We start from the raw sequence: 57,671 nt of genomic DNA, 5'->3' as shown, positions 1-57,671 counted from the left end.
ACTGCTCATCTTTACATTCTTGATGACCCATAAACCATGCAAATAAGTCAGGGTCTTCTTCTGTTAGCAAACGCTGAAAAATAGCCTGTTGCTCTGCGCTCAATGAGTCGTATGCTTCTTCAACAAACGGCATAAACAAAACATCAAGCTCTAACATGCCACGACGGCAAGCCCAACGAATACGTGCTTTACTATGAATTTCAACCATTTTAAACCTCATACTTAATTGACTCGAGTTTAACAAACACAAGCCTATTTAGCAGCTATTAATCTCTCATTAAAGAATAAACCCGCACCAATAAGCGCTTGTCTGTACCATACGTAACAACTGCGTTATTATGTCACTTCATTTATATTGCAAAGAAGGTTTTTATGTCGAGCGTTTATGCATGTCCGTTATCTCATCAACTTATTAGCCTCTGCGGTGCTGATAAATTATCTTATTTACACGGGCAAATCACTCAAGATCTAAATAAATTAACCAGCAGTAATTATTTGTGGGCTGGCCATTGCAGCGCTAAAGGTAAACTTTGGGGCGTATTTAAATTATTTTCTTATCAAGACAGCTACTACCTTACAGGCAGCGAAAACGAAGTAGAAAAATCGTTAGCTGAGCTAAAAAAGTATGCCGTATTTGCAAAAGTTGACATTAGTGCATGTTCAAAGCGATTAATTGGTCTCATTGGTGATGATTTATCGGGTGTACTCGCACAACTTGATATTAACTTTGAAGGTGATGCGAGCGCGTGTGACTTTGAAAGCGGTAAAGCACTAAAATTAGCTGATAACCGTGTTTTATTGATGGTCGATAGCCAGTTTAGTATGCCTGATGACGTATCTACACTTGATAACGAAACTCCTTGGCAACAAGCATCTATGCTTGCAGGTGAACCTCAGTTAAGTGCAGATGCAATTGGCGAGTATGTTCCTCAAATGGTAAACCTACATGCTATTGGCGGTATAAGCTTTAAAAAAGGGTGTTATACCGGTCAAGAAACTGTGGCTCGCATGAAGTACCTAGGTAAAAATAAGCGTGCAATGTATATAGTTTCAGGTCAAAGCGAAGGGATACTTTCAGAGCCCGATTTAGAAACCCAATTAGGCGAAAATTGGCGCCGTGCAGGTAAACTTATTGCACAAAGCTTTAATGAACAAACAAATAAATTAACAGGCCTCGTTGTGTTGCCAAACGATACTGATGTAACTCAGGTACTTCGTGCAAAACACACACCTCAGGTGGAGCTAAGCATTCTGCCTCTACCCTACTCTCTTGAAGATGAATAAATAGGAATGACTATGATCGTTGCGGCAAACAAAGTGGTAAAAATGCATTATTCGGTAATGGATAATGATGGCAATAGCATTGATAATTCGTTCGGTGGTGAGCCACTACACTTTATCATTGGCACAGGCTACTTAATTTCAGGCCTAGAAAATGCTTTGCAAGGCAAACAACCAGGCGACACACTTAGCGTAAAAGTTGAACCTGATGAAGGTTATGGCGAACGCCACGATAACCTAATGCAAGCTGTACCTAAGTCGATGTTTGAAGGTATGGAAATTGAAGTCGGCATGCAATTTCGTGCATCAACAGATGATGGTGACCAATCAGTAATGATCATCGATATCCAAGATGAAGAAGTTATTGTAGATGGTAATAACCCACTTGCAGGCATAACACTTAACTTTGATGTAGAGATACTAGAAGTACGTGATGCAACCGAAGAAGAACTCACTCATGGTCATGTACATGGTGAAGGTGGGTGTGGTCACGACCACTAATACACTGTTAAAACAAGTAAAAAAGCGCCTAGGGCGCTTTTTTTATATCATATTGTTGCGCTTAACCGTTTCAATTTTTGCCTTACTAGGCAGCGTGATTGATACATTCTTTTCTTTTAGAGCGGCGAGTAAACCTTTTTGATCGTTTGTGCCAACTCGATACAAAGTGCCATCTTTAAGCGTTAGCTGTATTGCACTAAAGCCAGATACTGTATACACCCAACCATCGTGAGTGATTCGCATACCAATACCGTGTCTGTAAGAGTTTTGGACTGCCTTAGCTTCTACTACTTCGCCAAGCTCAATGCTTTGCCCTGCAACGCCTGGACCAAACGCCCAGCTAATATTCTTATCATCTACTTTTACTGTTAGACCATGGAACAAAAAGCCCACCAGCACTAAAATCCCAGCAAATATCATTAAAGGTCCATCAGCGCCTAACAAGTTCCATGCAAGCGCTACAAAACCGCCTATCCACGCTAATACAAAAAAGATAAACACCGCATACTGTTTATGCTGATACATAATATTCTCTAAATTAAATAAATACTTAAAAGCTGTACACCAATGTAGCACTCAGCTCTGAGTCAAACTTGAGTTTATCATCTTCGGGTTTTGAATTATAACGATACATGTAGGTAAATTTGAGTGATACCGCACCAATCACTTGGCTTATTAGTGCAGTTTCCGATTTTAAGCGAGAATTAAGACCTGAGAGCGACTGCTCTATACTCACATCTTGATTAAAACGAGTACGCTTAGAAACCAAACGTTCCCACTGCATTGCAACACGTACTAAATAACCAGTTTTATTAATTTCATCTTCGCTCACATCCGAATCTTCATCGGCTACTGAACGGTATAAACCAGGTCCTATATCAATATCTACTTTGTTTTTAGAGCCTTGATATACACGTGCACCATAGCCTGTCGCCACCGTACTTTTAAAATCAAGTCCACTAAACTCATCTTCTTCGTAATCACCGTAAATAAAAAATGAGGAGTTTTTAACACCTACTTTATAGTTACCTTGCGCTGATACAAAAACACGATTAGCTGTAACATCAGTGCCACCGCTTTCATCGTTCTCATCACGCTTATAAAGAGAGTCTATTTTAAATTGGTTACGCCACTTTTCAAAGTCTTGGTATAAATTACCTTTGAGCTTAAAACTGGTCGAATTGGTGTTACCTTTACTTAGAATAAAGCCAAATTCAGTATCACCGTAGAACATGTCACCTTTGTGTAACTCATGAATTTCTTCATCAGAGAGCTTGCCATATTCATGAAAATCTTCAAATGGATCAACGGCCCAACTTGGGCTGCTAATTATTAAAAAAATTAAAAATAAATACTTACGCACAATACTCTCTCTGCACACAATTATAAAAATAAGCAGTATTGCTTATTCAGTTTCTTTCCATAAAATATGACAAAACGGAGCATCTTTATCACGACTAATCAAAATTTTAGCAAACAAAACATCATCATTTTCAAATTCTAAACCAACCAACACCTGAATAAAGTGCTCTGGCTCTATTTCAAGGGCTACAAAGTCTTGCCACTGGTCATCTGGCTCGTCTTCTTCAATAAAGCCTAGGTCTTCTCTAAACTCATTAAAGTCTTCAACATCTTTTTCACTCAAGTTATTTGGCGCTAACTCTAAAAAAATATCATAAGCTTGGTGAGTAGCTTCTTCTACCGTATATAAACGTGGACCCGACATATGTGCTTACCTTAAGCTTTTAAGTTGCGCTATATTATCAAATCTCATCATCATTTTGATAAAAAAAACGTAAAACACTGACTTTTTTGTAACCGAGTCATGCTTTATTCAGCATACAACTAAATCGATAAATAACAATTCACCTAAACTATTGAATATAAAGATTACTTTTATTATTTTAGTTAAAATAACAACGTAAAATATTTTTATTATCTTAGGTCCGAATTGTTTAGCTTTTTCTCATCTAAAACCAATCCTTTAAGACTACGGCTTTAGCAATAAATTCCATTTATTTAAAAAATACCGTCACTTTACTTAATTCCTATAACAACATAAGCTCAAGCAACAGGTCAGAGGAGTGTGTAATGATAAAACTAGAAAAACAAAATGGCATTGCAACCGTCACGCTTAGCAGAGCAAAAAAACAAAATGCATTAAGCTTTGAAATGTTTGTAGAGCTAAACAAAGCCATTAAAAATATAAAAAGAGATCGTAGTATTCGTGCTGTGGTAATAAAAGGCGATGGCGAGCATTTTTGTGCAGGGCTTGATATATCAGCCGTAATGGCGGCACCATTGAATATTATAAAATTATTGCTTAAATGGTTACCAGGCAATCAAAATTTAGCGCAAAAAGTAGTATTAGGCTGGCAGTCACTGAGTGTGCCCGTTATTGCACAAATTGATGGCAACTGTTTAGGGGGGGGTTTGCAAATAGCTTTGGGGGCAGATTACAGAGTTGTTCATATTGATGCCAAACTTGCCATTATGGAAGCGCGTTGGGGATTGTGCCCCGATATGGGCGCAAATGTAATGATGAGCGGTTTAGTTAAGCGCGACCAAGCACTTTGGCTTGCAAGCCACGCAAACCCAATCACTGCACAACAAGCAAATGAGCTAGGTTTGGTTACTAAACTTACCGATGATACTCACCAAGCAACGCAAAACATGCTCGATACATTACTTGAGCGTTCACCAGATACGCTCGCTGCAATTAAACGCATTACACAACTTAGCTATAAACCAAACCAACGAAAAATACTCGCTAAAGAAACCTTCAGCCAAATTCGCTTATTGTTAAACCCAAACACTAAAAAAGCAATTGCTAAAGCAAAAGGAAAAGGAAAAGGAAAAGCGAATATAACCTACGCAAATACAAAGCACTGGTAGACTATTGCACAATGCATAAAAGAGTTTGATTTGTTAAAGTTAAGCTCTTATCTTTTCTGTGAGCCACTTTGATGAAATATCTGCTCAGTAGCGCTATTATTTTACTATGTTTAGCCTGCGCTAAACTCATTATGCACTTTATTGGTGGAAGCTTTCCTGCACCGTTACTCGCTATGGTTATTTTATTAGTTTTACTCTTGTCGGGTATTGTAAAAGAGCAACATGTAAAACCATGCGCCTCCCCTATTTTAAATATTATGCCTATCTTTTTCATTCCTGCGGGTGTGGGATTTATTGAACATCTCGGCCTTATAAAATCGCACTGGGCATTTTTAGCATCAGTTGTGGTGCTAGTCCCTGTAACTACCTTGTTGCTTGTTAGTAGTGTAATTGCGCACTTTAAGGGAAGAGAAAATAATGACTAATTTTACTATTTCAGAGCTACAGCCTACTTTATGGTGGCTAAGTATTCCTTTTATTATTGTATTGTTTTTAGCACTAAGGGCCGTAAACCAAAGTATAAAAAACAGCGTATTTAAATCACTCACTAACCCCGTATTTTTAAGTATTAGTATTATCGCTTTATTACTAGTTAATCTAAATTTGTCTTATACGCAATTTGCCTCGCACAGCAAATTACTAAGCTGGTTATTAGAGCCCGCGATTGTGGCTTTAGCGCTTCCTTTATATCAGCAGTTTACACACGTACGAAAAAACTTATTACTTATAGTCGCAACATGTAGCCTAGGTATTGTTAACGCAACCGTAGTGGCATTTTTGCTAAGCATATTATTTAATGCGCCTGCGCAGCTAAGTGCATCTGTTGCCGCACTCAGTGTCACAACCCCAATATCTTTAATTGTCACTGATTCATTAGGGGGGATTAGCTCACTTGCAGCGGCTTTAGTTATTTTTATTGGTTTACTAGGCGCTTTATTTGGCTTTATGCTTTTTAAACTCATTAATATCTTTAATCACGAATCTCAAGGTGTTGCCATGGGCACAGCTTGTCATGCAATTGGGACTGCCGCTGCTATTGCCGAGCATCCAAAAGTTGGCGCTTACTCATCGGTTGCAATGGCGCTAAGCGCTTTACTAACAGCGATTATAGTACCGCTGTTATATCCATTTTTAGTCAACATTTTGCTATAGTTGGAAAAATACAACATAGCCCTAACATAGAGCGCTTTATGATCAGTTCTGAAATCGAACAGTTTGAAAAATATTACACCATGCTTACTGAGTATATGGTTACCTACAGTATGCAAATTGTCGGTGCTATTTTTATCGTCCTCATTGGTTTGTGGATAGCGCAAAAGCTTGCCAAATTTGTAGCGGCCTTAATGACCCGCCATAATGTTGACATTACGCTCACTAACTTTGTCAGTAGCGTGGTAAAAGTACTGCTAATTGTAATGGTTATAATTATTGCACTTGGCAAAATAGGTATCAGCGTTACGCCATTTGTAGCAGCCATTGGTGCTGCATCTTTAGGTGCTGGTTTAGCTCTACAAGGAATGCTCTCTAACTATGGTGCAGGCCTTGCCATTATAGCCACTCGACCTTTTGTTGTTGGTGATACTATTGAAGTTAAAAATGTCAGCGGCCAAGTTAAAACAATTGAGCTTGGCTACACTATTTTAATTAATGAAGAAAAAGTAGAAATTACCATTCCGAATAAACATATTGTGGGCGAAATACTTCACAACTCGTTTAGTTACTCATTGGTCAAAGGTGAAATAGATATAGCTTATAGTGCATGTTCTGATAGCGCCATTAGTCTTATTGAAGAGGTGCTTAAAGCGCACGAACTGGTCGCGCAAAATCCATTATCGCAGGTCGGTATTGAACGCTTTGCCGATAGTGGTGTTACAATCAGCTATAGATATTGGGTACCTACTACTAAAATTATCGAAACCAAACTGGCTATTAACGGCGGTGTTTACAAAGCAATTAATAACGCTGATATTGAAATTCCATTTCCACAGCGCGTTGTTACCATAAATAAAAGCGATATATAGTCATAAAATCCAGTGGGTAATTCAATATTGGATTACCCACATCAATAAACTTCTTTTACTGCGTAAAAACTCCTTATCTGTTTGTTATTTTATCTGTAATATAAAGAATTGGTTAAAAAAGTCGGCTAATCACTCGCTTTAATTACATAATAACAATAATGAGCCATTATGAATCGCAGCCCTTTTTATTTAGGTGATTGGCAAGTCAATCCCCAGTCAAATACTCTTCAGCGTGCAGAAAAAAATAAACAGTTAGAACCAAAAGCCATGGATGTGTTAGTTCATCTTTGCTTCCAAAAAGGCGAAATTGTTACTACTGACGAGCTATTAGATCAATGCTGGAAAAATGTTGAGGTAGGCGATAACCCGCTGCATAAAACAATTACCCAGTTACGAAAAGCTCTCGGTGATAAAGCAAGTGAACCCACCTACATAGAAACTATTCGCAAACGTGGTTACCGCGTTATTGCAAAACTTGAGTTTCCTCTGGCTGAAGATATAAAAAAAAGTGAAAACACATGGCAAGGTGGCTCTCCTTTTTTAGGATTAAGCGCCTACAACCCAAGCGATACACACCTATTTTTTGGCCGTAATCAATCTATAGAAACGTTACTCAATAGAATATCGAGCCAAGTTAAATTTGGTCGTGCTTTTTGCTTAATACTTGGCCCTAGCGGTACGGGTAAATCTTCGCTTGTTAATGCTGGGATTTTACCAAAACTGCTAGATGAGCGAGGCTATAACGGCATTGGGGTTATTTCTTATAGCCAACTCGACTTTGCAGATGTTCATAAAAATAGACTTTTTTTAGATTTAGCTTCTGCATTGCTTGATTGGGATATAAATGGCCTTCCTGTATTTGAAGGATTAAGCGCGCAAACACTGGCAGAGCAACTAGAATTGGCAATCGATGGCGTAATCAACGCCATACAAATTGCACTTAGCAAAGCCTCTACACAACTTAAAACACCACAGTTATTTTTATTTATTGACCGCTTAGAAGTACTGCTTTCTTCTCCTTTATTTAGTAGCGAAACACGCAGCCATTTTTTATCAGTTATTGAGCGCTTAGCAACCTCTAAAACTGTGATTGTATTTAGTGCGTGTCGTAACGACTTTTACCCTTTAGTGGTTGAACAACCAAGTCTAATGGCAGGCAAAGCTCATGGCGCGCACTACGATTTAACACCGCCAAATCGCCAAGAGCTTCAACAAATTATTCGCCTGCCAGCGTTAACCGCTAATTTAACGTTCTCCAATGACCCACAAACCCAAACACCACTGGATGAAATATTGTGCGCCGATACAGCCAATAACCCTGACGCACTGCCCATGCTGCAATACACATTGCAAGAGCTGTACTTACAGCGCAGTGATAATAACGAGCTACTGCACAGTGTTTACACAAAACTCGGGGGTATTGAGGGAGCCATAGGCAAAAAAGCAGAAGATATATTTATTGACCTCAGCAACGAGCAACAACAGCAACTAAAAAGCGTATTATCACAGCTGATCACTTTAAATCCAGATGGTAAAACCATTACGAGCCGCGCTGCCCGCTGGCAAACATTAACGAACACAAGCCAAAAAGAGCTTGTGCAAGCCATGGTCGATAGCCGTTTATTTGTATCGCATTTACAAAATCAAGAAGCCTGTTTTAGCCTTGCTCACGAGGCATTATTACGTCAATGGCCGCGAGCAAAACAATGGATTAATGATCATAAAGATGCCTTAGCAATAAAAAGCCGCTTACAACACCAAGCGCAAAATTGGATAGATGAAGGTAAAAGTAGTGCTTACCTCCTAGCGCCAGGTAAACCGCTACAAGAAGCGCAGCTATTACTAAACGACAAACTGTTTAAATTAGATGATAACGAGCACACTCTTATCAAAAGCTCTATTAAAAAAACAAAAACAAAAATAAGAGTAAAACGGGTGACCGTTGCTTTATTGTGCTTACTTACATTTACCGCGTTATTAATGAGCTTTACTAGTTTTAAGGCCCAGCAACATGCGCAAAAAAAACAGCTTGAGGCCGAAAGCTTACTGGGGTTTATGGTGGGTGACTTTGCCGACAAACTGCGTAGCGTAAAGCGTATGGACTTACTTGATGGTATTAGTAATAAAGCACTTGAATATTTTACAAATCAAACAGACGAATCAGGTTCACTCTTTAGCTTTAGCGATGATAAAGCACAATTTAACAACCGTTTCCAGTACGCACAAACCCTCGAAGCAATGGGTGAAGTAGCTTATTCCCGAGGTAAAACCGATGAAGCCTTTACCGCCTTTGAAAACGCCCGCACCCGCCTTGAGGCATTATTAAAAATACAGCCTAACAATATAGAATTACTAACGCTTGCGGGTGCCAATGCCTTTTGGTTAGGCCAGCTTCATTATGATAAAAGTGATTACGCTGCCACTGAGCCATTATTTAAAAAGTACCATATGTATAGCGAAACCATGTATTCATTAGCAGCGAATGATTTTAATTCCATTATGGAGTTGTCGTATTCACATAATTCGCTGGGATCTTTGTATTTAAAACAATTTAATTATAAAGCGGCAAAACAGAGCTTTACCGAATCACTTACTCTTAAAAACGAAGCGCTTGTGCTAAAGCCCAACAATAAAAACTTATTGCGTGATAAAGCAGATACCCTTAGTTGGCTTGCAAAAACTGAAGGTATGCTTGGTAACTTCAACACTGCAGTGTATATATTGGACAATGCAGTTGCTGTGGTCAAAAAGGTGGCTAATCACTACCCTGATGACGCGAGTCTTTTTTATATGTCAGCAAATATATATATGCAACAAGGCTATTTACTAAGCTATTTACCTGATAAAAAAATGGCCTATTTAAAAGCTCGCTTTGCGAATGAAAATATAAATGAGGCTTTAAAGCAAGATCCAGAAAATAATGAATTTCAACATATGTATTATCGCTCTTTAGCGCAATTAATAATGTTGTCTTATGACAAAAAAGTAGATTCAAGAATAGGAAAAATTATTAGCTTCTTAAAATCACAAGGTTTTAATAGTATCAATTCTATTAATACACAAATTAGTCTGGCTCGCTATTTTATTGACAGAAACTTCCCTCTTAAAGCGCAAGAGTTATTAACAACCCTTGAGAATGATGGCGAATATAAACGTTACATAACCAATAAAATGAAGAATAGAGATAACTTAGCTCCCATAAATATAAACCTGCTCAAAGCTAAATTAGCTTCGACCAGCGAACAGCGAGAGCAATTTTGCGTAAATGCGCTTAAAGCTATTACTCAAACAGTAAAAATAAACCAAAGTATTCACGTAAAGTACCCGCAGGTACAAGCATATACCTGCTTAAACCGAGCAAACGAAATACCAACAATAACAGCAAGCCTGATAAAACTAGGCATTACTGACTTTAAACTATAAATACAAAGGAAATAACATGAATACCACCTTAGAAAAAGTCGATTTTCAAGTACATATTGAGTTTAACGATAAAAAAGAGGCCGTTTTTAGCTATACAGAAAATGGTAAAGCCGTTGACGGCGGCGGTACAGTAAGAGCCGAAACTGCAGGTACTTACACTTTAACTCCTGTAACAGTTGGGCTAGGCTTTTTTTTCATGGGGGCTACAATTACTAATAAAATCGGAACATGTGCCCAAGATTTCAGTTATGAACTTAGTGATAACCGCCAAGCAATCACCGTCACCGATACAGCAAAAAACTCAGGCACTGCATGTTTAATATTTAACGTTGAGTGTAATGATAAACCTTATTCAAGCCCTGACCCACAAGTTATAAATAAAGACAAAAATTAATTATTGATTTTAAATTGCACAAGCATAATTTCCCCAGTGCAATTTATTTATAACCTAACTACCTTTTAGCTAAGCACTGACACACTTCAATAAAAACAAATAAAATCAACAAATTAAAAAAGAAGGTTACCGAAAGGTTTAAAAACCATAAATTAAATAAACTCCTAGACATAAAGTTTCATTAACAATAAAAATGAGCAACACCATGTCTAACAATAATGAAAATAGCAGAGCAAACAACACCGACAACGCTGTATCTGCATTAATGAGCAGCATTTCTAATACCGTTAACAATGAAAAAATAAGCGCAATTATTAATGTCACTAATGTGATGGCCGATGCTATTTTTATTGTTAATGCAGATGGAGTGTTTGAATCAGTAAATCCCGTTGCAGCTCGTTTTTTTAATGTTACGTCTGACTCATTAATAGGTAAAAAATGGCAAGATTGTTTACAAGAACAGTATCGCGATGACTATCAATACATGTTTGAAAGTTGGAAAAACAACTATCAAACACCACTCAATCATGGCCCGAAAGAAGTTAAAATAATAAAAAACAATGGTAACTGTTTAGATATAGAGCTCTCAATTTCTTGTATACCCGCATCAACTACAAACAATATCCCTCTATTTATTTGTATTATGCATGATATTTCTAGGCATGTTAAAAAGTATAAAGTACTCGAAAACATAGCCAAAATAGATCACCTTACAGGCGTCGCTAATCGCTGCACTTTAGAAAAGGCGATTATTAAAAATTGGCAAGAATGCATAGTAGACAAACAGCCTTTGAGTTTTATCTTGATCGATATTGATTTTTTTAAACTGTTTAATGATAATTTTGGTCATGTAAAGGGTGATAAATGTTTGCAAAAAGTAGCTCAAACAATTGAAGACTGCCTCCCCTCAAAAGATAGTTTAGTAGCACGCTATGGTGGTGAGGAGTTTGCTGTTGTATTACCCCGCTCACACGTCTCAAATGCAGAAATGATCGCAAAACGTATTCAAGAAAAAATACTCAACATTAATTTTAGAGATATTGGTTTGCCAGCGAATGTAAAGATAAGTGTAAGCCAGGGTTTAGCGTGTGAATACGATAATCAGTACAGAACATCTGAGGCATTAATATGCGCGGCTGATACGGCTTTATATAGAGCGAAGTCGGAAGGTCGTAATAAATTATGTATAAGGTGATGTACTAACTATTTGGTATAGCCTTTATCTACTAAAATAAAAAACCGCAATTGCGGTTTTTTATTACTTGAGAAAAGCTTAAATGTCGATTAGCAGCCCTTCGTCTTTTTTAATCTTTTCGATCACCATATAAGTATGATGAGTGCCCACGCCGGGAATATCGACTAAGTCGCCAAGAACTTGTCTATATTCTTCCATATTAGAAACGCGGATTTTTAATAAATAATCATAACCGCCTGCCACCATGTCGCATTCAACGACTTGTTGTATTCTTAGTATATGCTCTCTAAATACCTTAAATACTGCTGTATTTGAAGCAACAAGCGACACTTGAACATGTGCTACTAAGCTTTGATTAAGCTTTGCTTCGCTAAGCTTAGCGTAGTAGCCTTCGATATAGCCTTCTTGCTCTAATCGTTTTACACGATCAAGACACGGGCTTGCACTCAAATTAACCTGTTTTGCGAGGTTAACATTTGAAATTCTGCCGTTCTTTTGTAGAACGTCTAGTATGGCTAAATCAATACGATCTAGCATGCGTAATCTATTTGGAATTGTCATAACAGAATTTTATGCGGATAAGTTAAATTTATGCCCTGTAAATTATCGTAAAACGCGAAATTTAACCAGCATATTCTGCTGAAATTTAATTAGAATGCACTCACAATATCACTGGTAATTTATTGGTAATTAATTTTACTTTAATTCTTAACACTCCTGAGGGTTGCTTATGTTATTCAACGGCGATTTAACAACGATTTGTCCTATTAGACAAAGAATCCGTGACTTCTACCGCATAGATGAAAATGCGGTTATTGATCATATTTTACCGCTTGCAGAAGTAGGCGTAAAAGCACGAAGTCGTGCCTGGGAAAGAGCCCGCCAGATTGTTTTAAACATTCGTAAAGAGCAAGATGGGCAAGGCGGTGTTGATGCGCTTTTAAATGAATTTTCACTCTCTAGTGAAGAAGGCGTTGTATTAATGTGTTTGGCCGAAGCGCTGCTTCGCGTACCAGACAAAGCAACTCAAGATGTACTGATTCGCGACAAGTTAGCGAAAGGTGATTGGAGCTCTCATTTAGGCAGCAGCGATTCTTTATTCGTAAACGCGTCTTCTTGGGGATTATTAGTTACCGGTAAAATGGTTAACTACACAGACAAAACGAAAGAACAACAGTTCGGCATGCTTAAAAAGACCATTGGTCGTTTAGGTGAGCCAGTTATTCGTAAGTCTGTAAATTTTGCTATGAAAATTATGGGTAAGCAATTCGTTATGGGTCGTACCATTGACGAAGCAATTGAACGTGCTGCCGATACAGAGCAAAAAGGTTATGTATATTCTTACGATATGCTAGGCGAAGGCGCGCGCACAATGAAAGATGCGAAGCGTTACTTTGACAGCTACATGAATGCTATACACTCGATTGGTAAAGCGGCAAATGGTCGTGGTCCAATTAAGAGCCCTGGTATTTCAGTTAAGCTTTCTGCTATTCATCCGCGCTATGAGTTCACTCATAAAGACCGTGTGATGGAAGAAATAGTCCCTAAGTTAAAAGAACTTGCTCTTGCTGCTAAGAAATACGATATCGGCTTTACCGTTGATGCTGAAGAAGCTGACCGTTTAGATATTTCATTAGATGTAATTGAAGCGGTATTTAGTGATGAAGATCTTGGTGATTGGCAAGGATTTGGCTTAGCGGTTCAAGCGTATCAAAAACGCGCTATTTTTGTAATTGAATGGCTAACAGACCTTGCAACCCGTGTTGGTCGTAAAATGATGGTACGTTTAGTTAAGGGCGCGTACTGGGATACTGAAATCAAAACCACACAACAAGATGGTTTAGAGCATTTCCCTGTATTTACTCGTAAAGCAACAACCGATGTTTCTTACAAAGCATGTGCAATTAAAATGCTTGAAGCGCGCGACGTACTTTATCCACAATTTGCAACGCACAACGCTTACACTGCCGCGACTATTTTAGAAGTAGCGAAAGGCGATAACACAGGTTTTGAATTTCAACGTTTGCACGGTATGGGTGAATCATTATTCGACCAAATCGTTAACGAAGAAAAAATTCAATGTCGTGTATATGCACCGGTTGGTCAACACGAAGACCTACTTGCTTACCTTGTTCGTCGTTTGTTAGAAAATGGTGCTAACTCATCATTTGTAAACGCGATTGTAGATACAACAAAGCCTGTTGAATCATTACTACCTGACCCTGTAGAAACATTGCAAGGCTTGCGTAATAAGTACAATACGCAAATAAAAATGCCCATTGATTTATATGGTGAAGAACGTGCTAACTCTAAAGGCATGGATTTAACCGATATTAACGTTATTACCCCTTTCAAAGAGAATCTTGAAACATGGTTTAACGAGCACTTAATTGAGCAAAGCCAAGTACCAGAAGGCTCATTGGCTGTTAAAAACCCAGCAAATCACAAAGAAATCATCGGCCACGTTAAATTGCAAACTGGCGAAGAGATGAAAGTATTACTGGCTAACGCTGAAGCGGCACTTGAATCATGGTCACAAACACCAGTAAAAGAGCGTGCTAATTTACTGCGCCGCGTTGCTGACATTTTAGAGCGTCATCATGATGAACTAGTCGCTATCTGTATTAAAGAAGCCGGTAAAGTAGCGCAAGATGGTATTGATGAAGTACGTGAAGCGGTTGATTTTTGTCGTTACTACGCAGCGCGCGCTGAAGAGTTATCTAAAGATGAGCGTTTTGAAGCCCGTGGCGTTATTTTATGTATTAGCCCGTGGAACTTCCCGCTTGCAATATTCTTAGGTCAAGTTGCTGCTGCGATTGTTACAGGTAACACTGTAATTGCTAAGCCTGCTGAGCAAACAAGTTTAATCGCCCTTCGTGCCATTGAACTAATGCTATCAGTTGGTTTACCTGAGCACGTTGTTCAACCTGTTATCGCTCGCGGCTCAGAAGTAGGTAAAACAATTGTTCCAGATGAGCGCATTCAAGCGGTTATGTTTACAGGTTCTACTGAAACAGGCACATTAATTTCTCAAACACTTGCTGCACGTAACGATATTCAAGTACCGTTAATTGCAGAAACAGGTGGCCAAAACTGTATGATTGTTGACTCAACGGCGCTTCCTGAGCAAGTAGTTGACGATGTGATCAGTTCTGGTTTTCAAAGTGCTGGCCAACGTTGTTCTGCTCTTCGTGTTTTATTCATTCAAGATGACGTAGCAGATGGCATTATCGAAATGCTTAAAGGCGCTCTAGCTGAGTTACACATTGGCGACCCATCGTTACTATCAACTGATGTTGGTCCGGTAATTGATGAAAAAGCACTTAAAAACTTAAATGAACACGTTGAGTACTTAAAAGGTAATTCTATACTTCATTACGAATGTAAAATTCCTGATAATACTCAAAATGGCGCATACTTTTTTGCTCCTCGTTTATACGAAATTAAAGACTTATCAGTACTTAAACGTGAAGTATTTGGCCCATGTGTTCATATTGTTCGCTTTAAATCGAATGAACTTGATGATGTGATGGATCAAATAAATAACACGGGCTATGGTCTGACAATGGGTGTTCACTCACGTATTGAAGAGCGCTGTGAGTACCTTGCTAAAATGTCACGTGCGGGTAATGTTTACATTAACCGAAACATGATTGGTGCCATTGTTGGTGTGCAACCGTTTGGTGGCCGTGGTTTATCAGGTACTGGCCCTAAAGCCGGTGGCCCTAACTACCTACAACGTTTAGTAAAAGAAAAAGCATCACCAGATAACGTACAAATGACTAACCTAACGCCTGACGAACTTGATTTACACCACTACAGCGGTGCGAATGAGCAAGTTAAAAAGCTAATGGCCAACTCAATGCGCGATGAGAAAATCTGGCGTGCAACACCACTAAACGACCGTGTTTCGGCTGTACGTCAGTTGCTTGCTAAAATCGCGACGGTAGAAATTATCGACGATTTAGCAGACGACTTAGCATTAACATTATCAGAAGCACGTGCACAGCTTAACCGCCTTGAAAAGCACATGCGTAAGTTTACTACCCTGCCTGGGCCAACGGGTGAGTCTAATACACTTCATCTAGAAGCACGTGGTTGTGTAGTGTGTTATGCAGATAAGAGCACATCATTTAACTTCTGGGCATTGTCTATCATCACTGCTATTGCCGCAGGTAATACGGTAATTACTGTAGCGTCTGAGCTGTTTTATGATGAAGCAGTTGCCTTTAGAGATAAATTTATCTCTACAGGTGTTGCAGAAGGTGTTTTCCAAGTAGCTAAACCTAACCAGTTACAAGCTATTTTGGCGCACCCTCATTTAGCCGGTGCGGTAGTTGCTGCTCGCTCGTCTCGCTTGGGCTACTTTAGTCAACAGCTTGCACAGCGTAAAGGTGCTATTTTACCAGTAATTAGCTCTGAGTATTACGATACATTAATCAAACGTCTTATTACTGAAAAAACAATCAGTATTGATACAACAGCATCAGGTGGTAACACATCACTAATGACGCTTGTTGAAGATGATGAATAATTAAGCTAATGCTTTTTAACTAAAAAATAAAAAAGGCACTGAAAAGTGCCTTTTTTATTAGGTAGTAACGTATATATTTGTTAGCTTAATGAAAGATTAACAATAGAAGTAATAAATTTGAAAATAATTCCTGTAGGTCAGTTACTGCCTGGTATGTTTGTGCAAAGCGTTACTAGACAAACTGGCAGTATTAAAATTAAAAATCAAGGCTGGGTTAAAACTCAGGCTGGTATTAATAACCTAATAAAAGCAGGCATTTTAGAAGTAGAAATCGACCCTGATAAAACCCTCATTGAATCAGTCCCTGAAAAAGCTCCTATTGCTGTACCTGCAACAAAAATAAAGCGTGACCCTTGGCAAAAAACACACAGTGCCGAACAAGAAATGGGAAAGGCAAAAAAACTGTATGACGAAGCTAAAACACTGCAAATAAAAGCATTTAAAGATATTAAAGCAGGCCGCGATATAGATATTGCACCGTTCAAAGAGCTGGCAAGTGGCTTTATGGACTCTGTTTTTAGAAACCAAGATGCCCTAGCCTGCCTTACCCAAATGCGCCAAAAAGATGCTTACCTACTTGAGCACTCTATTAATGTATCGATATTAATGGGGATTTTCGCTAAACATTTAGGTATAGAAAAAAACATTATCGTTGAACTGACTACCGGCGCACTTTTACACGACATTGGTAAGATAAAAATCCCTGATGAAATACTCAATAAGCCGGGTCGCTTTACCGATGATGAATTTAAAATAATGAAAATGCACTCGCTTTTCAGTAAAGAAATATTAGAAGAGTCTGGCTTAACAGGTATCGCGGTTGATATTGCAGGTATGCATCATGAAAGGCTTGATGGTAAAGGCTATCCGTTTGGTAAAAAGGGCGACGAAATAAGTCAGTACGTGCGTATGGCATCAATTGTAGATGTGTACGATGCACTTACCGCAGAACGTGTTTACAAAGCAGGCATGGAGCCAATAAAAGCCTTTAAAATACTAAAAGACGGATGCCCAGATAGCTTCGATCCCGTGCTGCTTAATAAGTTTATTCAATGTATTGGTATTCATCCGGTAGGAACGCTCGTTAGATTATCGAGTCAAAAAGTTGGTTTAGTGACCGAGAGTAATCCCAGTACACCACTAAAGCCTATCGTTAAAACATTTTACAGCGCCAAACATAGTCGCTATACAGAGATAAAAGATATCGATTTATCTAATAAAAAAACCTTAGATACCCTTGAATCAGCGGTGAAACCTAAAGAATATAATATTGATTTAGAACGCTTTTATAAAAACTCAATATTACCCTAAGCAATATTGAGAGCTCAACATTCTACCGAGCTCTCAACATAATAGCTAAACGTTTACTGCGGCCAGTCTTGCAAAGCCTTTAAGCTAAACTCATAACCATCAAAATCAAGTACACTTTGCTCAGGTGTAATCTCTCTTACAGTTAAAGCACCTATGCTCTCTCCTTCATGTAACTCTCGGCCATTTAGCTTGATCCAACGTTTGTCAGCACTCGATGAATAAATATGCGCTTGATATTTAATACTAGGCAACATTGATTGCAAACCATCAGGCAGTAATTCTACAGGCTCAACACGTGATGACGTTTTTGATGCATGGGTAACTTCATAATCTTGATTTTTTTCGACGTCTTGTATAGCTTGCGCAAACGCATTTTTAAGTGTTGTAGGCACCTCATCAAGCTCAGGATCGCTCATCTGTTGAGATTGGTTGTTACCATTAATTGGCTTACCTAGTACTTTATATTTACTCATATCTAGTTGAGCTGATGCTGTATTTTGACTTTGCCCAAATACCGAAGCGTTCTGTGTATTATTTGGATTGTAATTATTTTGTGGATTAAATACCGGCTGATTATAATTTTGAACTGGCATTACTTGTTGCACGTTCTGCTGATTATAACCCGTTGCGCTCGTGACCGGACTCGATGGCATAGGAATATATTGCCCATTAGGCGTCAATAACATTTGCTGTACACCATTAGGTGTTTGCACATGTACAAGTTGCCCTTCAATCGTTGCAGTATTATTTGGAGCTATTTTAGCGGGTTCTAACTTAGCTATTTGCTGCTTTTCAACTGCGGCATCTACCTCTTTAACTTGTTCTTTAGGTGACGATTTTTCGCTTTCAACCACCTTAATTACAGCGGGTTCCGATGTGTTTAATAAAGTAGTACCTTGAAACCACTTACCAGTAGTAAACCCACCAGCTACAGCAATAAAAGCAGCTAAGCTTGTACCAAATACTAACGCTAATCGTCTATAACGCTTTAGTGCTTGCTGTTGCTTTAACTGCTCTGATTGTAAGTCGTATTGCTCAGCACTCATATCTGATTGCTGCGACTGCTTTAGCGCATCTAATAAATAAGACATAACTTACCTAACTATAAAATAAATGAAAGCCCAATGCCTACGGCAAATAAAGCAACGAATGCAAGGCTATATGGTACAAATGACGTTGCTTTGTTGGCCTCATTAACTGGCGCTACAAAATCCATGGGTAATGACTCATGTGCTGATTTTTTTATTATATCGCTATCAACTATCAACTGCTGCTTTGCAAAAGTGCCTACCAAAGCTCGCTCACATACCAAGTTCATTAATCGTGGCACACCACCGGTTAATTGATGAACAGCTTGCATGGCATCCATCGAAAAAATTCCTTTATCACATCCTGCAACATGTAACCGATGCTTTATGTAAGCAACTGTTTGGCCTTGCGTAAGTGGTAATAAATGGTAACGAGCTGTTATTCTCTGGGCGAGTTGCCTTAATTCATTGCGCTTTAAAAGCTCTTGTAGCTCAGGTTGACCAACCAATACTATTTGTAATAATTTTTTATGATCGGTTTCTATGTTTGTCAGCAAGCGTAATTGTTCAAGCACATTAGGGGCAAGTAACTGCGCTTCATCAATTATAAGTATGGTGTGCCCACCCGATTTATTATTGATCTCTAAGTGCTTTTTTATAATATCGGTAAGACTTTTAAGCGTCGCATTATTAGCATCGTAACTAATGTTGAGCTCATCACAAATACTAGCCAATAACTCCAGCTCTGAAAGTGCTGGGTTATGGATCATCGCTACTTGCGTGTTTTCGGGTAACTGCTCTAACATACTGCGGGTAATTGTAGTTTTACCAGTACCCACTTCGCCTGTTAATAATACAAAACCACCGTCTTCACCTAATCCATAGGTAAGGTGTGCTAAGGCTTCTTTATGTCGTTCACTTAAAAATAAGTAATGAGGGTTGGGCGAAATTGAAAAAGGTTTTTCATTCAGGCCAAAATAGCTTAAATACACCGTGATGTTCCTTCGTAATTAAATCACGGCCTATAATGGCAAAAAAACGCACTAAGTGACAACGTTGTAAGCGCTTTATTATTGAAATAACGTAAATTTATGTAAAACAAAAAAATGCAGCGGTTTTAAGACTGCACTTTCATCTGTCTAATCTTAGTAAGTACTTTATTCTTCGTAGCGAACTAACCGTAAATACACATTACTAGTTTTGGCGTGCAAGCTATTCAGCCCACTATCAAATTGATAAACCCATGCAGAGCTCATCGTGCTCACACCCGATGTATTTGACCAATAGTTTTGAAGCTTAGTACCAAAAAACACCTCTTCATTAATGCTCGGCTCGGTGCAACTGTGCTCTAAAATACTCGCCAACTCTTTAATGTTAGGCATTTGCCAATCATCGTAATCTGCGGTTGTATCATTTTTAGCACCGCGTAGTGCTTCTTGCCAAGTAAGAGAAGGTGTAGAGCCTTCGCAAAGTTTTGTATCTGTATTATAAATTTGCCCATAACTACAACGTTGCCACATAAGGCCTGTTTCGGTATCAGACACTGTGCCATCTGTATTTATGGTAAATCTATCTGTCGGCGTTGTGGTATCTGCACCGTCGTAGCACGTTTGCGCCGCTGCAATATTAAAGCTCAAGCTTATAGTTGCTAGTGCATAGAGTAATTTTAATCTCATTATTTTCTCCTAACGGCTTCTAACTAAACGAACATACGCAGTATTTTCTTTTGGATAAGCAAGATCGTTACCATCACTCATATCAATAATGTACGCTTGCGATAAACTTGTACCATCGGCTGCAGTTTGTGAAGTCCAATAACGTAAGTGACTTAATGCACTTTCACTTGGCATATTGGGGAAAAACACCTCATCAATTAATATGCTTTGCCCTTGTTTACCATAATCAATTAAACCTAAAAGCTCTGTATAAGTAGGTAACCGCCAATTTGTACCACCACAAAAATCTAAGTTATTCACTTCGTTTATATAACTTTGTACTCCACAACTCGTATCATCCGGACAAGTTGAATTGGCTGTACTAGTATCGGTAAAAGTAGTGTCGCCTAAATCCCAAAAGTAATGATTTTGCCCCTCACGCAAGCTTGTATTTGGCAATACTCCTGAGGATTCACTTTTTACTTCCCATACAAGTCCAGTAACATTATCGCGTATACAGGTAAAGTCACTACTATCATCACCAACTTCATCCGCAAACTGATTAAGTTTAGTGTAATCAAACGCTAAATTACCTTTACCAACCTTATCTAAGCGGTTTGCATAGCTATCGCGTCCAAGCTCAGCATCTTGCGCTGGAAAGTCATCGCTTTCACAGTTAATGCGTTGGGTGTTGTTATAGCACTCACCAACACCACTATCGTTTATAAGCCCAAGCGCTTTTGGTGATACATCAACAAATAAAGAATCTGTATCGGTGCGTCCTTTTGAGTCGGTTACCGTTACTTCAAAGCTCAACGTGGATTCAGTATCTACATCAGAGGCAAAAAATGTCGTTGTACATTGGTCGCTATTACTTAATGTTTCGCTATTACCGGTAAGTTGTTGCCACTTACACTGATAGGTATCGGTGACAGTTTCGCTATTCGTTGCATCAAGCGTTACTTCTTCAAACTCTTCGACATTTTGATCAGCGCCTGCATTTGCATCCACTAGTTCATTTGTTTTATTAAGCGTCATTGAATATTGAGTACTCGCCTCACCGCCTTCATCATCAGTGACTGTTAGCTGCCAAGACAAATTTACGTTACTTTCTAGTAAAGGATGAGAAAAGCTAAGAGTTGACTCATTAAAGCTAGCAATATCTAAATCAGGACCTGATAGCAGTTGCCACAAATAACTATCAATTTGGCCATTATCATCAGGATCGCTCGACTCAAGGGCGCTCAAAGTCACTGTATCTTTGTATACAGAAGGAAGTGTTTCAGGAGATGTTTGGGTAACAACAGCAAGAGGAAGTTGATTATTAGAGCTCACTGAAATAGAAATGTCGTCACTAACAGCGCTACTACCGGTGCTTTGATAGCTTACTCTTAAGATTATTTCACTATCAGTTTTTACGTCAGGGGCTGTCAATGTTTGCTCAGCGCCTTCAAGCGGAAAACCTTCTAAGCTTGGGCCGCTAACTTGTTGCCATGAAAACGTACCATCAGCGGGAGAACCTTGTGCTGTGATGGTAAATTCAGTTTTTTCGATAATTTGTAAATCGGTTCCAGCATTAACAGATGTTTCTACAACTGTATTATCGCTATCACCGCCACCGCCTCCACACGCACTCAGCAAACCGCAAGAAATGAGGGGGATTAAAGCAAACGCTTTCATACGCAGCACCTTATTATGTCAAATAATTACTATAGTGTAATTACTAGCAATAAAGATGCCATTAAAGTACTACATATATGTATCTTGATGAATGCGTACAAACAACTTCGTACCGATTTTACTGTAATCTACTTTGTATTCACGCCCATCTAAAGCTTGAATAAATAGTAATTGTTTTTCTTCGCCAAATACATCAGGGCTTCCAACATAGACTATTTCTAAATAGCGATCTTTTGCATCACGGCGGTTTTTAGGTAACTCTTCTTTAAATGGCTCTAAGCCATGTTGAGTCACTTTAATTTTAGGATGAATTTCAGAGTTTACAATCACTAAATCATGCTTTTTATCTTTATGTATTATGGTGTTTCGACCACTTTTTAAAAAGGCTCTCTCTTGACTCATTTTTCTTTCCTACAGTCGCAGTTTAATTATTAATTTGCGACGCTATAAACTGACTAGGCTCGCGCTTCCACTTATTTAAGTTAGCACTAAATGCCCAGATATCTCTATCTAACACACTGGCTGGTAATAATAAATCGTAACCGGTTAACAGTTGAAGGTGCTTAGTCCTGTTAGCAAACATAGCTATAAGACCAGTATAGCTTATCCCTTTATGGGATGTGTAATGTGTATCTTCTATTAGCCATTCTGATGGGCAATTGCCATTTTTGCAATGTTTTTGAACAACTTGCATAAATAAATTACGCTGCTCTATTAATAATTTCCCTGCAATTCGAGGCGCTATGCTTGTTAAAAAGTCATCTATGTCGTTTACCTTTATACCAACCGCATTTAATTCTAAGTAATCAAAGCCATCTTCTACTTTGGGTATACCACTGTGATGAAAGTTACTATGAGGCATACACCAAGCTCCGTACTTATGGCAATAAACGAGCTCAGACTCATTTAATATAAGGCTATGATATGGTTCTTGAGTTTTTAAATATCCAATAAAAATAGCGGCAATACACAAGCTCACTAAAAATATTTCAAGTATGCTAATCTCACCCGGCCTCAGTAAATTAAACAACATAATAAAAACTAAACCAATTGCACCTGCAACAAGCACTTCAATTGCGTTTCGCGCACCTTGTGCCCGAAACTTAATGACATTGTTAGATTTATCCATATTGGTAAAACACCATATAAAAAACAAACATAATAACAGCCCAAATTATGACCTTTCTTGTTGTTATACATAAGTTACAGGTGGTTTTAAATTTCATACATTACCGCTTTTTCCTCAACAAAATAGGAACAATGAATAAATCTTATTTACTTTTACGCTTAACGCACAAATTTATGAGACACATAACCGTCTTTTCCCGGTCTTATTTCGTACAATACTTACAATTCATTTTCAGGTATGAAATCAATGTACTCAAGACAATCAGGTAAAGCACTTTTTCCATTTATTATTACGTTACTTCTAATATTTAGCGTTTATTTATATCTACCCGCTAGCCACGGCGAACAGGCCGATTTATCACAAATGTCTACTCAAGTAACAGCTCATACTGTTACTTCTCAGGAAAACGCAGTGATGATAGAAGCGATCGGTAGCGCGCGTGCAAACCAAGCAATCTATATAAAAAGTGCGCAAAACGATTATGTCACAGATATATATTTTAAAGACGGCGACTTAGTCAGTAAAGGACAAAAGTTAGTACAGTTACAGAGCCAACAAGAACAGTTTGCCGTTAAAGAGCTTGGCATTAACTTACGTGAAGAACAACGTCAGTTAGATCGCCTAACCGAACTTTCACGCTCGCAATCAACGGCAAAGTCGTTACTTGAAGAGCAGTTATCTCGTGTTGATGCAACAGAGGCCCAACTAGAAAGCGCTAAAACTAAATTAAACGAAATGACTATTAGTGCGCCCTTTTCAGGCCTGTTAGGTAAGCGTGAAATATCAATAGGTGCTTACGTAAGTAATACAACAATAATCACAACACTTGATGATATTAGTATTATTAAAGTTGACTTTAAAGTACCTGAAAAATATTTAGCACAATTAAATATGGGCATGAAAGTGCTTACGCAAAACGATGCCTACCCAGGACAAACATTTAACGGCAAGGTAACGCATATTAGCTCGCGTATTGATTCGGTTACTCGCAGTGTTGAAGTAACAGCAAGTTTTGCCAATAAATCAGGATTACTTCGCCCTGGTATGTTACTAAATACAGCACTTGAGCTAAGCAGCAACCAAGCTTTAATGGTGCCAGAAAAAGCGGTTATACCTTTGCAAGACAAACACTTTGTTTTTCAAATTCAAGATGGGATAGCTAATAAAATTGAAGTGCATGTTGCTAGCAGAAATAATGGCTGGGTTGCTATCGACGAAGGCCTAACTGATGGCGAGCAAATTGTTACTGAGGGGCTAATAAAAATTCGCTCTGGAAGTAAAGTAAGCGTAAAGGGGTAATACGTGAAAATTACAGATACTAGCGTCAAGCGCCCCGTTTTTGCCATTGTAATTAATTTACTGCTTCTTACTTTTGGACTGGTTGCGTTTACTATGCTGCCACTTCGTGAATACCCGGATATTGAAACGCCGATTGTAAATATCAGCACTGAATACACTGGTGCTTCTGCCGAAATTATAGAAACCAAAATAACGCAAATAATAGAAAATCGAATTTCAGGTATTGAAGGCATCAAAAGTATTAACTCTTCGAGCCGTAATGGGCGCTCAAACATTACCATTGAGTTTGATATTAACCGCGACATAGATGCTGCATCTAACGATGTACGCGAACGTGTAGCACGTGCACTTGATAGTTTGCCCGATCAGGTACGCCCGCCAGAAGTATCTAAATCAAATAGTGATGAAAGCCCAATCGCCTGGTTTGTATTAAACAGCGAAACAATGGACTCGTTACAGTTATCTGATTACGCGCAGCGTTTTATTGTTGACCGCTTAGCCGTAGTAGATGGTGTATCTAACGTACGTATTGGTGGTGAGCGCCAATACGCCATGAAAATTTGGCTAAACCGCCAAGCAATGGCTGCACGTGGCATTACCTCGAGCGATATTGAAAATACACTGCGTACAGAAAACGTTGAGTTACCGGCTGGCGAAATAGAATCTATAGATCGTGACTTTACCGTGCGTACTGCCCGTAGTTATAAAGATCAGCGCGATTTTAAAAACCTGGTAATTAAACGTGGTGATGAAGGTTACTTAGTACGTTTAGGTGAAGTTGCCGATGTACGTTTAGAAGCTTCCGATGACGAAAGCTTATTTCGTGGTAACGGGCGTAATATGATTGGCTTAGGTATTGTAAAACAAGCTAAAGCAAACACACTAACCGTAGTAGATAACGCACGCAGCGAACTTGAAAAGATCAAACGAAACCTACCTGAAGGTACTACAATTCAAGACAGCTACGATTCGTCTGTATTTATTAAAGAGTCTATTAATGAAGTTTACAGCACACTTGCCATCTCTATGGGTTTAGTCGTACTCGTTATATTTTTGTTTTTAGGCAATATACGAGCAACGCTTATTCCTGCGGTCACCGTACCGGTCGCACTTGTTGGTAGCTTTATGTTTTTATTGGCAATGGGCTACTCAATTAACTTACTAACTTTACTTGCCTTAGTACTGGCCATTGGTTTAGTAGTAGATGATGCTATTGTAATGCTTGAAAACATTCACCGCCGTATTGAACTGGGTGAGCCGCCGTTACTAGCTGCATTTAGAGGCGCGCGTGAAGTAGGTTTTGCTATAGTAGCAACCACGCTTGTACTTATATCTGTGTTTGTGCCATTAGTATTTATGGATGGCCGTATAGGTGCATTATTTACTGAGTTTGCTATGGCGGTAAGTGCTGCCGTATTTTTCTCAAGTGTTACAGCACTGACTCTCGCACCAGCCTTGTGCTCTAAAGTACTTAAAGTATCAGACAAACCAAATAAATTTAGCCAATGGATGGACCGCCAGTTTACTAAAATTGAAGTAAGTTACCGTAATTCACTCTCCACCAACATAACCCGTAAATGGGGTTTAATGGTGAGCTTATTATTAGCTGGCTTTGTTAGTTACTCGTTGTTTTTACAAGTTCCTTCTGAGCTAACGCCAAAAGAAGATCGTGGCACGTTTTTTATTATGATGAGCGGCCCTGAGGGCGCAAGTTACGAAAATAACGCCGCTAATATGGCTAAAATTGAAGAGCGCTTAATGCCTTACTCGCAAGCCGGTGAGCTAAGTCGCGTACTTGTTCGAGTGCCTGGCTGGGGTGGCAGCGGCGGTGTTGCGATTGTGGGTATGGCCGATTGGGATAAACGCAAACGCTCAACGTGGGAAGTAATGGATGAAATAAGCGGTAAAATGCAAGAAGTTACCGATGTTCGTGCATTTGCCATTATGCGCCGTGGTATTGGTGGTGGTGGTTCATCTCGCCCAATTGAGTTTGTACTGCAAGGTAATGATTACGCTCAACTAGCCGATTGGCGTGACCGTATAATTAAGCGTGCTGAACAAAACCCAGGTTTAGTAAGAATCGATCATGATTATAAAGAAACCTTCCCGCAGTTTTTAGTCAGCATAGATAAAAACAAAGCTGCCGATTTAGGCGTTTCGGTATCTGATGTAGGCCGTACACTAGAAACAATGCTTGGCCAGCGCCGTGTTACGACCTTTATTGACCGCGGTGAAGAATACGATGTGATTTTAAAAGGAACAAAAGAAGATTTTACCAATCCTACTGATATTTCAAATATATACCTTAAATCACGAAGCGGTGAACTAGTTCCACTTGATAGCCTTATCAGCTTAAAAGAAGAAGCAACAGCATCGCGCTTAAACCGTTACAACCGTATGCGCGCAATTACATTAAGCGCCAACTTAGCTGATGGCTATACACTTGAGCAAGCGCTTAACTTTTTAAACGAAGTAGCCGCGCAAGAAAACGATATAGATGGCGCAGTAGATTACAAAGGTGAATCGCAGCTTTATTACGAAGGCGCATCCGCGATGACCTACGTATTTATACTTGCACTCACCGTTACCTTCTTGGTACTTGCTGCACAGTTTGAAAGCTTTATGCACCCATTTGTAATTATGCTTACCGTACCGCTTGGTTTAATGGGCGCTATGTTTGGGCTTTGGGCTACAGGGCTTACCTTAAATATTTATAGCCAAATAGGTATTGTCATGCTCATAGGCTTAAGTGCTAAAAATGGTATTTTGATTGTAGAATTTACTAACCAATTACGCGACAAAGGCGTTGAGTTTAGTGAAGCAATACTACAAGCGGCTACCCAGCGCCTTCGCCCAATAATAATGACCTCACTTACAACCGTTATGAGCTCTGTTCCCTTGGTTTTTGCTTCAGGCCCCGGCGCTGAAAGCCGTATGGTAATTGGTGTAGTTGTGTTTACAGGGGTTATTGTATCTACCCTGCTGACTCTTTTTGTTGTACCTGCTGCGTATTATGCTCTATCGAAAAATACACAGTCACCTGAGTTTTTACAACAAAAGCTGAATAAACAAGCTGCTGAAAAGCCTTTCGAAGAGATCTAATCTCTTTATTGCGCCGTAACCTTGTTGTTGCGGCGCATACAATTTATGCTCGCCTTTAAACTCCATATACATTTTAGGAATACTTATGAGCTCAACAACGCAAGTAGCAACATTTGGTGGCGGCTGTTTTTGGTGTATAGATGCAGCATTTAGACGTGTAAATGGCGTATTAGATGTGAGTTCTGGCTATACCGGTGGCGAAACCGACACCCCAACCTATAATTCTGTATGCTCTGGCACAACCGGGCACGCTGAGGTTGTTAAAATTGAATTTGATACCAATGTAGTTAGCTTTGAAACACTTTTAGCAATGTTTTTCACTTTGCATGATGCAACACAATTGAATCGCCAAGGTAACGATATAGGCACACAGTATAGAAGCGTTGTTTACTATCACGATGAAGCTCAACTAAAGCAAACCAATGAAATGATAGCTCAACTGCAAAGCCATGTGAGTGAGCCAATTGTGACAGAAGTCAGCCCTGCCACTACGTATTATCCAGCAGAGCATTATCATCAAGATTACTATAACGAAAACCCACAGCAGGGCTACTGTAGTATTTTAATAGCACCTAAATTACATAAGTTTGAAACCGTATTTAAAGAGTTCTTAGCTGACTAGCTAATTTGAGTAGTTAAATTGATTAGTTAAACTTAGCTACACATTAAAAAAGCCCGACATAAGTCGGGCTTTTTAATATTAATAAATACAGTTAAAACTGGTAGCTTGCACCTGCAAAAAAGCGACGCTCTGGAGTGTTGTAGTAATACACTTGACCCGTTGTAAAATCAGTATTTGAATCAACAGCGTTATACTCTTTATCAAATAAGTTTTCTACACGAAGCGAAACTTCAATATGCTCATTTACTTGATAATTACCCGCTAAGTTCCAAAGCGTGTATGACCCTAAACGCGTCACAGCACCTTGTCGGTCACTACGATATTGCATGTCTAAGCTCGCATCAAAAGCACCAAACTGTTTTGCAAGTTCCCAGTTAAAAGTACGTTTAGCAACATTACGTAACTCTGCGCCCGTTTCTTCGTCTTCAGCGCTTAAGTAAGCAAAGTTAAGGTTGCTATCAAAACCAAAAAACTGCTGAGATAAGCTAAATTCAACCCCTTCGTAGCGTGCTTCATTTAAGTTGATAGGAAAGAAGTTAGAATCTAAAGATATCTTATCTTCAATATCATTTCTAAAAATAGCAACGTCAATACTTGCTATATCAAAATCTACATTTAACCCAATCTCTTGATTTAATGATTTCTCAGGCTCTAAATCAGGATTAGATGAAGGTGGAAAACCAGGAAAAGCCGGAAAGTATAAATCGTTAAATGTAGGTGCTTTAAAACCAGTGCTTTGGCTTATGCGGAACGTGGCGTCTTCAGATAAATGATAACCCGCAGCGGCTGTATATGTTGTTTCATCACCAAACTGTTCATCATCGTCTTGGCGAATTGTTAAATTAGCTAACACTTTTTCAGCATTGTAATAAGCCCCAACAAATACTGCTAATACATCACGCTCTTGCATATCATACTGCGTTGAACTGTGCGATACATCATCGTTGTACCAGTTAACACCACCGCTAATATTAAGCTCTTCAGATAATATATATTGACCGTTATAATCAAATTGCACACGTTTCGTTATAAAATCATTTACACCAAATGCTGAGGTATCGTGAGAATCATCTGTTGAAATAGCAATATCAATACTGTGCGATTGGTTAGTGTAGTTTTTACTCCAACCTGCAGAAAGCTGGTAGTTTTTAAAATCACCTGTTTCCATAGTACTTGTGGCTGGACTAAAGCGACTGTCGTAATCTGCATAGCCTTCACTGTATTGACCTAATAACTTAAAGTCGCCGTAGTGTGCATCAGTATAATTTACTTTAAAACCAAGGTTTTTATTTTCATAGCCATCTTCATCTGGTGCTACGCCTTGCAGTGCATCAAAGTTATCTGTTTTTTCAAAGCCTGTATTAAATGCTGTTGTTATATCGCCTGATTTTACAGAGCCTGCCACTTGATAATTTTGGTAAGAATCAGAACCAAACGTAGCACTCACAGATAAGTTATCTGATTCACGCGTTATAATGTTAATTACGCCAGCAAGTGCATCAGAGCCGTAAACAGCTGCGCGAGAACCCTTAATAATTTCAATGCGTTCAATACTATTTAAAGGGACATTATTTAATGCTTTTTGACCAAGTGTTGCTGAGCCTGTACGTACACCGTCAATCAAAATTAGCGTATCGCCAGAGCCAGTACCACGAAGTGACACACCTGTATTTTGGCCAAAACCACCGTTTGGATTAACCTGAAAACCAACTCGCGTGCTTAATAAGGTTGGTAAATCGCGTACGTTGCTTGCTTCTATTTCTGCACGCTCAATAACATTTACACTTGCTAAAACGTCATTGATTGATTGCTCAAATTTATTAGCTGTAACGGTTATTTTTTCAATTGATTGCTCTGCGCCAGACACAGAAAATGAAAGCGCAGCAGAAATAGCAACGCCTAAAGTTGTTTTGTTTAACATGATGTCCCCTACCTTTGCCCACCGCAAAGATTTAAGTAAGTAAGATTGCATCAAGGCCGGTCTCCGGACTCAGTAAGCACATCAAAATATGCAATACTTTACCGTTGCGGGGGCAGTGTTGGGCTTGTAGTCATCATGAAAACGCACCAACTTCCCGATTATCCTGCTAAAAAAATCATTACATGAAGTGGCTAGCAAGCACCTTGAAAATATGTCGCTATTGTGAGTATTTTGTTTACAAATGTCAATGGACGTCTATACAGCTAAAAACCTTTTTAAAATGCAGTTAGGGCCTAGTATAGTTTGAAGAAACTCCATATTTATCAAATAGCTTCTGAAGTTGTATTTGTGCAGTAGGTAAGCTTAGTATTTCATCCATTTTATTACTGGTGATCTTATTTGATTTAGAGTTAACTAAAAAGTGCGTTTTATAAACGGCATCTGGTACGTTACTTTTATAGAGTAAATCCATATTAAAAGTATTTTGATTTTTAAAATATTGGTAAGCAATATTATTTAAAACGCCTACTTCCGCGCGCTTTAATAGCAGCATTTTAACCACATTGAATTCATCAATGGTTAAACTTACTTGATGTGCCTCACTTAAAAATTCGGCATCTGTATTAAATCCAGCAAATTGATACGAGTACCCCAGAACCCCAACCTTTGTTAATGACGTAATGTCGTCAAAGTAAGCTTGCTCATTTGTATTTTCTTTAAGCGTATAAAGCTCATTTTTGGTAATGGTATAAAATTCGGTTTTTTTAATGTTTTCTTGCGCTGATTGTGGGATCCATTGCAGTGCCATTAAAAATAAAACATCAAAATTATTTTTTTCAACTGACAAAGCAAGCCTTTTTACAGGTAGAGACTCAAGTACGAAGTTAAACTCCTGCTGTGCGCCGTTTAAAATCTTAATAAACTCAGGAGCAAAACCCTGTTTTTTTTGCGCATTAATAATAATGGGAAAGTAGCCATCTTCAACCAGTACATCAATATCAACTGTTTTTGATAAGCTTGGTTTGGTAAATGTAAGCAAAACAAATAACAAAAATAATTGATGACGTTTCATTTTAATACCTTCTAGTGTGAAGTACTTAATTGCATGTGATTAAATATAATAGCTTAAATATCAAAAAGGAGATTAATACATACGGGAGTATCTAGGCAATAAAGAGGGATAATAGTGAGATATTTAAAAAGAGTAAGTAGCTTCAATCTGTCTGTAAGTATAAACAGATTAAAGCATGCTTAATTTAAAACTATTTATTAATTAATCGCGGAAATTTTTAAACTGAAAAGGCTGACCTAGCTCAGCACTGCGCACTACTTGCATAGCCTCTTGAAGATCGTCACGTTTTTTACCCGTTACACGTACTTCTTCGCCTTGGATAGCAGCTTGAACTTTAACTTTAGAGTCTTTAATGGCTTTAACTACTTTTTTAGCCATGTCCTTTTCGATACCTTGCTTTAAGCCAACGTTACGAAATACATTTTTACCTGCACGGGTAATATCTTGAAGCTCTAAGCTTGATACATCCATACCACGCTTAGATATTTTGTTAGCTAAAATATCAAATAATTGCATAACCTGAGAGTCTGCTTCAGCTTTAAGCTTAATTGTTTTGTCATTTAGCTCAATAGATGCATCAACGCCTCTAAAGTCAAAGCGAGTCTCTAGCTCACGATTTGCATTATCAACTGCGTTTTTAGCTTCGTTCATTTCTACTTCAGATACAATATCAAATGAAGGCATTGGTTTGCTCCTAACTATTTAATCTTAATTTTATGTGGTAATTATAACGCTAAAATTATAAATCTTTACATTTTTCTGCATCTTGTTCAGGTGCGATATTAAATTAGTTTGATATACTTGCGCCTCTTTTTTAAGCGATTTTAGGATTTGTCGTGACAAGGCGTGTTTATCAAGCAATTTTTTTAATCAGCATAGTAGCTTTTACCTTTTTATTTGCCAAAGAAATAAAAGGTGGCGTTGTAAATTTATTTCCTCATGTTGATAAAGTCGCCCATTTTGGGATTTTTTTTATACTAGCCATAATAATGGATAAAGCGTTTAAGCTTCCTTTATATGCGCAAATACTTTTATTGGCAGGTTATGGCGCCTCTATAGAAATAATGCAAGACGCACTTCCATATAGGCAAGCATCACTCGGTGATTTTTTTGCTGATTTTGCAGGTGCCGCAAGCTACTTTTTACTTAGAGTAATTTTTACACCTCGAAAAAAGAACCCATATGGCTAATATTTTAATTGTCGGCGATGGTGCTATTGGCTTGTTATTTAGTCATTTTCTAAGTGCGTCGCATAATGTCAGTGTTTTAACTCGCAAAAGCCCAACAAATACCCGCTTTTATAGTCGAGGTAAGGGTGCATCTAAAAAAATTGACGCACAATTTATTACATTAAATCAGCTAAATAAAGCAGCTGAATTTGATGTTGTTTTATTTACCGTTAAAGCCTTTCAAGTACTTGATGCATTTACGCAAATAAAGCCATTTTTACCAAATCATTGCTCTGTTGTACTTTCGCATAACGGAATGGGTAATGTTGATGAGGTAAATAGCCAGCTAAACACTCACCAAGCACTCTACTTTTTAACTACAAGCATAGCGGGCTTTAAATCAAACCAATACATTGTGCAGCACACTGGTGAGGGACAAAGTGTTATTGGTGCTTGTAATGAATTAGCTTTTCAAAATAGCGCGCCAATAGCTGATATTTTTAAAGTAATACCCAGCCTAAAGTTTACTAATAACATTCAGCAGCTTCGTTTTGAAAAACTACTCGTAAATATTGCCATTAACCCATTAAGCGCTTTAAGTAATGTAAAAAATGGTGAGTTACGCGCACCTAAGTACAACGCTATAATTTTTAATGCACTCACTGAAGCATGCAATATAGCAAACGTACAAGGGCTTAATATTCCATTGATTAAAGCACTTAATACCGCTTATAAAATAATGGAATTAACGTCTGACAATTACTCTTCAATGCAGCAAGACGTAGCGCATTGCAGAGAAACTGAAATATCAGCTATATGTGGCTATATTAGCCAACAAGGTAAACTTCACGGTATTCCTACACCTTACAACGATGAGTTGTTTGTTAAAATTCAGGCAAAAAAAAGCGTGGTATAAACCACGCTTATATTAATTCTTAACTTTAAGACGACAAACCTTATGGGCGGTAAACTTTTACAGTTTCAAAGCCTTGTTCGTGCAGCATAAGTGCCTGTAGTTGGCTCATTACGCCTCTATCACAATATAAATAGTAGTCAGTGTCTTTTGGTAAATCACCAAACTTAGTCGCCAGACGGAAGAACGGTAAATGAACCACTTCAACACCGTCGATTGCAAGCGGTGCAGCTTCTTCTTCCTCTGGTGAGCGAATATCAACTACCACAGAGCCTACAGGCAAATCAGCAACCGATTCAGCTTCTTTAAGTTCTTGTTTGGCTTCTACGTCAATATCACGCACGTCCATTATACGTGCGTTGTTTACAACGGTATCAAGTACATCAAAGTCGAACTTTTCTTCTTCACCAAGAATAACGTCTATTTTGGCTTTAACCGTTGGCTTTTTAGAAATAACACCACAGTATTCAGGCATTGTTTCTGCCATTTCAGCCGTACCAATTTGGCGAGCAATATTAATAATTTCTTGCTTATCGTGTTGAATAAGCGGGCGTAAAATAAGCGTTTCAGTAACACGGTCAATCACGCTTAAATTCGCTAATGTTTGACTAGATACTTGGCCAATACTTTCGCCAGTAACAAGTGCTTGAATGTTTAACTTTTGCGCAACCACACTCCCTGCGCGCATCATCATACGTTTAAGTACAACACCCATTTGGCTGTTTTCAACGTTTTCTAAAATTTCAGCAACAACAGGTTCAAAATCAACCGTTACAAATTTAACTTTATGTGTAGAGCTGTATTTTTTCCATAAGTAGTAGCTTGCTTGCTTAACGCCAATTTCGTGCGCTGCGCCACCTAGATTAAAGAATAAAAAGTGTGTGCGTGCGCCTTTACGAATCATTTGGTAACTTGCTACGCCAGAGTCAAAACCACCAGACATAAGCGAAAGCACATCTTCTTGAGTTGGCAGAGGAAAACCAGCCATACCAAAATGCGTTTGTGAAACAATGTAAGCTTTATCGTCTTTTACTTCTAATCGTATTGTTACTTCTGGACGGCTAAGCTTAACGCTTGCGCCTTCAATATGTTGATTTAGCCCACCACCAACATAACGCTCTAAATCAGTCGAGGTAAAGTCGTGTTGGCCTATACGCTTAGCACGCACACAAAAAGTTTTACCCACAATTGTGTGACCCACTAACGCTATTGTTTTTTGATAGATATCATCGAGAGTTTCAAATTGCGTCTCAGTTACTTCAATAAACTGAACGATACCAGGTATGCGTTTAAGGCTGTCGATAAAATCAAGGCGAACTTGTGCATCTTCAAGCTTTGTAACAACTGAAATATTATCCCAGTTATTTCTTACTTGTACTTTTTCGTCAAGACGTCGCAATACAATTTTAATGTTATTTTCTAACACTTTAGTAAAGCGTTTACGGACCGAACGGCTTTTGATGGCTATTTCAGGATGTAGTTTGACGATAAATTTAAGCATAGTTCACTCTTAGACTGCGGGAATTCGCGCTCCCAGGCATTTGGCGCGCGATTATAGCAAAAAATTCAGCGTCTAGGAAACAACCAAAGGACAACGGCTAAACAACAGTTGGGGCTTGTTGTGCTAACTCGGTGTATTTTTCGCGTAGCAGGTTCATTTTATCGATACTTTTATCGGTACTGTACGCTCTAAATAATGTAAGTACTTTTAAAATACCGTGATATATATCTTGCTCAGCAAGGGTACCGCTTGGCCTACGAGCCTTAATATAAGGCGTCCAAAAACTAACCGTTAACTTTAATGTATGTGCTAAATCAATGACATCTTGCTCATCAATAGCAATCATTTCACTGTCGCGAAGTCCTAAAATAATTTTACGAACTTGCTCTAACAACTCTAACTGAAAATCAATATAAGCTTGTTTTAAATCAGCATCTCTAGAGAGAATATCCCCGAGATTATCGTAAAAAAAATGATAGCGCCACATCAGCTCAAATAACGAATCTAGGTAAGCCGTTAAATGATTAAATGCATCATCATCTTTATTAATAGGTTTAAAGTGAGTATTTAAATGATCGCGATACAGCGCAAAAATATGACGGATAATGTCTTCTTTATTTTTAAAATGATAATAAAGATTACCCGGGCTCATCCCTAAGTTTGATGCAATATGATTTGTCGTTATTGCACGCTCACCATTTTCGTTAAACAACAAAATACTGGTGTGTATTATTTTATCCTTGGTATTCATATGCTAATACTCAAATTATCTATAGGCTACATTACACTCAAAAGAGGTAAACAGTATAAACAAATATGAATCATTAAAACACTCCCACCATGGACTGACCTGTTTAAAGAAAGTAAGTGTTTATATGCTTTTTTAGCTAGGCTGCTTTGTGGCATAAACACTGTTAAACTAGCGCTAAAATAATAAATAGTGAACATTATGAAAGTTATTGCAATTTACCCTGGCACCTTTGATCCACTAACTAATGGGCACACAGACCTTATTCAACGTGCAGCTAAAATGTTTGATACTGTATTAGTTGCGGTTGCTAATAACCCAAGTAAAAAACCCTGCTTTAACCTTGAAGAACGTGTTGAGCTTGCAAACTCTATTTTAAGCCACATAGATAATGTTAAGGTGATTGGTTTTTCTGGTTTATTGGCTGATCTTGCACGCGATCACAATGCTAATGTGCTTATTCGCGGTATTAGAGCTGTATCTGATTTTGACTATGAATTTCAATTAGCTAACATGAACCGCCGCCTGAACCCCGACTTAGAAAGTGTATTTTTAACACCCGCAGAGCGAAATTCATTTATTTCATCAACACTCGTCAAAGAAGTAGCTCGCCACAATGGTGATGTAAGCGAGTTTGTAGACCCTGTAATTGTTAAAGCGCTAAAAACTAAATTGGGCTGTGGTGCCAGTTAATAATAAATAAGGCCTGTTAGCACTGAAATCTATTACTAATAGGCCCTTTTATTAAACACTTTATTTAGCTTTCCTTCTAACCAAGCAAGTTTTAAAACATCTTTACCTATAAAGAAAACTAAAACCATGGTCAAATCTGTAAAATTTATACCTACTATGTACACCCACCAGAACCACCAAAATTCATAATGGTGCATAACATCATTATCTATATACATTGAAAAAAATAGTGAGGTGTTTATACCTAAACCAAATAATAAATAAATGTATACGCTGCTAATCTTTATAAAAAAACCAGATAAAATAATAACAAATAGAGTAATAATATCGAATAAGAAAAAATCGAAGTAAGTAATCGCGTCCATATCAATAAACATACTAGAAGAGTAAGAAAGTGCCATGATGAAAGATAGCCAAACAATGCTTTTATCTGCGCTATTTATCGAACTTGCTAAAGAGTATAAAAAAGCCATCAAAAAGCCCCATTGTACAAAAATACCTATATAAAAAGAGATATTTGTATTTAAAAGTAGCTCAACCATTTTACTCCAACACTAGATAAAAAATTATTATACCGCTTTACATATTACGGCAACATCAAATAAAGGCACAAAATCACTCTTCTTTTAAGTTGAGCTTTACTGCTTCAGCGATCTAAACTTAACTTTCTAACACATCTTAAAAGCTTGTTTAAGCCTAAAAAATCCTTATTGATGATTAATACCAATGCCATTGTAAAGTCGACAAAATACATTCCAAAAATATAAACCGTCCAAAACCACCAATAGTAAAGGGTACCTGCAATTTCAATATCGTAGTGCATACCTAAAAATAAACATGCATTAATAAAAAGGCCAACAATTAAATAGGAGAAAGCAATTGGTACTAATTTTTTATATATAAATCGCCAAAGTATCAGGGCGCTAATAGTAGCAAGATCATAATAAAAGTAATTTAGGTGAGGATTTTCAATAAGTGGATCCATAAAAAGACTAGATATATATGAGACCATCATTATAAATGAAAGATGCGTTCTACTTTTATCATTTTTATTAATACTCGCTGATAGGTTATATAAAAATGCGATTAGGAAGAACCATGTAAATAGTATTGCTACGTTATACCCTAAATCTACCAGAGCCCAAAGTATGTCAGCCACTACTATTATTCCTTTTCATAATACTATTGTGGAACCATGTTTTAATTGCAGCTAATGCTAAAAAATCTTTGTTTATAAAAAATATAGCTACCATCATAAAGTCGGCTAAATTAACAACAATTGAATAAAATGACCAAAACCACCAAGGTTCGTAATTATTAAAAACTGACACATCTATATACATACCAAGAAATAATGATGAGTTTATAGTCAACCCTAACAACAAGTAGAACGATATAAGATTTTCAATAATGAAAAACCTTAAAATAATGATGGCTAAAATAGTTGCTATATCAAACAAAAAGAGCTGAAGGTACGATATGTTTTGTATATCGATAAACAAGCTTGAGGAGTAAGAGATTGACATAACAAATGATAACCATACAGCTTCTTTTTTAGGTGTGTTAGTACTTACAACTAATGAGTACAAAAAAGCCATTAAAAAGCCCCACTGTACAAATGCACCTATGTAAAAAGAAATTGCTGGATTAACTAGAATATTATCCATTATTTTTGAGATTTTTATTGAATACTAGTGAAAGAATCATTAAAACATCGAACATATTAACGCCAATAGAATAAACACTCCAATACCACCAAGGCTCATAGTTATATAAAACGTATAGATCGTAATGCAATATTAAGGTGAGCACAGCATTTATTATTAACGCAAAGATGATGAAGTGAAAAGCTATAGAGCGGTGAAGTACTTTAAAGTACTCTAAAATTAACAAAGCTAAAATTGTAATAAAATCGTAGAGCGCCCAATTTAAATATAAACTTTCTAATAAATTTATGTAACCACTGGAAATATATGAGCAGAGCATAAGCGCAGATAAATAAACCGAGGATTTATTTTCTTTATTTATACTGGAGGCTAAACAGTATAAGAAGGCCATTAAAAAGCCCCACTGAGAGAATGCTTTCACATAATCCATTAGTACTTCAGTAACGTACATTAAAACTAGATTACTTTGTGGCTAACGTTTGACTTGAAGTAGCTGAGTATTTTTTTCTTTAATTTATGAAGACCGAGGAAGTCCCTATCTACAATTAATACCACTATCATAAGTAAATCAGATATATTAATGCCAAATGAATATATTTCCCATAGTATCCAATGAGTTGTATTTTCGTATATATAGATATCAATATATATTGATGTCAATAAGGCTATATTAAATATAAGACCTATTAGTAAGTAAAGAAAGGAGGGAGTAGTTGTTTTTATAAAATAAAGACAAACTAAAAGGCATATTACAGTTGCTGCATCATAATATACCCAGTCTAGATAAGTCGCTGCGTTTATCGAAAGGAAAGTAAAAAAATAATCACCTAAAGAGTATGATAGCATCATAATAAATGAACTGAGTAGAAGAGTACTGTTTCTTTTGATACCTAGTGAATAAACAAAGGCATTGAAAAAAAAAGCCATTAAGAAACCCCAGACAGCAAAAGCTGACAGAGAAAACATACCAAAAAACTCAGTTAAAAACATTTAATACCTATATTTACTATTTTGGTTTCTTCGGTAGATACACACCGCCGCCTCGCTGAAGCTCTTCACCGCTAGCAGCACTCATAGCCTCTTGAGAGAAGCTTACTGTATCAGATTGCAGGGTTTTAGGGCTAGCAGTTTGTTCCATTGCAGGCTTTAATTGTTGTGTTTTATTGTATGCTTGCATTTGTACTTGGCTATTAGCTGAAACTTGCATGTGATTGATCCTTGTAAAAGTTTTAATTATATTTGGTGCAACTTTTAACCACATTATTATGTAGATAAATGCATCACCTGTTTAAAGTAGTGATAGCTATTTTGCTATCTACCTTATACAAAGCAACCAATGTGCCAACTTTTTTTGACACCTTAAAACTCACTCAAAACATACTTATATAATCAAACCAAACAGCTCCGACCAGTTTACTACAAACATAAAAAAACGCACAGGGATAACCGTACGTTTTTTGTATCCAGGGAGTTTAAGCTACGTATTTACACGGGATCTCCGCACGTGTACTTAGCTTCAAAATATATTCCATTGCTACTTCGTCACAATTTTCTTTACGAAGGCAAAGTTCACAATCTTTCATTACTTTTTCAGGCAAAGAGTCTTTGCTACAAAAAGTAAAACGTTGTTGTTCAAAAAAATCTGGTACGCGTGTTAATACAATAACTCGGTTAAGTGCCAATTTTTTGGCTTTAGTAAGTAGATGATCTACAAGCTGTCTACCCTGCCCCGACACTTTACTTTTTGGGTCTATACCCAATGAGCGTATTTCAGCAAGGCCGGTATCGTAAATGTATAACGACGCACAGCCCGACACTTTTCCATTTATTTCTGTTACTGCAAACTCGTTAATTGAGTGCACCATATCACTTTTTGCACGAGGCAGATTTTCACCTACCGTTGCCCAATGCTGTATAAGCGTGGCAATTGCTTCTACATCATCTAAATTTGCATCACGTACCGTTATTTGCTGTTTTTTTTTGGCTTCTTTAACAGCATTCGTTACTTGTTCAATAGACGTCCCACCAAGGGCTTTACGTGCTTTTATACATGCATCAATTTCAAGTACTGGGTAAACATCGTCTTCAAATACAGTGTTTACTGATTTGTACTGTTCAAGCGATAGCTCTTCAAGCGTTTTACCTTCGCTAATCGCAAGCTGTACAAGTACACCTACAATGTGATGCCCTTCTCTAAATGGCACACCTTTAGCAACTAAGTAATCAGCAAGTTCGGTGGCATTTGCATGCCCTCCTTTTGCTGCAGCAAGTGTCTTATCGCCGTTTACTTTAACGCCTTTAATACATGCTTGCGCCATATGAATACATGCAAGCCATGTTGGCATAGCGTCGAATAGCCCTTCTTTGTCTTCTTGCATATCTTTATTGTATGCAAGTGGCAGCGCTTTTAACGTCATCATCATAGCGCTAAATGCACCAAACACACGTCCGGTTTTACCGCGAATAAGCTCGAGTGCATCAGGATTTTTTTTCTGAGGCATGAGCGATGAGCCTGATGTTACGTTATCAGCAAGCTCTATAAATCCGGCTTCACCCGAATTATAAAAAATCAAATCCTCTGACATACGAGATAAGTGAATCATCGAAATAGACGCACAACTTAAAAGATCTAAAACAAAATCACGATCAGATACACCATCAAGGCTGTTTTTTGTAGCCGCTGTAAAACCTAGCCCATGCGCTAATGCTTGGCGATCAATCGGATAAGCTGTACCTGCTAATGCACCACTGCCTAATGGGCAAAAATTCATGCGCGCTTTAGCATCTTGCAAGCGGCTTTCATCACGCTCTAGCATCTCTACATACGCCATACACCAGTGGCTAAATAATACTGGTTGTGCGCGCTGTAAGTGCGTGTAACCTGGTAATATTGTGCCAAGCTCTCGCTCTGCAAGCGCTACAAACTCGCCTTTAAGCTGTGCAATAGCATCTAGTAAATGGTCAGCCGTATCACGGCACCACAATCTAAAGTCGGTGGCAACTTGGTCATTACGGCTTCGGCCTGTATGTAATTTTTTAGCTAAATCACCTACTTTTTCAATTAGAGCTGCTTCAACATGTGAATGAATATCCTCTGCACCTGAAGTAGCTACCGCTTGTGGATCTGCTTTAACTTCTTCAAGCAGCTCATTTAATGCAGCCACTAATCTTGTGTGCTCGTCACTTGAAAGTACACTTACCTGCTCTAGTGCACCAGCCCATGCCACAGAGCCAATAATATCTTGCTCTGCTAACTGGTAGTCAAAGGGAAGAGAGTCGTTAAATTGCTTAAACGCCTCATCTGGACCCGTAGAAAAACGTCCGCCCCATAATGCCATGAAATCTCTCCAAACCCTGTAGTGCCCCTTTTATAAGGGGCGTAATAAATTACTTTTTAGCGAGTGCTGAAATTCTGCTTGAAAGCGAGAATAAACGAATAAAGCCTTCAGCGTGTGATTGGTCGTACACATCATCTTCGCCAAATGTAGCAAATGCTTCGCTGTATAAGCTATTTGGTGACTGCTTTTGAACTGCAGTTACTTGGCCTTTGTATAGCTTAAGTACCACTTCACCTGTTGCCACTTTAGAAAGTGCTTCAGCACCGGCTAAAATAGAATCTTTAAGAGGCGTAAACCAACGGCCGTCGTATACTAAATGCGAGAACTCGCCACCGAGTACTTCTTTCCACTTACGGCTTGCTTTATCAAGCACTAGCTCGTCAATGGCTTGAAGCGCTGCCATAATGACTGTGCCGCCTGGCGTTTCATAACAACCGCGTGACTTCATGCCAACTAAACGATTTTCTACAATATCAACACGTCCAACACCATGAGGCGATGCAATATCGTTTAATTTAACTAAACAATCGTAAGGTTTAAGCTCTACGCCATTTACAGCAACCACTTCGCCTTCAACAACTTTTAATGTTACTAGTTCTGATTTATCTGGTGCTTGCTCTGGAGAGTTAGTCCAAGTCCATACTTGTTCAGTTGGTTGACACCATGGGTCTTCAAGCTCACCACCTTCGTGCGAAATATGCCATGCGTTAGCATCACGGCTATAAATTTTTGTAGCAGATGCTGAACACGGAATGTCACGCTCTGCTAAGTAATCAAGTAATGATTCACGGCTCGATAAGTCCCACTCACGCCATGGCGCAATTACTTTTAAATCAGGGGCTAGTGCTGCAAAACATGATTCAAAACGAACTTGGTCATTACCTTTACCAGTACAACCATGAGAAAGTGCATCAGCACCTACTTTACGCGCAATTTCGACCTGTGCTTTAGCAATAATTGGGCGCGCCATAGACGTACCTAATAAATAAGTACCTTCGTAAATTGAGCCTGTTTTAAGTGTTGGGTAAATGTAATCACTTACCATTTCATCTTTTAAGTCAACTACGTAACATTCAGATGCACCAGAGGCAATTGCTTTAGCTTCTACGCCTTCAAGTTCTTCAGCGCCTTGACCTACATCTGCAACAAACGCGATTACTTCACAGCCGTAGTTTTCTTTTAACCATGGCACGATAGCCGACGTATCAAGACCACCAGAATAGGCTAAAACGACTTTTTTAATTGAACTCATAGGTGTTCCTTAACAAAATTTGGATTTAGTAATGTAACTAGCAGAGCATTTTGCGCATGCATGCGATTCTCTGCTTGTTGAATGATTTTTGATGCTGGACCATCCATTACCTCAGAGGTAATTTCAAATTCACGGTGTGCCGGTTGGCAATGTAATACCGTAGTCGCACCTGTTTGTTCTAGCAATGCCTGGTTTAATTGATAAGGCATGTATTTTTCTTTTACTTGCTCAAGCGGCGTTGTATCACCCATTGATACCCATGTATCTGCGTATACAACGTTTGCACCAACCGCAGCTTCAACTCTATCGCTCACCATGACTGATGCGCCATTCATTGCTGCAATTTGTTCTGCTTTTTTAAGTATTTGTGAATCTGGCGAACACCCTTTTGGTGTTACAGCAACAAAGTCAGTACCTAGCGTTGCGGCAAGTAACATCAATGAATGAGTTACGTTATTGCCCTCACCTAAGTAAGCTACTTTAAGCTGACTCACATCGCCATGTACTTCTTGAAGTGTTAAAAAATCAGCAAGTGCTTGGCAAGGGTGGTACAAGTCACACAAGCTATTTACCACAGGTACCGATGAATATTCACCTAACGTGGTTAATGTGCTGTGCTGATTTACACGCGCCACAATACCGTCGGCCCAAGTAGAGATATTAAGTGCAAAATCTTTAATTGATTCACGTGCACCCATAGCGCCATTTTGCTGATCTAAATAAACAGCATGACCACCAAGGCGATTAATACCTATATCAAACGATAAACGTGTACGTAAACTTTGCTTTTCAAACAATGTTACGATTGATTTACCCGATAATACTTGGCTGTATTTTTCTGGCTTTGCTTTTATATCTTGCGCTAACTTTAATAAATTAAGTGCGCCTTCTTGGTCTAATTCTAAACCTGTTAAAAAATTCTCAAACATAATAAACCTATGGTGTAATCTTTGTTCCGACATGCTCGCCTTGCAGCAGAGCAGTTAAATTTCCTGGCTTTTGCCAGCTGGAAATATACACACCGCGTCGTAAATGTTGGGCAGCGTGAAGGCTGGTCTTAACTTTGACCTCCATCCCGCCCACAATTACTCCATCTGTAATTAAAGTATCAATGTGTTTTGTGTCAAGTTGATGTAACGGTTGTTTATTTGCGTCAAGTACCGCTTCTACATCCGTCATAAAAATTAGTTCTGCATTTAAATTACTGGCAATAGCCGCTGCAGCTTCATCTGCATTTACGTTGTACCACAAGCCTTGTTCATCAAAGCCGATAGAGCTAACAATTGGTAAACGAGAAATTCTAAGTAAATCATTGATGATAGAATCGTCGTTACTTGTGCATTTACCCACTAAGCAAAGCGCTTTTAATTTTTGGGTTGCAGTCACACCTGCCTCAAAAAGACTTAAGCCGACAGGCTTATGCCCTGCGCTTATAGCTTGAGTCATTAATTGTTTATTAGCGCAACCTGCAAGCGCACCCACTATATAAGGCATTTGCTCTGCTGGACTAATACGTAAACCTTGGTGTTTAGCACTAGCAAAACCCGCTTGCTTTAGCCATGTATCTACTAAAGAACCACCGCCATGAACAATGACAAACTCATCATTTTTTTGCTCGCTTAGCACGTCAAATAACGCTTTTGCTGCATTTTCTGTATTAAGTACTGCACCACCGAGTTTAATAACCCACGTTTTTTTACTCATTTAAAACGCTCCTTTTAAGCCCGTAGTGTGATCTAAATTCATAGAAATATTAATACACTGCAAAGCTTGTCCAGCAGCGCCTTTTAATAAGTTATCAATGGCAGACATTACAATTAACTGCGTGCCTTGTTGCTGCCAGCCAATATCAACAAATGGTTGCTTAGCAACACCTTTAATTGAAGGTATTTTATCGCCTAACAAACGAATTAATGGTTCGTTAGCAAGCACTTGATAAGCAGATGCAACGTTTTCCTTGGTAACGCCAGGCTTAAGTTGTACATAAATAGTTTCTAAAATACCGCGCGCAAAGCTACCTAGATGCGGTGTAAATAATACTTTGTGGCCAAGGTGTTGTTCAATTTCAGGACCGTGGCGATGGTTAAACAAACCATAAGGTGCAAGCGATACCTCACAAAAATGTGTTCCTACACTCGCTTTACGCCCGGCACCCGTAACACCCGAAACGGCATTAATAATAATACTTTCGCTGCTCAATAAGCCTGCTTGTTTAAGCGGTTTAAGTGCATTGAGCGCCGCTGTTGGGTAACAGCCTGCAACAGCAATTAGCTTTGCGTTAGCAATAGCATCATGGTTCCACTCAGCTAAACCGTAAGCCGCTTCATTTAAAAGCTCTGGGTGTTGATGCTCAAAACCATAGTAAGTAACGTAATCATCATTATTTGCTAGGCGATAGCCACCAGATAAATCAAATACTTTTTTACCCATAGCTAAAAATTGAGGCGCTAAATCAACACTTACTTTGTGATCGGTACATAAACACACATAGTCAGCATCACTTTGAATGTCATCAAAAGCTGATGCACTAAGAGGAAGTAAAGGACAATCTAGTAAGCCAAGGTGCTCTGGGTATAAATCACTTAGTAATTTATTTTTATCTAAGCTACCCTCAGATACATAACAGCCTGTTAAGGTAAGGTTTGGATGATTAGCAACTAAGCTTGCTAACTCTGCGCCGCTATAACCGCTTGCGCCAATAATAACTACATTCATTGATTACTCGTTATTTTAAAATTTACTGCTGAATATATATGTTGTTCGCTTAAACTAGCTAAGACGCTAAATTAAGACTTAATTTAATGAATTTGTAGATTATCGTCGCATTATTTTCATAGCTTTACTTTAATATATTTATGCTTAAAAAGTGAATTGATATTCATCATAAATACTTTTATATTGTTATGCAATTAAATTGAATAATAATTTTGGATTTTTTTATGCCTTTGCCTTCGTTTATTTCTATGTATCAACAATTGATTGCAGCCCCTTCTATTAGTGCAATTGAAGACAGCTTGTGTATGAGCAATAAAAACGTAATTGAACTCCTTGCGAGGTGGTGCGAAACACTCGGTTTTACGTGTGAAATTATTGAATTAGAAGGAGGTAAAGGCCGCTTTAATTTATTAGCAAAGCGTGGAAAAGGCGATGGCGGGTTAATGCTTGCGGGCCACACAGATACAGTGCCTTTTGATGACAGCCGCTGGAACCACAATCCGTTTAAACTTACCGAACTAGACAATAAATTGTACGGGCTAGGAAGCATTGATATGAAAGGTTTTTTTGCTTTTGTATTACAAGCGATTAGTGAACTTGATGAAAAGCATCAAACTCAACCTATTTTAATACTCGCCACTGCCGATGAAGAAACAACTATGGCAGGTGCACAGCAAATATGTAAGCACCCTAATTTAAAACCTGCACGCTGTATAATTGGCGAACCTACTGATATGACGCCAGTATTTATGCACAAGGGCCATATGAGTACAGCAATAAGAGTGGTTGGTCGCTCTGGGCATAGCTCAGATCCCGAACGTGGCCTTAACGCCATTGAAGTAATGCATAAAGTGATTACAAAATTGATGATCTTAAAAGAGCAATTAAAGCATAAGTATTCAATAAATCACTTTGAAATTCCTTATCCAACATTAAACTTAGGTAATATTCATGGTGGCGATAATGCGAATAGAATTTGTGGTTGCTGTGAAATGCATATAGATATGCGCCCATTACCAGGTTTAAGTGTACAAGAACTACAAGCATTAGTGCTTGATGCAACAAAAGAGATAAATCAGCAATACCCAAATGCGGTGAGCGTTATTGATTTACATGAACCAATCCCGGCATTTAGTGGTAGCACCGACAGTGCTTTAGTTAAAATGGCTGAAAAAATAGCGGGGCAGAAAGCGGTCGCGGTAAATTATTGCACTGAAGCGCCGTTTATCCAGCAACTCGGTTGTGAAACAATCGTAATGGGCCCTGGCTCAATTAACCAAGCGCATCAGCCTGATGAGTTTTTAGCGATGGAAAAAATAAAACCATCACAACAAACAATCACCAATATCATAAAAGCAAACTGCTTTAGCAATCAGAGTTATTAACTGCTTATAACAACACAAAATAATAAAGGCGCCAATTGGCGCCTTTATTAATACAAAACTAAGGCTTAATCACCTTTAACTTCTAAGTTAATAAACTTAACTAGCTCTTCAGGTTGCCCTACTAGCATCATAACTTGTTGGTTAATTTCCATCATAGTTTTACCTTCAGGTAGCTTTGCTGACACACTGAATGAATTTAAACCTTTCGCAAAGCTGGTTAAAGCTTCTGCAATATCTTCAGTTACAGGAGCTTGTTGTAACTGCTGCTCTAACATCATTTCCATTTGCTCTAGCGTCATGCCTTGCTTTTCAAGCTCGCTTGATAGTAAGTCTTTTAACTTACCTTGGTTATTTAAGGCAAAGCTAACATTGCGCGGCTCTAACTTACTCATTGCTTGCATAACAAGTGTTTGCTGCTGTAACTCTTGCTCATAAGTAAGTGGCTGGTTACCCGCTTCTTGCTGCGCTTTACTAATCGCCAATGAAGCATCCATTAATGCTTTTGAATTAGCCAAGCCCATATCCATATTAAAACTAACAATGTCTTTTGCATCAAGCTTAACTACTACATCACTATTGCCAGACTCTTCATCGTAATCAAGTGATGAATGTAAGTCGTAACTTGCCGACGCGAGCATTTCGTTTGTATCAGCAGGTAATTTTGAAACAAAGTCTTTATCAAACTGAAAGCTTTTTACATCAAATGATGTATGCGGTGATATTTTATCTGGCTCGTAACCTGTTATTTCAATGCTTTGAATATTAGCAACATTGTCGCCCTCTGGGCTTATTACTTCCATGTTTGTTATTTCTACGCTTTTTGAAATAACACTTGCCGATAAACCAGCGTATTTAAATGTAGCGCCAGTTTGCTCGCTTACTAAAGCAAGTTGCTTATCTACTTCTGCACGCACTTCTTGTGTAGCTACATAATTTGCATAGCTCACGCCACCAACGCCCGCAGCTACAATCGCTGCAACTATTACTAACTTTTTCATGTTATTTCCTTATTCTATTCTTTGTGTAAACCGAGTTTTATTAAGAGTAACATTACACATTAACACCCGTAAGTATTAATTAATTAAACTAAGCAACTCATGTACTGTTTTAACTGGGGTAATTTTAGCGCCCAGCCCTTCCATCGACTTATGGTAATTACGAAATGGAATATATATTTCTGTAAAACCATGTTGTGCCGCTTCTTTAACACGTGGTACGCCACTGTCAATTGGGCGTACATCGCCATTTAAGCTGAGTTCGCCCATAATACACGTGGTACGAGGCACAACAAATTCGTTTAAGCTGCTAAGTAACGCGGTTACTAATGCTAAATCAATACAAGTTTCTGTTTCATCTATTCTTAGGCCACCCACAATATTAAAAAACGTATCGTGGAATATTTTGGTTTTAGTGTGTTTTCGTAATATGCCAGTCAGCATTTTTATGCGGTTCATGTTTAAACCAACGCAAACACGCTGCGGAAATTCCGCCTCGGTTTCCGTAGTTAAACATTGAATTTCAAGTAGTAAATTTCGATTACCTTTACGGATACAGGTAATTGTAGAGCCTGGCGAGTCGGTTGTAGACCCCGATAAAAATATTTCGCTCGGGTTATCAACACTCAACATACCGCGTTCGCACATTTTAAAAATGCCAACGGTATCTATATCACCAAAGCGGTTTTTATTTGCCCTAAGGGTTCGAATTTGCCCATCATTGGTGTCTATGTGTAAAAGCGCATCGACAATATGTACAAGTGTTTGAGGACCTGCTATTTCGTTATTTTTATTTACATGAGCAATAATGAACATGGTTACATCATTTTGCTTACAGTATTGAGTCAATGCTTGGGCGGCACTTTTTACTTGCGAAGGGGAACCTGGGCTACCATTTGCCGTTTCGGTTACAACCGCTTGAATAGAGTCAATAACAGCAAACTTAATTTTATTTTTCTCGAGCTCTTCAATGATGGTTTCAACACTGGTTTCTGAAAGTAAATAAAGCTCGTCAGGGTTATAGTTTAACTTTAAACGATTTACCCTGTTTTTAAACTGCGATAATGACTCCTCGGCCGTACAGTAAAGTGACGGCATACGTTGTGACATTCTCGCGACTAGGTCAGATAGCAAGGTTGTTTTACCAGCACCTGGATCACCCGAAATTATATTAACAGAGCCGGTAGTTACACCACCGCTTAGCACACGATCGAGCTCGCCAATTTCTGTCAGCTGTTTTTCTGCCTCTGACGTAGCAATATCATTAATTTTTTTAGAGCCGCCACCAGCACCGCCAGCATAACCACCTACACTTGCTCGAACTGACGCTTTTTTACTCTGCCCTGCTGAAGGTTTAAATTCTGCTAATGTGTTCCACGCACCGCAGCGGCATTGACCCTGCCAACGTGGGTAGTTCATGCCACATTCTGTACACACAAACTCTATTTTTGCCGCTTTAGTCATTTATAACCTTATCTACGATTCTCTAATTTTAAAAACATTTACTGTTAACAACTTATTTTGCCACTTCAAGCATTTACTTAGCAACAAACTCTTGCCTGCGTAAAAATCTAGCGTCACAATCATTAAATACACATGGTGTTTCTTTTTAGCTATAATTTAGGGCATACTTTTTGCTTTGAAATAGTTTAAAGTAACTTGCCAACAAAATGGCATATAACACATAATAACAAGAGCTAAACAGTAGTAACTAAAATAATTGTACCTATATTAACAACATAGCGCGATTTAACGTTTATTGAACTTCTAATAAATGGACTTAACAGTATACCTACTTTTTCAATTAGACGGTGATGGTTTTATAAATGGCTGATGACATAATGCTCAAACACGAAGACCTCGTGAATGAGTTAAAAACATATTTAGGCAATGCTAAATTTGACCTAATTTTCAAATCAAAAACCGCTGGGTTAACCAAACCTGAGCAATTTTTGATGAAAATGGAAATGTCACGCTTATCTCAGCCAGTGGCACGCTTTGTTGATCTTCGTGGATTAGTGACGGGCCAAGTAAAACCGTATGAGCATAACGGTAAACAGCACTTTATGGATGACACAGCCATTGAAGTGTTTGAAAAAGCACTTAAACAGCATGGTGAATATACCCTAGCCGTTTACGAAGCCGTAATGAATACAGAAAATAACCACCGCGTATTACAAAAACAAGCCGCCGAAAAATCAGAACTACAAGAATCAGAAAGTAACTTAAGCACTGAAGTCATTAAGTTTGCCTCTTACGAGAGCCGCCGTGAAGAACGGATGAATTACTCAATAAAAGTAACTATTGATTACAAAGATAAAAAGAACATTGCTGCTAGCACCTCAGATATATCTTTAAGCGGTTGTAAAGTTAAGCTTGCAACGCGCTACTCTATAAAAAAAGGTGAACTAATAGCAATGCGCTTGGTAGGCCTTGAACAAGACTTTGAACTTGGCCTAAAAAACGGTATTCAATACGAGGTTGTTGCCGTTGAAAATATCTCTCGTGAATACAACCACATTCGCTTAAAACGCACTTATATCGAAAATAACGATGCCTTTAATGACTTTTTAGAAAGCTTTATTCACGGTAATAAACGTCGTTATAAAGTAAATTTAGATAACACGCTCGATGCTGTAGTATCAAAGGGGTATGAGCAATACTACATCCCTCGTGTAACGTCTTTATATGTATTTTTAAGCAAAAAAGATGAACAGTATTACCCAAGCCTTAGCCTTACTACTGAAAATAATATTTTTATCCAGCGCTATTTTACCGATGAAAGAAAAACACCGTGTTTGTACAATATACTCAATCATCAGCGCATTACACAATTACTAACCCAAATTACCGCGGTCAAAGAAGATTACCTCTATACATTTACACATATATCATCGGGTAAAATTTACTATTACTCTGCGACACGAACTGAGCTAAATAATAACCCTAAATTACGTGATCTATTTTTAGGTTTTGGTAGCCAAAAAGAAAGTTGGCAGTGCTTTAAAATACAAATAATGCCAAGTCATCCAGATGATTCTTTTATACCGCTTTCATTACCTAATAGTGCTGGCGCTAATATTGAAAAACTCAACAAGCCGCCTTCCCCTCGAGTTAAAGGCCTTATAAAAGACGTTAAATATATTGTTGTACTTACAAGTATTGGCAATAAAACAGAGCAAGCAGATTATAAACAACTTACTTTTGATAAAGCGTTAGTAAATCAGCTTAAACATTTTGGCCACGCAAAACATAAAACGCCACCTTATTTAGATATTGTGCCACTTGAATACGTAAATTTACGCTCGCATAAGCGCTACCTTTATAAAACACCGGTTAGCGTCACTATTAATGATGAAGTATTTAACGGTTATACACGTGACTTTTCTGTAATGGGGTTGCAGTTAGAGTGCGAGCAACCAGTCACATTTAAAAAAGGCGACATAGTACTTTTAACATTTTCTGAGCTTCAAAAAATAACTAAAAAGCATAAACTTAGCGAACTAAAGTACGAAATAATGGCCATTAGTAAGTCATTCACTACTATTAACCTAAAAGCGAATCGTATTGCTGATTTACCCCATGCTGGCGTAACCTTTTTTACTCAGTTGATAGAAGGTAATAAAGACAAACTTAAAGTATCTGAAGAAGCACCAAAAGTAGAAGGCCTATCTACCGCGCTTAGAAATATGGTTACAAAAAGTGTATGCCAATTTCCGCTGTATTTACACAAAGAAGCTGCACACTTTAAAACAGGTGCAATTGGTTATGGCTTATACGCCAGTCCTATGCATGTTATTTTGCAAAACTTTGGCTTATTAGGTAACAAAACTGACTTTTCGAGTATTCTTACCGAAGAGCAAATTATTAATGTAATAACGCCTAATATTAAAGATCGCAGTCGCCAAGATGCACCGCTTGCTTTTACACTCGCTATTAATTTCGACCCTCGTAAGGGCAAAATTGAAGAGGCTATTGTTAGCCAATGCGCTTTAGGTGAAGACTACTCAAGCTTTTATAAACAAATTAGTAAAGGCATTACATCACAACTTATATTTGTGATGCGTTTGTATATTTCGCGCACAGGTCGCCCCGATACTGACTACCTATCTAATGAGCTTAAATACGTAAGCCAATATGCAATGCATAAAGCAAAAGATTTAGAAGAAGCATTATGGGCTGTTGCAGGCGTGGGGGACGTAGTAGATATAACTGAAGAAGCTCTAAGCCATTTAGAGCTTAAAAAAGAGCAAGTTGAACAAATGGGCCGCCGTAAACTAATCTGGTTAAACCGCTTACGCTAAGCGGTTTAACTTAAACAACTTTAAAGAGCGGGCTCTCTATCTAACGGAATAGCCAACATATACAGCAATTGCAATAATGACCCTTCACAAATAGCCGCTTGTGCTTGCTCAACTACTTTAGGTTTGCCATGCACTGCTACACCTAGGCCAGCTTTAGCCATCATGATTAAATCGTTTGCGCCATCGCCAATAGCAACTGTTTGCGACTTCTCAAGCCCTAGTTTATGTTGTAACGACTCTAGAATAATTGCTTTTTGTTGTGCATCTACAATTGTACCCAGTACTTTACCGGTTAGTTTATCGTCTTTAAATTCGAGTACATTAGCGTGCACTTCATCTAAATTAATAAGCTCTTGAACGCGCTCTGCAAACGGTACAAAACCACCTGATGCAATTGCTAAATACCAGTCATGCTGTTTTAGAATTTGACACAGCACTTTAATACCCGGCATGAGTGGCAATGCACTTTTTAGCTCTTCAATTAAGCTTTTTTCAACACCAGCCAGTTTAGCTACGCGCTGATTTAAACTCTCGCTAAAATCAAGTTTACCCGCCATTGCAAGTGCGGTTACAGAGGCAACTTCGTCGTAAACATCCGCAAGCCGTGCTATTTCGTCTATGCACTCAATAGTTATTGCAGTTGAATCCATATCCATAACCAATAAACCAGGCTCATATAAATTAGGCGCAGTAGCAACTTGCACTAATTGACAATCTAGAGTGTTTGAAAACTCTTGTAGTACTAACGGGTTTATAGCTTGATCGGAGTTTTGCGCGTAAAAACACAGTGCTGGAGCTAACCCTAAATCTGGTTGATATTGACATATAGCACTGACTGTTTGGTTATGCGTAGCTAAAAAATCAATAATGCTAACAATGTGTTTTTCTTCAAAATCACCCGCAAATGCGATGCTAAATAACCCTAATGCTTTGTTTGGTATATAATTGAGAGGTGTAAATACACCACCACTATAGCTAAACCATTTATTTAGAGTTAAGTGTTGTAATGGTTGCTCAGCAGCTTGCTGTGCCATGTTGATTTGCGACATGGGATCTCCGTGTTTATTTTTATTTTCCTGATAATTGGCATATCATAATTGGTATTCTCAACACTAAATTCGCCATCAGGTGGGGTTTAAGGTTATAGTTAGTGTAGTTGTAACATCAAATCAAAATGCTGTCAGTAGCATAAACGGTGACTATGAAAAATAACCATATTAAAAACCCTATTACTGCTTCTCAAAGAAAACGACTTGTTCGCTTAATACTAGCGGCTGGTTGTTTTGTATTACTAAGCTGGGTAGGTGTTAATAGTAGTTTTCAGAGTCATCAGTTACTTTATGATAGTGCCGATAGCACGGCAAAAAGCCTCACTCAGTTTATGGCTTTAAATGTTAAAACACCGCTTATTGAAAAAAACAAACCACAGCTCAACGCCATTTGTAACGATATAAGTAAAGATGAATTTGTACTTTCTGCGACTATTTATGATCAACAAGGCATTTTAATTGCTAGCAGTGACAATTGGCAGTCACATCATATTTATGGACAACTCCCTGACTCTACACCGGGTATTAGTAAACTAAAAACACCTTTTATGGAACCCGTTATAAGCGATGATGACCGCCCTATAGGCTTTGTGTCTGTTACTTATTTAACTCGCGCCGCAATATCCGACAGCCATAATCATTTTCATGACTTAGGTCGACAGGTACTATTAATGCTAGTGATTGCATGTATTTTTACGTGGCAGTTAGGGCGTGGATTAAAACGTTGGCAGGTAAATCGCTATATGCAAAAAACATCTGAACAAGAATCGTAAAGCTGCTTTGCAAGCGTCCCTCTTTCACTATGTGGCTTTAAATCACATAACGCGTTAAATACATCAGGTATATGCAGTGGCGTGTTAACTTCACCTTGATAACCGCTTAACGGCATTGAAGGTGAGTCGGTTTCAAGCACTAAGTGCTCTGGCTCAATAGCAGCAATAACAGCGCGTGTTTTAACTGCGCGATCATAGGTAATAACGCCGCCTACGCCAAGCTTAAAACCCTGCTTAATATAGTACTGCGCTTGTTGAAGTGAGCCCGAAAAGGCATGAATCACTCCCCCGTTTTTTGGCTTACACCGCTTAAACGATTGCGCAATTAAATCATGGCTTTGCCTATGATGCACAATGAGCGGTAAGTTAAGCTCATTAGAAAGCCCTATTTGCTGCTCAAATAAATAAGTTTGTTTAGGAAGGTTTTCAATACTTCGATCAAGTCCGCACTCCCCAATAGCTACCAACTGATGCTTATTTGCAGTCGCGAATTCAAATAACGCTTCTATGTGCGATTCTTTATGTTGCTCTAAAAAGTAAGGATGTAGCCCTGCGGCTATTTTTATACTTGGGTAAGTTGCTTTGAGTTTTATGAGAGTATGCGATTGAGCAAGCGTAATACCCGGCACAACAAACTGACTAACTCCCTTTGCTACACACTCGTTTATGAGCGATTCACGATTCGAATCAAACTCGCTAAAGTCGAGGTGGCAATGAGAGTCAATAAATTGCACGGTTACTTACTCATCTATTTATTAAGGATTTAAGCGCGTAACTTGCCAGCTATTATCTGCTTGACGCTGGTACATAAAGCGGTCATGCAAACGATGCGCCCCACCTTGCCAAAACTCAATTTTAGTGGGTACTACACAATATCCGCCCCAAAAATCAGGTAATGGAATTTCACCTTTAGCAAACTTACTTTTCATGTTGGCGAAGGTTTCCATGAGTACTTTACGTGATGACACCGGACGACTTTGCGCTGACGCCCACGCAGCTAATTGGCTTTCTTTAGGACGAGATAAAAAGTACTTTGCCACGGCAGATGTAGGTAATGGTTTAGCCTCGCCATACACAATAACTTGGCGTTCCATGTGGTGCCACGGAAAGTGCAGCGATATTTTGTTATTACCTTTAAGCTCTTGCGCTTTACGCGAACCTGTATTGGTAAAAAATACAAAACCGTTATCATCCAGATGCTTTAAAAGCACAATGCGCTGTGAAGGCTGACCTGTTTCATCAACAGTTGCTACAACCATCGCAGTTGGGTCGGGTAACTGGCTTGCCACTGCATGCTCAAGCCATGTTTCAAACTGCTTGAATGGATCATCTTGCAAGTTATCTTCGCTTAACGCGTCTTGCAGGTATTCACGGCGGATATCTTCGAGTTTCATAACAAGTCCTTTAAATAAAGCCTTAGAAAAGAGCTTAGAGTAGCGAGCTTAAAACATTAGATGTTGAGTAATAACAAATATTAAGATTCAGGTGCATGCGATAGCAATAACACCGAGTATCAGGCGTATCGTTGGGTTTCGTTTCACTCAACCCAACCTACAACGTAAACTACACAACTCAGATATCTACAAGTGTAGAAGTGCACGACAACGCAGTCAAAGCGAACTACACGCAGCAGACGGTTCACCTAAGTAGTTTAGCCTAAGACAAGGCGTCCAATCCGGCTTATCCCTATGAGCATACGGTTTGTATGTGATTAGGGTAAGTCGGATTGGATAACGCAGTATTAGGTTAAAATACGACGGTGATTACATTTGCTCCATAACTTCAATACCTAGCAAATCCAATCCCGTTTCTAATGTTTTAGAAACCAAATTACACAACACTAAACGGCTATCGCGCACGCTTGGCTCTACGCCCTCTTTAAGTACTGGGCAGGCTTCGTAAAATGTCATGTATAAGCTTGCTAGCTCATATAAGTAACCACATAGTACGTGCGGTGTTGCTTCGCTGATCATTAAATCAAGTACTTCTTCAAGCTGTAGTAGCTTAAGTGCTAGTGCTTTTTCTTGAGGCTCAATAATTGCAACATCTGAATTTAATGTAGCTGCATCAACGCCTGACTTACGGAAAATACTGCGTATACGTGTATAAGCATATTGTAAGTAAGGAGCGGTTGCGCCTTCAAAGCTTAGCATGCTGTCCCAGTTAAAAATGTAATCACTGGTACGGTGCTTAGAAAGGTCGGCGTATTTAACTGCGCCAATACCTACTTTACGTGCAATCTCGCTGCGATCGCTATCACTTAAATCCGATTCACGTTCAGCTAGTTTTGCAGCTGCACGGTTAATTGATTCTTCTAATAAGTCAGCAAGTTTTACTGTGCCGCCAGTACGTGTTTTAAATGGTTTGTTATCGGCGCCCATCATGGTTCCAAACGGGCAAAACTCGTAACTTGTTTCGTCTCGTAGTAAACCTGCTTTACGCGCTGTTAGCTCTACTTGATTAAAGTGTAGGTTTTGACGTGCATCTACAAAAATTAAGATACGATCAGCACCTAATTTATTTGAACGATAATCACATGCCGCTAAATCTGTTGTTGCATATAAAAAACCACCGCCAGATTTTTGTACGATAAACGCAGATGGTTCACCATCTTTGTTGGCAAGCTCATCTAAAAACACAACTTGCGCGCCTTGCGACTCTACTGCAATATTTTTATCTTTAAGTAGGCTAATAATATCGTTAAGTTCTGCGTTGTATGCGCTTTCAGCCATAATATCGGCTTGAGTAAGTGTTACATTTAAACGCTTGTATACTTCTTCAGAATGCTTAACTGAGGTAGCTATAAACAGTTTCCAAAGTTTTTCACAATGCGCATCGCCGCCTTGTAATTTAACAACGTAATTACGTGCTTTATCAGCAAAGCCTTCTTCGTCGTCAAAGCGTTTTTTAGCATCGCGGTAAAAGGTTTCTAAATCAGCAAGCGCTACAGAATCTAAATCAACACCTTGGCTAATTTGATCTTCTAAATGCGCGATTAACATACCAAATTGCGTGCCCCAATCACCCATGTGATTTTGACGTACAACCGTATCGCCTCTAAATTCAAGCGCACGCACAATTGAGTCACCAATAATGGTTGAACGTAAATGGCCTACGTGCATTTCTTTAGCAAGGTTTGGTGATGAATAGTCAACAACCACTTTTTGCGGGTTAGCATGCTCATTTACAGCAAGCTTTGCATCACTGTTAGCGGCTTGTACGCTTTGAGCTAAAAACTCAGGCTTTAAATGAATATTAATAAAACCTGGGCCAGCAATTTCAGTCTTTTGAGCAATATCGCTTACATCAAGGTTATCTATAATTTTTTGCGCAAGCTCACGTGGGTTGCTTTTCATTTTTTTAGCCGCGCCCATTGCTGCATTAATTTGGTAATCACCAAATTGTGGACGTGTGCTTTGTGTTACTGCTGGGTTTGTATCTTCAGGTAAGCCTGCGCCCGCCATAGCGGCAATGGCTTTTTCGATTAAAATAGTACGAATATTCATATTTTTTACCTTTGTAAGCCCGCCAAAGCAGGCTTTCAGTTAACTGTAGTCAGTCGATTCTAGTTTTCGCGAGTGTGGTTAAATGTCACTTCTGGGTAACGCTCTACTGATAAATTAAGATTTACACGGCTCGGCGCAATGTAAGTTAAGTTATCGCCACCATCGAGTGCTAAATTACTTTCGCACTTGCGCTTAAAGTCTTCAAACTTTTTAACATCGTCGCTGCTTACCCAACGCGCTGTATTTACGTTTACACCTTCGTAAATAGCATCTACGTTATATTCGGCTTTTAAGCGCGCTACAACTACATCAAACTGAAGTACACCTACCGCGCCCACAATTAAATCGTTGTTTATAAGCGGTCTAAATACTTGCACAGCACCTTCTTCAGAAAGCTGTACTAAGCCTTTTAATAATTGCTTTTGCTTAAGTGGATCGCGAAGACGAATACGGCGGAATAATTCAGGCGCAAAGTTAGGGATACCGCTAAATTTAAGTTTTTCGCCTTGTGTGAACGTATCACCAATTTGAATGGTACCGTGGTTATGCAAACCAATAATATCGCCCGCGTAAGCGTCAGCTGCGCGCTCACGATCGCCC

The 57,671-nt window shown here is 38.5% G+C and carries 52 protein-coding genes and 1 riboswitch (2 of these 53 cut by a window edge); of the genes, 20 read left to right on the top strand and 32 right to left on the bottom strand.

The annotated features are described in order from the left end of the window. Positions 1-208 carry the 5' portion of a succinate dehydrogenase assembly factor 2 gene (locus P20429_RS14080; protein ID WP_007581709.1) on the bottom strand. It extends 44 nt beyond the left edge of the window, so 208 of the gene's 252 nt are visible here — the first part of the coding sequence; it begins with the start codon at positions 206-208; its stop codon lies off the left edge, out of view. A gap of 164 nt (positions 209-372) precedes the next feature. Between P20429_RS14080 and P20429_RS14085 the strand changes: the two genes are divergently transcribed. Together P20429_RS14085 and P20429_RS14090 are read left to right on the top strand one after the other, a co-directional pair. Next, a complete protein-coding gene (locus tag P20429_RS14085) occupies positions 373-1,284 on the top strand; it encodes a folate-binding protein YgfZ (protein ID WP_007581706.1) in 912 nt (303 codons plus the stop codon). 12 nt (positions 1,285-1,296) lie between these two features. Then, positions 1,297-1,782 (top strand): peptidylprolyl isomerase, encoded by a 486-nt coding sequence (locus P20429_RS14090; protein WP_007581704.1) that lies wholly within the window; start codon positions 1,297-1,299, stop codon positions 1,780-1,782. Positions 1,783-1,824: 42 nt separating this feature from the next. Here the strand turns inward: P20429_RS14090 and P20429_RS14095 are convergent, their stop codons facing one another. From P20429_RS14095 to P20429_RS14105, 3 genes are read right to left on the bottom strand one after another with little or no spacing between them, the layout of a single operon-like run. Further along, positions 1,825-2,307: a hypothetical protein gene (locus P20429_RS14095; RefSeq protein ID WP_007581702.1), complete on the bottom strand. Its 483-nt coding sequence runs from the start codon at positions 2,305-2,307 to the stop codon at positions 1,825-1,827. A gap of 25 nt (positions 2,308-2,332) precedes the next feature. Further along, a complete protein-coding gene (locus tag P20429_RS14100) occupies positions 2,333-3,145 on the bottom strand; it encodes a DUF481 domain-containing protein (protein WP_007581700.1) in 813 nt (270 codons plus the stop codon). 42 nt (positions 3,146-3,187) lie between these two features. Further along, positions 3,188-3,508, bottom strand: a complete 321-nt coding sequence (locus P20429_RS14105; protein ID WP_007581697.1) for an HI1450 family dsDNA-mimic protein — start codon at positions 3,506-3,508, stop codon at positions 3,188-3,190. A 365-nt stretch (positions 3,509-3,873) separates the two neighbouring features. On the opposite strand from P20429_RS14105, the gene P20429_RS14110 reads away from it, so the two are divergent. The 7 genes from P20429_RS14110 to P20429_RS14140 all read left to right on the top strand — a co-directional run bounded on the left by P20429_RS14110 (position 3,874) and on the right by P20429_RS14140 (position 11,710). After that, positions 3,874-4,677, top strand: coding sequence for a crotonase/enoyl-CoA hydratase family protein (locus tag P20429_RS14110; protein WP_007581695.1), 804 nt, complete (start codon positions 3,874-3,876; stop codon positions 4,675-4,677). A gap of 71 nt (positions 4,678-4,748) precedes the next feature. Further along, a complete protein-coding gene (locus tag P20429_RS14115) occupies positions 4,749-5,102 on the top strand; it encodes a CidA/LrgA family protein (RefSeq protein WP_007581693.1) in 354 nt (117 codons plus the stop codon). Further along, complete coding sequence (locus P20429_RS14120; RefSeq protein ID WP_007581691.1) at positions 5,095-5,829, top strand: LrgB family protein; 735 nt, start codon at positions 5,095-5,097, stop codon at positions 5,827-5,829. Before P20429_RS14115 ends, P20429_RS14120 begins: the two co-directional genes overlap by 8 nt. 38 nt (positions 5,830-5,867) lie before the next feature. Further along, entirely contained in the window at positions 5,868-6,698 is an 831-nt protein-coding gene (locus tag P20429_RS14125; RefSeq protein ID WP_007581689.1) for a mechanosensitive ion channel family protein, read from the top strand. A 168-nt stretch (positions 6,699-6,866) separates the two neighbouring features. After that, positions 6,867-10,121 carry a winged helix-turn-helix domain-containing protein gene (locus P20429_RS14130; protein WP_007581687.1) on the top strand — a complete coding sequence of 1,085 codons (3,255 nt, stop codon included), beginning with the start codon at positions 6,867-6,869 and terminating at the stop codon, positions 10,119-10,121. A gap of 16 nt (positions 10,122-10,137) precedes the next feature. Beyond that, the gene (locus tag P20429_RS14135) at positions 10,138-10,515 is read left to right on the top strand and encodes a DP-EP family protein (RefSeq protein ID WP_007581685.1); all 378 of its coding nucleotides are present in this window, start codon (positions 10,138-10,140) and stop codon (positions 10,513-10,515) included. Between the two features lie 205 nt (positions 10,516-10,720). Continuing rightward, on the top strand, positions 10,721-11,710 hold the full coding sequence (locus P20429_RS14140; protein ID WP_007581681.1) for a sensor domain-containing diguanylate cyclase: 990 nt from the start codon (positions 10,721-10,723) through the stop codon (positions 11,708-11,710). Between the two features lie 78 nt (positions 11,711-11,788). Here the strand turns inward: P20429_RS14140 and P20429_RS19270 are convergent, their stop codons facing one another. Continuing rightward, complete coding sequence (locus P20429_RS19270; protein WP_024590009.1) at positions 11,789-12,271, bottom strand: winged helix-turn-helix transcriptional regulator; 483 nt, start codon at positions 12,269-12,271, stop codon at positions 11,789-11,791. 169 nt (positions 12,272-12,440) lie between these two features. Between P20429_RS19270 and putA the strand changes: the two genes are divergently transcribed. Together putA and P20429_RS14150 are read left to right on the top strand one after the other, a co-directional pair. Continuing rightward, complete coding sequence (putA, locus tag P20429_RS14145; RefSeq protein ID WP_007581679.1) at positions 12,441-16,244, top strand: bifunctional proline dehydrogenase/L-glutamate gamma-semialdehyde dehydrogenase PutA; 3,804 nt, start codon at positions 12,441-12,443, stop codon at positions 16,242-16,244. A 117-nt stretch (positions 16,245-16,361) separates the two neighbouring features. Then, on the top strand, positions 16,362-17,555 hold the full coding sequence (locus P20429_RS14150; protein WP_007581678.1) for an HD-GYP domain-containing protein: 1,194 nt from the start codon (positions 16,362-16,364) through the stop codon (positions 17,553-17,555). Positions 17,556-17,608: 53 nt separating this feature from the next. On the opposite strand, the gene P20429_RS14155 is transcribed toward P20429_RS14150, so the two are convergent. The 6 genes from P20429_RS14155 to P20429_RS14180 form a co-directional block, all read right to left on the bottom strand. Further along, the gene (locus P20429_RS14155; protein ID WP_007581677.1) at positions 17,609-18,646 is read right to left on the bottom strand and encodes a general secretion pathway protein GspB; all 1,038 of its coding nucleotides are present in this window, start codon (positions 18,644-18,646) and stop codon (positions 17,609-17,611) included. 11 nt (positions 18,647-18,657) lie between these two features. Further along, complete coding sequence (locus P20429_RS14160) at positions 18,658-19,575, bottom strand: ExeA family protein (RefSeq protein WP_007581676.1); 918 nt, start codon at positions 19,573-19,575, stop codon at positions 18,658-18,660. 165 nt (positions 19,576-19,740) lie between these two features. Beyond that, positions 19,741-20,259, bottom strand: a complete 519-nt coding sequence (locus P20429_RS14165) for a DUF1566 domain-containing protein (protein WP_007581675.1) — start codon at positions 20,257-20,259, stop codon at positions 19,741-19,743. Positions 20,260-20,268: 9 nt separating this feature from the next. Continuing rightward, the gene (locus P20429_RS14170) at positions 20,269-21,918 is read right to left on the bottom strand and encodes a DUF1566 domain-containing protein (RefSeq protein WP_007581674.1); all 1,650 of its coding nucleotides are present in this window, start codon (positions 21,916-21,918) and stop codon (positions 20,269-20,271) included. A 69-nt stretch (positions 21,919-21,987) separates the two neighbouring features. Beyond that, positions 21,988-22,320, bottom strand: a complete 333-nt coding sequence (locus P20429_RS14175) for a hypothetical protein (protein WP_007581673.1) — start codon at positions 22,318-22,320, stop codon at positions 21,988-21,990. Between the two features lie 22 nt (positions 22,321-22,342). Next, positions 22,343-23,047, bottom strand: a complete 705-nt coding sequence (locus P20429_RS14180) for a DUF2982 domain-containing protein (RefSeq protein ID WP_007581672.1) — start codon at positions 23,045-23,047, stop codon at positions 22,343-22,345. Between the two features lie 246 nt (positions 23,048-23,293). Here P20429_RS14180 and P20429_RS14185 point away from each other — a divergent pair, with 246 nt between their 5' ends. From P20429_RS14185 to msrA, 3 genes are all read left to right on the top strand, one after another. Then, on the top strand, positions 23,294-24,346 hold the full coding sequence (locus tag P20429_RS14185) for an efflux RND transporter periplasmic adaptor subunit (RefSeq protein WP_007581671.1): 1,053 nt from the start codon (positions 23,294-23,296) through the stop codon (positions 24,344-24,346). Between the two features lie 3 nt (positions 24,347-24,349). Continuing rightward, complete coding sequence (locus tag P20429_RS14190) at positions 24,350-27,448, top strand: efflux RND transporter permease subunit (RefSeq protein ID WP_033026435.1); 3,099 nt, start codon at positions 24,350-24,352, stop codon at positions 27,446-27,448. Positions 27,449-27,533: 85 nt separating this feature from the next. Continuing rightward, positions 27,534-28,070: a peptide-methionine (S)-S-oxide reductase MsrA gene (msrA, locus tag P20429_RS14195; protein WP_007581669.1), complete on the top strand. Its 537-nt coding sequence runs from the start codon at positions 27,534-27,536 to the stop codon at positions 28,068-28,070. A 91-nt stretch (positions 28,071-28,161) separates the two neighbouring features. Here the strand turns inward: msrA and P20429_RS14200 are convergent, their stop codons facing one another. The 3 genes from P20429_RS14200 to P20429_RS14210 form a co-directional block, all read right to left on the bottom strand. Beyond that, a complete protein-coding gene (locus tag P20429_RS14200; protein ID WP_007581668.1) occupies positions 28,162-29,991 on the bottom strand; it encodes a TonB-dependent receptor domain-containing protein in 1,830 nt (609 codons plus the stop codon). A gap of 36 nt (positions 29,992-30,027) precedes the next feature. Continuing rightward, positions 30,028-30,212: riboswitch (cobalamin riboswitch) on the bottom strand. Positions 30,213-30,277: 65 nt separating this feature from the next. Continuing rightward, on the bottom strand, positions 30,278-31,063 hold the full coding sequence (locus P20429_RS14205) for a hypothetical protein (protein ID WP_007581667.1): 786 nt from the start codon (positions 31,061-31,063) through the stop codon (positions 30,278-30,280). Between the two features lie 201 nt (positions 31,064-31,264). Beyond that, positions 31,265-31,747, bottom strand: a complete 483-nt coding sequence (locus P20429_RS14210; protein ID WP_007377833.1) for a YajQ family cyclic di-GMP-binding protein — start codon at positions 31,745-31,747, stop codon at positions 31,265-31,267. 152 nt (positions 31,748-31,899) lie between these two features. On the opposite strand from P20429_RS14210, the gene P20429_RS14215 reads away from it, so the two are divergent. Continuing rightward, on the top strand, positions 31,900-32,253 hold the full coding sequence (locus P20429_RS14215) for a VanZ family protein (protein ID WP_007581666.1): 354 nt from the start codon (positions 31,900-31,902) through the stop codon (positions 32,251-32,253). Continuing rightward, positions 32,246-33,148, top strand: a complete 903-nt coding sequence (locus P20429_RS14220; protein ID WP_007581665.1) for a ketopantoate reductase family protein — start codon at positions 32,246-32,248, stop codon at positions 33,146-33,148. Before P20429_RS14215 ends, P20429_RS14220 begins: the two co-directional genes overlap by 8 nt. 40 nt (positions 33,149-33,188) lie before the next feature. Here the strand turns inward: P20429_RS14220 and thiI are convergent, their stop codons facing one another. Together thiI and P20429_RS14230 are read right to left on the bottom strand one after the other, a co-directional pair. Further along, positions 33,189-34,646, bottom strand: a complete 1,458-nt coding sequence (gene thiI, locus P20429_RS14225; RefSeq protein WP_007581664.1) for a tRNA uracil 4-sulfurtransferase ThiI — start codon at positions 34,644-34,646, stop codon at positions 33,189-33,191. Positions 34,647-34,743: 97 nt separating this feature from the next. Next, positions 34,744-35,397, bottom strand: coding sequence for a TetR/AcrR family transcriptional regulator (locus tag P20429_RS14230; RefSeq protein ID WP_007581663.1), 654 nt, complete (start codon positions 35,395-35,397; stop codon positions 34,744-34,746). A gap of 198 nt (positions 35,398-35,595) precedes the next feature. Between P20429_RS14230 and coaD the strand changes: the two genes are divergently transcribed. After that, on the top strand, positions 35,596-36,087 hold the full coding sequence (gene coaD / locus P20429_RS14235; protein WP_007581661.1) for a pantetheine-phosphate adenylyltransferase: 492 nt from the start codon (positions 35,596-35,598) through the stop codon (positions 36,085-36,087). A gap of 35 nt (positions 36,088-36,122) precedes the next feature. On the opposite strand, the gene P20429_RS14240 is transcribed toward coaD, so the two are convergent. From P20429_RS14240 to argC, 9 genes are all read right to left on the bottom strand, one after another. Further along, positions 36,123-36,629, bottom strand: a complete 507-nt coding sequence (locus tag P20429_RS14240; RefSeq protein ID WP_007581660.1) for a hypothetical protein — start codon at positions 36,627-36,629, stop codon at positions 36,123-36,125. Between the two features lie 104 nt (positions 36,630-36,733). Next, on the bottom strand, positions 36,734-37,246 hold the full coding sequence (locus P20429_RS19265) for a hypothetical protein (protein ID WP_033026433.1): 513 nt from the start codon (positions 37,244-37,246) through the stop codon (positions 36,734-36,736). Further along, positions 37,239-37,754 carry a hypothetical protein gene (locus P20429_RS14245; RefSeq protein ID WP_007581658.1) on the bottom strand — a complete coding sequence of 172 codons (516 nt, stop codon included), beginning with the start codon at positions 37,752-37,754 and terminating at the stop codon, positions 37,239-37,241. Before P20429_RS14245 ends, P20429_RS19265 begins: the two co-directional genes overlap by 8 nt. A gap of 1,006 nt (positions 37,755-38,760) precedes the next feature. Continuing rightward, complete coding sequence (locus tag P20429_RS14255) at positions 38,761-38,961, bottom strand: hypothetical protein (RefSeq protein WP_007581656.1); 201 nt, start codon at positions 38,959-38,961, stop codon at positions 38,761-38,763. Between the two features lie 265 nt (positions 38,962-39,226). After that, on the bottom strand, positions 39,227-41,092 hold the full coding sequence (gene argH / locus P20429_RS14260) for an argininosuccinate lyase (protein ID WP_007581654.1): 1,866 nt from the start codon (positions 41,090-41,092) through the stop codon (positions 39,227-39,229). Between the two features lie 49 nt (positions 41,093-41,141). Beyond that, positions 41,142-42,344 (bottom strand): argininosuccinate synthase, encoded by a 1,203-nt coding sequence (locus P20429_RS14265; RefSeq protein WP_007581653.1) that lies wholly within the window; start codon positions 42,342-42,344, stop codon positions 41,142-41,144. Further along, complete coding sequence (locus P20429_RS14270; protein WP_007581652.1) at positions 42,341-43,273, bottom strand: ornithine carbamoyltransferase; 933 nt, start codon at positions 43,271-43,273, stop codon at positions 42,341-42,343. Before P20429_RS14270 ends, P20429_RS14265 begins: the two co-directional genes overlap by 4 nt. A 7-nt stretch (positions 43,274-43,280) precedes the next feature. Further along, positions 43,281-44,048, bottom strand: a complete 768-nt coding sequence (gene argB / locus P20429_RS14275) for an acetylglutamate kinase (protein ID WP_007581651.1) — start codon at positions 44,046-44,048, stop codon at positions 43,281-43,283. Then, positions 44,049-45,059 carry an N-acetyl-gamma-glutamyl-phosphate reductase gene (gene argC, locus P20429_RS14280; protein ID WP_007581649.1) on the bottom strand — a complete coding sequence of 337 codons (1,011 nt, stop codon included), beginning with the start codon at positions 45,057-45,059 and terminating at the stop codon, positions 44,049-44,051. A 224-nt stretch (positions 45,060-45,283) separates the two neighbouring features. Here argC and argE point away from each other — a divergent pair, with 224 nt between their 5' ends. After that, positions 45,284-46,444 (top strand): acetylornithine deacetylase, encoded by a 1,161-nt coding sequence (argE, locus tag P20429_RS14285; RefSeq protein ID WP_007581647.1) that lies wholly within the window; start codon positions 45,284-45,286, stop codon positions 46,442-46,444. Positions 46,445-46,509: 65 nt separating this feature from the next. Here argE and P20429_RS14290 read toward each other — a convergent pair whose 3' ends face one another. Next, positions 46,510-47,442 carry a hypothetical protein gene (locus P20429_RS14290; protein ID WP_007581645.1) on the bottom strand — a complete coding sequence of 311 codons (933 nt, stop codon included), beginning with the start codon at positions 47,440-47,442 and terminating at the stop codon, positions 46,510-46,512. A 75-nt stretch (positions 47,443-47,517) separates the two neighbouring features. Next, entirely contained in the window at positions 47,518-48,903 is a 1,386-nt protein-coding gene (gene radA / locus P20429_RS14295; RefSeq protein WP_007581643.1) for a DNA repair protein RadA, read from the bottom strand. A 362-nt stretch (positions 48,904-49,265) separates the two neighbouring features. On the opposite strand from radA, the gene P20429_RS14300 reads away from it, so the two are divergent. Further along, on the top strand, positions 49,266-51,743 hold the full coding sequence (locus P20429_RS14300) for a PilZ domain-containing protein (RefSeq protein WP_007581640.1): 2,478 nt from the start codon (positions 49,266-49,268) through the stop codon (positions 51,741-51,743). Positions 51,744-51,763: 20 nt separating this feature from the next. Here the strand turns inward: P20429_RS14300 and serB are convergent, their stop codons facing one another. Beyond that, complete coding sequence (gene serB, locus P20429_RS14305; protein WP_007581638.1) at positions 51,764-52,792, bottom strand: phosphoserine phosphatase SerB; 1,029 nt, start codon at positions 52,790-52,792, stop codon at positions 51,764-51,766. 152 nt (positions 52,793-52,944) lie between these two features. Here serB and P20429_RS14310 point away from each other — a divergent pair, with 152 nt between their 5' ends. Beyond that, positions 52,945-53,565 (top strand): AhpA/YtjB family protein, encoded by a 621-nt coding sequence (locus P20429_RS14310; protein ID WP_007581635.1) that lies wholly within the window; start codon positions 52,945-52,947, stop codon positions 53,563-53,565. Here the strand turns inward: P20429_RS14310 and P20429_RS14315 are convergent. The 4 genes from P20429_RS14315 to prfC form a co-directional block, all read right to left on the bottom strand. Then, positions 53,532-54,299 carry a TatD family hydrolase gene (locus tag P20429_RS14315; protein ID WP_007581633.1) on the bottom strand — a complete coding sequence of 256 codons (768 nt, stop codon included), beginning with the start codon at positions 54,297-54,299 and terminating at the stop codon, positions 53,532-53,534. The genes P20429_RS14310 and P20429_RS14315 overlap by 34 nt on opposite strands. A 21-nt stretch (positions 54,300-54,320) precedes the next feature. Beyond that, on the bottom strand, positions 54,321-54,959 hold the full coding sequence (gene pdxH, locus P20429_RS14320; RefSeq protein ID WP_007581631.1) for a pyridoxamine 5'-phosphate oxidase: 639 nt from the start codon (positions 54,957-54,959) through the stop codon (positions 54,321-54,323). Positions 54,960-55,328: 369 nt separating this feature from the next. Then, positions 55,329-57,071 carry an arginine--tRNA ligase gene (argS, locus tag P20429_RS14325; RefSeq protein ID WP_007581630.1) on the bottom strand — a complete coding sequence of 581 codons (1,743 nt, stop codon included), beginning with the start codon at positions 57,069-57,071 and terminating at the stop codon, positions 55,329-55,331. 59 nt (positions 57,072-57,130) lie between these two features. After that, a protein-coding gene (gene prfC, locus P20429_RS14330; RefSeq protein WP_007581628.1) for a peptide chain release factor 3 crosses the window boundary here: on the bottom strand, positions 57,131-57,671 show its 3' end. The gene runs 1,049 nt beyond the window's last position; 541 of the gene's 1,590 nt are visible here — the last part of the coding sequence; its start codon lies beyond the right edge, outside the window — the gene reads right to left on this strand; its stop codon occupies positions 57,131-57,133.

The organism is Pseudoalteromonas sp. BSi20429, from assembly GCF_000238895.1.
GTDB lineage: Bacteria > Pseudomonadota > Gammaproteobacteria > Enterobacterales > Alteromonadaceae > Pseudoalteromonas > Pseudoalteromonas arctica.
The sequence above is the reverse complement of the archived record's forward strand: the minus strand, read 5'-3'. Positions and strand labels throughout refer to the sequence as shown.

Bases quoted from the DNA above. Each gene is read 5' to 3' on its own strand.
- P20429_RS14135 (WP_007581685.1), top strand. From the start codon at position 10,138: ATGAATACCACCTTAGAAAAAGTCGATTTTCAAGTACATATTGAGTTT.
- P20429_RS14240 (WP_007581660.1), bottom strand. From the start codon at position 36,629: ATGGTTGAGCTACTTTTAAATACAAATATCTCTTTTTATATAGGTATT.
- P20429_RS14310 (WP_007581635.1), top strand. From the start codon at position 52,945: ATGAAAAATAACCATATTAAAAACCCTATTACTGCTTCTCAAAGAAAA.
- P20429_RS14270 (WP_007581652.1), bottom strand. From the start codon at position 43,273: ATGTTTGAGAATTTTTTAACAGGTTTAGAATTAGACCAAGAAGGCGCA.
- argH (WP_007581654.1), bottom strand. From the start codon at position 41,092: ATGGCATTATGGGGCGGACGTTTTTCTACGGGTCCAGATGAGGCGTTT.
- P20429_RS14185 (WP_007581671.1), top strand. From the start codon at position 23,294: ATGTACTCAAGACAATCAGGTAAAGCACTTTTTCCATTTATTATTACG.
- argC (WP_007581649.1), bottom strand. From the start codon at position 45,059: ATGAATGTAGTTATTATTGGCGCAAGCGGTTATAGCGGCGCAGAGTTA.
- P20429_RS14165 (WP_007581675.1), bottom strand. From the start codon at position 20,259: ATGAGATTAAAATTACTCTATGCACTAGCAACTATAAGCTTGAGCTTT.
- P20429_RS14090 (WP_007581704.1), top strand. From the start codon at position 1,297: ATGATCGTTGCGGCAAACAAAGTGGTAAAAATGCATTATTCGGTAATG.
- argE (WP_007581647.1), top strand. From the start codon at position 45,284: ATGCCTTTGCCTTCGTTTATTTCTATGTATCAACAATTGATTGCAGCC.
- P20429_RS14170 (WP_007581674.1), bottom strand. From the start codon at position 21,918: ATGAAAGCGTTTGCTTTAATCCCCCTCATTTCTTGCGGTTTGCTGAGT.
- P20429_RS14120 (WP_007581691.1), top strand. From the start codon at position 5,095: ATGACTAATTTTACTATTTCAGAGCTACAGCCTACTTTATGGTGGCTA.
- P20429_RS14255 (WP_007581656.1), bottom strand. From the start codon at position 38,961: ATGCAAGTTTCAGCTAATAGCCAAGTACAAATGCAAGCATACAATAAA.
- P20429_RS14290 (WP_007581645.1), bottom strand. From the start codon at position 47,442: ATGAAAAAGTTAGTAATAGTTGCAGCGATTGTAGCTGCGGGCGTTGGT.
- P20429_RS14210 (WP_007377833.1), bottom strand. From the start codon at position 31,747: ATGCCTTCATTTGATATTGTATCTGAAGTAGAAATGAACGAAGCTAAA.
- P20429_RS19270 (WP_024590009.1), bottom strand. From the start codon at position 12,271: ATGACAATTCCAAATAGATTACGCATGCTAGATCGTATTGATTTAGCC.
- P20429_RS14140 (WP_007581681.1), top strand. From the start codon at position 10,721: ATGTCTAACAATAATGAAAATAGCAGAGCAAACAACACCGACAACGCT.
- P20429_RS14245 (WP_007581658.1), bottom strand. From the start codon at position 37,754: ATGGATAATATTCTAGTTAATCCAGCAATTTCTTTTTACATAGGTGCA.
- P20429_RS14110 (WP_007581695.1), top strand. From the start codon at position 3,874: ATGATAAAACTAGAAAAACAAAATGGCATTGCAACCGTCACGCTTAGC.
- P20429_RS14125 (WP_007581689.1), top strand. From the start codon at position 5,868: ATGATCAGTTCTGAAATCGAACAGTTTGAAAAATATTACACCATGCTT.
- P20429_RS14205 (WP_007581667.1), bottom strand. From the start codon at position 31,063: ATGAAACGTCATCAATTATTTTTGTTATTTGTTTTGCTTACATTTACC.
- argB (WP_007581651.1), bottom strand. From the start codon at position 44,048: ATGAGTAAAAAAACGTGGGTTATTAAACTCGGTGGTGCAGTACTTAAT.
- thiI (WP_007581664.1), bottom strand. From the start codon at position 34,646: ATGCTTAAATTTATCGTCAAACTACATCCTGAAATAGCCATCAAAAGC.
- putA (WP_007581679.1), top strand. From the start codon at position 12,441: ATGTTATTCAACGGCGATTTAACAACGATTTGTCCTATTAGACAAAGA.
- P20429_RS14300 (WP_007581640.1), top strand. From the start codon at position 49,266: ATGGCTGATGACATAATGCTCAAACACGAAGACCTCGTGAATGAGTTA.
- P20429_RS14220 (WP_007581665.1), top strand. From the start codon at position 32,246: ATGGCTAATATTTTAATTGTCGGCGATGGTGCTATTGGCTTGTTATTT.
- P20429_RS14155 (WP_007581677.1), bottom strand. From the start codon at position 18,646: ATGTCTTATTTATTAGATGCGCTAAAGCAGTCGCAGCAATCAGATATG.
- P20429_RS14200 (WP_007581668.1), bottom strand. From the start codon at position 29,991: ATGTTAAACAAAACAACTTTAGGCGTTGCTATTTCTGCTGCGCTTTCA.
- msrA (WP_007581669.1), top strand. From the start codon at position 27,534: ATGAGCTCAACAACGCAAGTAGCAACATTTGGTGGCGGCTGTTTTTGG.
- serB (WP_007581638.1), bottom strand. From the start codon at position 52,792: ATGTCGCAAATCAACATGGCACAGCAAGCTGCTGAGCAACCATTACAA.
- P20429_RS14095 (WP_007581702.1), bottom strand. From the start codon at position 2,307: ATGTATCAGCATAAACAGTATGCGGTGTTTATCTTTTTTGTATTAGCG.
- argS (WP_007581630.1), bottom strand. From the start codon at position 57,071: ATGAATATTCGTACTATTTTAATCGAAAAAGCCATTGCCGCTATGGCG.
- P20429_RS14085 (WP_007581706.1), top strand. From the start codon at position 373: ATGTCGAGCGTTTATGCATGTCCGTTATCTCATCAACTTATTAGCCTC.
- P20429_RS14265 (WP_007581653.1), bottom strand. From the start codon at position 42,344: ATGAGTTCAATTAAAAAAGTCGTTTTAGCCTATTCTGGTGGTCTTGAT.
- P20429_RS14175 (WP_007581673.1), bottom strand. From the start codon at position 22,320: ATGAGTCAAGAGAGAGCCTTTTTAAAAAGTGGTCGAAACACCATAATA.
- coaD (WP_007581661.1), top strand. From the start codon at position 35,596: ATGAAAGTTATTGCAATTTACCCTGGCACCTTTGATCCACTAACTAAT.
- P20429_RS14105 (WP_007581697.1), bottom strand. From the start codon at position 3,508: ATGTCGGGTCCACGTTTATATACGGTAGAAGAAGCTACTCACCAAGCT.
- pdxH (WP_007581631.1), bottom strand. From the start codon at position 54,959: ATGAAACTCGAAGATATCCGCCGTGAATACCTGCAAGACGCGTTAAGC.
- radA (WP_007581643.1), bottom strand. From the start codon at position 48,903: ATGACTAAAGCGGCAAAAATAGAGTTTGTGTGTACAGAATGTGGCATG.
- P20429_RS14130 (WP_007581687.1), top strand. From the start codon at position 6,867: ATGAATCGCAGCCCTTTTTATTTAGGTGATTGGCAAGTCAATCCCCAG.
- P20429_RS14115 (WP_007581693.1), top strand. From the start codon at position 4,749: ATGAAATATCTGCTCAGTAGCGCTATTATTTTACTATGTTTAGCCTGC.
- P20429_RS14180 (WP_007581672.1), bottom strand. From the start codon at position 23,047: ATGGATAAATCTAACAATGTCATTAAGTTTCGGGCACAAGGTGCGCGA.
- P20429_RS14230 (WP_007581663.1), bottom strand. From the start codon at position 35,397: ATGAATACCAAGGATAAAATAATACACACCAGTATTTTGTTGTTTAAC.